The 40,925-nt window shown below is 50.6% G+C and carries 42 protein-coding genes (1 of these 42 only partly in view); 36 read left to right on the top strand and 6 right to left on the bottom strand.

What is annotated here, in order from left to right; all coding sequences use genetic code 11:
- The first annotated feature begins 24 nt into the window (after positions 1-24).
- The 3 genes from IV54_RS03490 to IV54_RS03480 are packed head-to-tail and all read left to right on the top strand — an operon-like array spanning position 25 to position 2,632.
- Positions 25-792, top strand: coding sequence for an EAL domain-containing protein (locus IV54_RS03490; RefSeq protein WP_057878007.1), 768 nt, complete (start codon positions 25-27; stop codon positions 790-792).
- A complete protein-coding gene (locus IV54_RS03485) occupies positions 789-1,298 on the top strand; it encodes a hypothetical protein (RefSeq protein ID WP_057878006.1) in 510 nt (169 codons plus the stop codon). Before IV54_RS03490 ends, IV54_RS03485 begins: the two co-directional genes overlap by 4 nt.
- Positions 1,299-1,309: 11 nt before the next feature.
- Positions 1,310-2,632: a glycosyltransferase family 2 protein gene (locus IV54_RS03480; RefSeq protein WP_057878005.1), complete on the top strand. Its 1,323-nt coding sequence runs from the start codon at positions 1,310-1,312 to the stop codon at positions 2,630-2,632.
- A 118-nt stretch (positions 2,633-2,750) separates the two neighbouring features.
- Here IV54_RS03480 and mnmM read toward each other — a convergent pair whose 3' ends face one another.
- Positions 2,751-3,317, bottom strand: coding sequence for a tRNA 5-(aminomethyl)-2-thiouridylate-methyltransferase MnmM (mnmM, locus tag IV54_RS03475; RefSeq protein ID WP_057878004.1), 567 nt, complete (start codon positions 3,315-3,317; stop codon positions 2,751-2,753).
- Entirely contained in the window at positions 3,314-3,955 is a 642-nt protein-coding gene (locus tag IV54_RS03470; RefSeq protein ID WP_057878003.1) for a phosphatase PAP2 family protein, read from the bottom strand. Before IV54_RS03470 ends, mnmM begins: the two co-directional genes overlap by 4 nt.
- A 400-nt stretch (positions 3,956-4,355) precedes the next feature.
- Between IV54_RS03470 and leuS the strand changes: the two genes are divergently transcribed.
- Together leuS and IV54_RS03460 are read left to right on the top strand one after the other, a co-directional pair.
- Entirely contained in the window at positions 4,356-6,785 is a 2,430-nt protein-coding gene (gene leuS, locus IV54_RS03465) for a leucine--tRNA ligase (protein ID WP_057878002.1), read from the top strand.
- 142 nt (positions 6,786-6,927) lie between these two features.
- Positions 6,928-7,689, top strand: a complete 762-nt coding sequence (locus IV54_RS03460) for a hypothetical protein (protein ID WP_057878001.1) — start codon at positions 6,928-6,930, stop codon at positions 7,687-7,689.
- A gap of 53 nt (positions 7,690-7,742) precedes the next feature.
- Here IV54_RS03460 and IV54_RS03455 read toward each other — a convergent pair whose 3' ends face one another.
- Together IV54_RS03455 and IV54_RS03450 are read right to left on the bottom strand one after the other, a co-directional pair.
- Positions 7,743-8,507: a flavodoxin family protein gene (locus IV54_RS03455; RefSeq protein WP_057878000.1), complete on the bottom strand. Its 765-nt coding sequence runs from the start codon at positions 8,505-8,507 to the stop codon at positions 7,743-7,745.
- Positions 8,508-8,695: 188 nt separating this feature from the next.
- Positions 8,696-9,019: a hypothetical protein gene (locus IV54_RS03450; protein ID WP_057877999.1), complete on the bottom strand. Its 324-nt coding sequence runs from the start codon at positions 9,017-9,019 to the stop codon at positions 8,696-8,698.
- 225 nt (positions 9,020-9,244) lie between these two features.
- Here IV54_RS03450 and IV54_RS03445 point away from each other — a divergent pair, with 225 nt between their 5' ends.
- The 4 genes from IV54_RS03445 (at position 9,245) to IV54_RS03430 (ending at position 12,915) form a co-directional block, all read left to right on the top strand.
- Positions 9,245-10,885, top strand: a complete 1,641-nt coding sequence (locus IV54_RS03445) for a putative polysaccharide biosynthesis protein (RefSeq protein ID WP_057877998.1) — start codon at positions 9,245-9,247, stop codon at positions 10,883-10,885.
- Between the two features lie 12 nt (positions 10,886-10,897).
- Positions 10,898-11,602 (top strand): S4 domain-containing protein, encoded by a 705-nt coding sequence (locus IV54_RS03440; RefSeq protein WP_057877997.1) that lies wholly within the window; start codon positions 10,898-10,900, stop codon positions 11,600-11,602.
- A 179-nt stretch (positions 11,603-11,781) separates the two neighbouring features.
- Complete coding sequence (locus tag IV54_RS03435) at positions 11,782-12,525, top strand: SDR family oxidoreductase (RefSeq protein WP_057877996.1); 744 nt, start codon at positions 11,782-11,784, stop codon at positions 12,523-12,525.
- Between the two features lie 9 nt (positions 12,526-12,534).
- Complete coding sequence (locus IV54_RS03430) at positions 12,535-12,915, top strand: MerR family transcriptional regulator (RefSeq protein ID WP_338034228.1); 381 nt, start codon at positions 12,535-12,537, stop codon at positions 12,913-12,915.
- A gap of 37 nt (positions 12,916-12,952) precedes the next feature.
- Here the strand turns inward: IV54_RS03430 and IV54_RS03425 are convergent, their stop codons facing one another.
- The gene (locus IV54_RS03425; RefSeq protein ID WP_057877994.1) at positions 12,953-13,780 is read right to left on the bottom strand and encodes an NAD(P)H-hydrate dehydratase; all 828 of its coding nucleotides are present in this window, start codon (positions 13,778-13,780) and stop codon (positions 12,953-12,955) included.
- Between the two features lie 145 nt (positions 13,781-13,925).
- On the opposite strand from IV54_RS03425, the gene pepV reads away from it, so the two are divergent.
- Both pepV and IV54_RS03415 read left to right on the top strand, forming a co-directional pair.
- Positions 13,926-15,326 (top strand): dipeptidase PepV, encoded by a 1,401-nt coding sequence (pepV, locus tag IV54_RS03420; protein ID WP_057877993.1) that lies wholly within the window; start codon positions 13,926-13,928, stop codon positions 15,324-15,326.
- Between the two features lie 32 nt (positions 15,327-15,358).
- Entirely contained in the window at positions 15,359-15,847 is a 489-nt protein-coding gene (locus tag IV54_RS03415; RefSeq protein ID WP_057877992.1) for a universal stress protein, read from the top strand.
- Positions 15,848-15,916: 69 nt separating this feature from the next.
- On the opposite strand, the gene IV54_RS03410 is transcribed toward IV54_RS03415, so the two are convergent.
- Positions 15,917-16,243, bottom strand: coding sequence for a PepSY domain-containing protein (locus IV54_RS03410; RefSeq protein WP_057877991.1), 327 nt, complete (start codon positions 16,241-16,243; stop codon positions 15,917-15,919).
- A gap of 174 nt (positions 16,244-16,417) precedes the next feature.
- Here IV54_RS03410 and IV54_RS03405 point away from each other — a divergent pair, with 174 nt between their 5' ends.
- The 25 genes from IV54_RS03405 to IV54_RS03285 all read left to right on the top strand — a co-directional run.
- The gene (locus IV54_RS03405) at positions 16,418-16,750 is read left to right on the top strand and encodes a thioredoxin family protein (protein WP_057877990.1); all 333 of its coding nucleotides are present in this window, start codon (positions 16,418-16,420) and stop codon (positions 16,748-16,750) included.
- A 21-nt stretch (positions 16,751-16,771) separates the two neighbouring features.
- Positions 16,772-17,410 carry a YtpR family tRNA-binding protein gene (gene ytpR, locus IV54_RS03400; RefSeq protein ID WP_057877989.1) on the top strand — a complete coding sequence of 213 codons (639 nt, stop codon included), beginning with the start codon at positions 16,772-16,774 and terminating at the stop codon, positions 17,408-17,410.
- Between the two features lie 285 nt (positions 17,411-17,695).
- On the top strand, positions 17,696-20,359 hold the full coding sequence (locus IV54_RS03395) for a DNA translocase FtsK (RefSeq protein ID WP_057877988.1): 2,664 nt from the start codon (positions 17,696-17,698) through the stop codon (positions 20,357-20,359).
- A 138-nt stretch (positions 20,360-20,497) separates the two neighbouring features.
- On the top strand, positions 20,498-21,829 hold the full coding sequence (murC, locus tag IV54_RS03390) for a UDP-N-acetylmuramate--L-alanine ligase (RefSeq protein WP_057877987.1): 1,332 nt from the start codon (positions 20,498-20,500) through the stop codon (positions 21,827-21,829).
- Between the two features lie 245 nt (positions 21,830-22,074).
- Positions 22,075-22,800 carry a nicotinamide riboside transporter PnuC gene (pnuC, locus tag IV54_RS03385; protein WP_057877986.1) on the top strand — a complete coding sequence of 242 codons (726 nt, stop codon included), beginning with the start codon at positions 22,075-22,077 and terminating at the stop codon, positions 22,798-22,800.
- 142 nt (positions 22,801-22,942) lie between these two features.
- On the top strand, positions 22,943-23,647 hold the full coding sequence (locus IV54_RS03380) for a Bax inhibitor-1/YccA family protein (RefSeq protein WP_057877985.1): 705 nt from the start codon (positions 22,943-22,945) through the stop codon (positions 23,645-23,647).
- A gap of 140 nt (positions 23,648-23,787) precedes the next feature.
- Positions 23,788-26,445, top strand: a complete 2,658-nt coding sequence (gene polA, locus IV54_RS03375) for a DNA polymerase I (RefSeq protein ID WP_057878013.1) — start codon at positions 23,788-23,790, stop codon at positions 26,443-26,445.
- 17 nt (positions 26,446-26,462) lie between these two features.
- Positions 26,463-27,323: a bifunctional DNA-formamidopyrimidine glycosylase/DNA-(apurinic or apyrimidinic site) lyase gene (gene mutM / locus IV54_RS03370; protein ID WP_057877984.1), complete on the top strand. Its 861-nt coding sequence runs from the start codon at positions 26,463-26,465 to the stop codon at positions 27,321-27,323.
- Positions 27,316-27,936 carry a dephospho-CoA kinase gene (coaE, locus tag IV54_RS03365; RefSeq protein ID WP_057877983.1) on the top strand — a complete coding sequence of 207 codons (621 nt, stop codon included), beginning with the start codon at positions 27,316-27,318 and terminating at the stop codon, positions 27,934-27,936. The genes mutM and coaE overlap by 8 nt, the downstream gene beginning before the upstream one ends.
- 11 nt (positions 27,937-27,947) lie before the next feature.
- Positions 27,948-28,433 (top strand): transcriptional regulator NrdR, encoded by a 486-nt coding sequence (gene nrdR, locus IV54_RS03360; RefSeq protein WP_057877982.1) that lies wholly within the window; start codon positions 27,948-27,950, stop codon positions 28,431-28,433.
- An 18-nt stretch (positions 28,434-28,451) separates the two neighbouring features.
- Positions 28,452-29,822, top strand: a complete 1,371-nt coding sequence (locus IV54_RS03355) for a replication initiation and membrane attachment family protein (protein WP_057877981.1) — start codon at positions 28,452-28,454, stop codon at positions 29,820-29,822.
- Positions 29,823-29,825: 3 nt separating this feature from the next.
- Complete coding sequence (dnaI, locus tag IV54_RS03350) at positions 29,826-30,752, top strand: primosomal protein DnaI (RefSeq protein WP_057877980.1); 927 nt, start codon at positions 29,826-29,828, stop codon at positions 30,750-30,752.
- Between the two features lie 704 nt (positions 30,753-31,456).
- Complete coding sequence (gene thrS / locus IV54_RS03345) at positions 31,457-33,400, top strand: threonine--tRNA ligase (RefSeq protein WP_057877979.1); 1,944 nt, start codon at positions 31,457-31,459, stop codon at positions 33,398-33,400.
- A gap of 348 nt (positions 33,401-33,748) precedes the next feature.
- Positions 33,749-34,252: a translation initiation factor IF-3 gene (gene infC / locus IV54_RS03340; RefSeq protein WP_057877978.1), complete on the top strand. Its 504-nt coding sequence runs from the start codon at positions 33,749-33,751 to the stop codon at positions 34,250-34,252.
- Between the two features lie 50 nt (positions 34,253-34,302).
- Complete coding sequence (rpmI, locus tag IV54_RS03335; protein ID WP_057877977.1) at positions 34,303-34,497, top strand: 50S ribosomal protein L35; 195 nt, start codon at positions 34,303-34,305, stop codon at positions 34,495-34,497.
- Positions 34,498-34,567: 70 nt separating this feature from the next.
- Positions 34,568-34,927, top strand: coding sequence for a 50S ribosomal protein L20 (gene rplT, locus IV54_RS03330; RefSeq protein ID WP_057877976.1), 360 nt, complete (start codon positions 34,568-34,570; stop codon positions 34,925-34,927).
- A 232-nt stretch (positions 34,928-35,159) separates the two neighbouring features.
- Positions 35,160-35,702, top strand: coding sequence for a YqeG family HAD IIIA-type phosphatase (locus IV54_RS03325; RefSeq protein WP_057877975.1), 543 nt, complete (start codon positions 35,160-35,162; stop codon positions 35,700-35,702).
- Entirely contained in the window at positions 35,683-36,825 is a 1,143-nt protein-coding gene (yqeH, locus tag IV54_RS03320; RefSeq protein ID WP_057877974.1) for a ribosome biogenesis GTPase YqeH, read from the top strand. The genes IV54_RS03325 and yqeH overlap by 20 nt, the downstream gene beginning before the upstream one ends.
- A gap of 4 nt (positions 36,826-36,829) precedes the next feature.
- Entirely contained in the window at positions 36,830-37,153 is a 324-nt protein-coding gene (gene yhbY / locus IV54_RS03315) for a ribosome assembly RNA-binding protein YhbY (RefSeq protein WP_057877973.1), read from the top strand.
- 14 nt (positions 37,154-37,167) lie between these two features.
- On the top strand, positions 37,168-37,800 hold the full coding sequence (locus IV54_RS03310; RefSeq protein WP_057877972.1) for a nicotinate-nucleotide adenylyltransferase: 633 nt from the start codon (positions 37,168-37,170) through the stop codon (positions 37,798-37,800).
- Positions 37,793-38,404, top strand: coding sequence for a bis(5'-nucleosyl)-tetraphosphatase (symmetrical) YqeK (gene yqeK / locus IV54_RS03305; RefSeq protein ID WP_057877971.1), 612 nt, complete (start codon positions 37,793-37,795; stop codon positions 38,402-38,404). The genes IV54_RS03310 and yqeK overlap by 8 nt, the downstream gene beginning before the upstream one ends.
- Before the next feature lie 30 nt (positions 38,405-38,434).
- Positions 38,435-38,797, top strand: a complete 363-nt coding sequence (rsfS, locus tag IV54_RS03300; protein ID WP_057877970.1) for a ribosome silencing factor — start codon at positions 38,435-38,437, stop codon at positions 38,795-38,797.
- Positions 38,794-39,537 (top strand): class I SAM-dependent DNA methyltransferase, encoded by a 744-nt coding sequence (locus IV54_RS03295; protein WP_057877969.1) that lies wholly within the window; start codon positions 38,794-38,796, stop codon positions 39,535-39,537. The genes rsfS and IV54_RS03295 overlap by 4 nt, the downstream gene beginning before the upstream one ends.
- A 4-nt stretch (positions 39,538-39,541) precedes the next feature.
- Positions 39,542-40,711 carry a nucleotidyltransferase gene (locus tag IV54_RS03290; RefSeq protein ID WP_057877968.1) on the top strand — a complete coding sequence of 390 codons (1,170 nt, stop codon included), beginning with the start codon at positions 39,542-39,544 and terminating at the stop codon, positions 40,709-40,711.
- 52 nt (positions 40,712-40,763) lie between these two features.
- Positions 40,764-40,925: the 5' end (the start) of a YceD family protein gene (locus IV54_RS03285; protein WP_057877967.1), read on the top strand. It continues 393 nt past the right edge of the window; only the first 162 of its 555 coding nucleotides appear in the window; its start codon is at positions 40,764-40,766; its stop codon lies beyond the right edge, outside the window.

The raw sequence follows: 40,925 nt of genomic DNA, 5'->3' as shown, positions 1-40,925 counted from the left end.
TTCTATACAATTCAGAAATCTTTTATGCATTTACACAAGATATTTTACGCTCTCGTCATTTATTACTGGTATTCCCGCAAGAATAGTAATAACTATCTGGAAAATGATGAATTCGAGTTACGGTACTTTATCCAAAGACAGGTGGACTATCAGGGGAAGGTGACCGGATACGAGTGCCTGCTACGGCAACATAACGCCGATGGCTCCTGGACGCTACCTAAGCAACTAGATTCCTTGCCGTTACAGCGGGTGATCTTTCTATTGGAGGATACCTTCAAGGCACTGCCAGAGGATCCCATCACGCTGTCGATTAATTTAGAGTACGATCAGATCACCAGTCCAGACTTTCACTACTTCGTTCGCTGGGCAATTTCCAAGATTACCCCAATGAACTTGTCTGTTGAATACACGCCAGATCAGCACAAGCATCGGTGGAATCGGCGACTCTTTCGTCGACGGATTCGTGAGGCGCGACAGTATGGAATGACCTTTGGGATCGATAACGTCGGGTCTTCACTGAGTAATCTGAAGACGATTGAGTGGATTCTACCCGAGGTGGATTCCTTGAAATGTTCTATGCGGAGCTTTCGTAAGGAGGACCCCAACGAGTGGTTGGACCTTAACTTGCAGTTTTGGAACCGGCTGGCGCAGCGTAACCACATCGAGTTGATCCTGATGGGGATTGAAAATGAACAGGATCAACAGCTTGCCGAGCAATTACAGATTCGGACGCGTCAAGGCTATCTCTTTGGCCGACCGAGTAATCCACAGGAAAGGACCGGGACAAGATGAAAGACAAATCAGCAGTTCGTCAGCAACTTTACACGGATGACTACTTTGAAAAGGGCCACTGGGGCTTAAAAATTTGGCAGACGGTGGTCGGTCTTTTCGGCTGGATCTGTGTGGCCGTCCCCATCACGTTGACGGTGCTGTCTTTTTGGGCCTCCTACGATCCACGAGTGATCCACATGTGGTCGTACAACGAAGGTATCTTTGAAATTAAATTTATTGGCATTTTATTACTGTTTGCCTTTGTGACGGTCTCACTATTTGCGGTGGGGATGACCATCATTCAAAACCGAAAGCGCGATCGGGTCGTCGAACAGTGGCCCACCTTTAATCCCATCGACCAACGTAAACGGGAAGATACCTTAGGTGATTTTATGACCCAGCGTTTCGGTGATCAGGAGTTCCGAGAGAATGTCCGGGATTATCAAGTAAAGCCGGAACAGAACTTGGATACCGATCAGATTCACCAGTTGTATCAGCAACGTGATCTCAATGACTTGGACAAATAGGAGCGACGGGCATGTTTGATTTCTTTATCGACAGTATTTTGAAAGCCACGTTGGGGAAGACCATCCTCAACGTTCTTTTACTGATCCTTTGCCTGTACCCGGTGGTTGGGTCATTCTTCTGGTTTGCCGGGGCGTTGTCCTATCGCTTCTTGAAGACCAACAAACGTGACGATGATTGGGAAGTCATCCCAGTCGACAAGCAACCGCTGATTACCATCATGATCCCAGCCCACAATGAGGAAGTCATGATTGAGGAAACCATTACGTACCTATTTGACCAGTTAAACTACACGAATTTTGAAGTGTTGGTCATGAATGATGGGTCGACGGATAAGACGGCGGCCATTATTCACCGGCTGCAGGCGACCTATCCGCGATTACGAACCGTGGAGATCCTGAAGAATAAGGGGAAGGCCCACGCCTTTAACATCGGGATGTATTTTGCCAAGGGCGAATACATTCTCAGTAATGATGCCGATACCATCCCCGAACCCGATGCACTCATGAAATACATGAATTTCTTTCGGCGGGAGCGCGATATGAATACCTCGGCGGTCACGGCCAACATGGATGTTCAGAATCGAACGACGCTGTTGGGAAAGTCACAGACGGTGGAATTTACCAGTATTGTCGGGGTGATTAAACGAAGTCAGACGGCCGTTAACGACTCGATGTATGCTTATAGTGGTGCGAATACCATGTATAAGAAGGACTTTCTGATCGACGTCGGAGGATTTCGTCAGAACCGAGCGACGGAAGATATTAGTATCGCCTGGGACCACCAGATGATAGGGGCGGTCCCTCGATTTGCCCCCAACATTATCTTCCACATGAACGTCCCCGAAACCATCAAGGACCTCTACCACCAGCGTAAGCGCTGGGCCCAGGGAGGGACGGAAGTTTGGCTAACGAACATCTGGAAGTTCTTACGCCATCCTGTCGAGCACCGTTATCAGTGGTCAATGTTTCTGGATTCGACGTTGTCCATTATCTGGTCTTTCTTCTTTACGATTACGTCGGCAGGTTTTATTGGCATGATGCTGTATTTTCTCTTCACGGGAAACTACGAGCGCGTGATGCATGGGATCCTGATTTCCTTTATCTTTGTGACGTTTGAAATGTTCGCGGGGTTCATGCAACTCCTTGCGGCTCTGCTGTTGGACCATCACGGGGCTAAGATGAAATACCTTTTCTTCGCCCCGTTATATATGTTGTTCTACTGGATGGTTAATCCCATCACGGTGGTCATGACCTTTGTCCCCGCCCTCAAGACAATTTTAGGTTTCGGGTCCGGAACCTGGGTTAGCCCTAAGCGGCAATCAATGAAAAAATAAAAACGTGCGTCAACAGGCGGAGCCATCTGCCGGTTGGCGCACGTTTTAACCCTATAATTTGGCGAAACGAAAGGGCCTGGGAATTTTTCCAGGCCCTTATTTTAGGCCGTCACTATTTCTAGCGACGTTCAATTGCTAGCAAAAATGGCGGATGATGAATCTGATTAATAAAGCCGTATTGCAGAACCTGATAGGTCTTCTGTGGCAGCTTCTGGCAGAAGTCAACCACAGCGTTGCGTTCGTCCATGCCTCCGGGATGACCGGAGTAAACGACGAGGATAAGTCGACCTCCGCGGCGGAGATGCTGTAACAACGTTTTAACCGCCGTCAGGGTTGTCGCAGCCTGCGTCACGACGGACTTGTCTCCGCCAGGCAGGTACCCGAGATTGAAGATGGCTCCGGCAATCGAGACGATATCGTCGAGGTAGTCGCCCACATGTTCGTGGCCGGTCGCATGCAGGTCAACCTGTGGACTGAGGCCGGTCAGGGTAAGCTGCGTCTGCGTAGCATTCAACGCGGCATCTTGGACGTCGAAACCAATGACGTGGCCGGTAGGACCGACCTGGTTGGCCAGAAATACGGTATCGTGGCCATTGCCGACGGTGGCATCGACCACGGTATCTCCGGGGCCGACACACTCACCCAGCAGGGTATGACTATAGGCTAAGGCATTTGGTAGGTTCATGATGAAGGGGCTTCCTTTCTAAAGAGCAACCACTGTGTCACGGTCAGGAGGACAAAGCCAAGTGACCAACCGGCCGCCACATCACTGGGGTAGTGCACCCCAACGTAGATGCGGGACAGGCCAATAATGACAATCCAACAGCTGAAGATGATCGTCAGGCTCAACGCCCAGCGACGATGTTCGTGGGATTGCCAGGCGATCATGACAATTAATGATCCCCAAAGCAACATGGCCGTAATAGAGTGACCACTGGGAAAGCTGTAGGAGCTGGCTGAGACCAGTCGATCGATGGTTGGTCGTGGCCGTTGGACCAGGTGTTTAATGAAACTGTTACCGATCCCTGCCCAGATCAGGACATTCCAGCCTAGAAAGAGCGCGCCCTTGGCATGGCGGGTAATCACGAGGACTAACACCAAGACCAGGGTGATGGCGGTCACGGGTTGGGGGTCACCGGAGTGGGTGATGGTGACGATGGCCTGCGTAAGCATTGGCGGCAAGGGATGACGAATCCAGCCGATGATGAGGTGATCGAAGCCGTTAACCCAGGCTTGTTGGCGGATCACCCCGACTAACAGGATGCAGAATATAATGGCAGCTCCTAAAGTGGCCCACCAACGGGTCTTAGATATTGGTGCCATAACGAGGCCTCCTCAAGATTTCTTATAAAATTTAGTATAGCACAGCTGGTCCTCGTGTTCGGTCACTCTCAAGCGTATTGGGGTTGCTTTTCCGGGGGTGGTTTGCTAAGATTAAACCAATTTGATTAATCTAAGACTGTGACGAGAAGTAGTAGATGGTTTGGGTATGTAGAAAGCGGATGGTGGCTGAAAATCCGTTACCTGGACGACCGAACTTATCTCCGAGTCCTTTCTGCCGCAAGGTGGGCGTTTGGCGACGTTATCAGCCGGAATGAGCCTCGAAACAGTTTCGAGGAAATGTAGGTGGTACCGCGCTAAAACGCCCTGCAGGAGCCCATTTTGGGTTGCTGGGGGCTTTTTTTGTGGGAGAACGACGATTTAGAGAAAGGGAGCGACAATTTTGGCTTACAAACACCAAATTATTGAACGTAAGTGGCAACACTTCTGGCGGGTCAACGAAACTTTCAAGACGTCAGACAATCAGAACAAACCGAAGTACTACGTGATGGATATGTTCCCATACCCTTCAGGACAGGGACTTCACGTGGGGCATCCCGAGGGATACACCGCAACCGACATCATGGCTCGTTTGAAGCGGATGCAAGGCTTTAACGTCCTTCACCCAATGGGTTGGGACGCCTTCGGGTTACCAGCCGAACAATATGCTTTGAAGACGGGACACAATCCTAAGGACTTCACCGCCCACAACATTAAGAACTTCAAACGTCAAATTCGCTCACTGGGCTTCTCTTACGACTGGAGTCGTGAGATTAACACGACCGACGAATCTTACTACAAGTGGACGCAATGGATCTTTGAACAGCTCTACAAAAAAGGCCTGGCCTATGAAGATAAGATTATGGTCAACTGGGCACCTGACTTCATGGGTGGAACCGTTGTGGCCAATGAAGAAGTCGTTGATGGCAAGACGGAACGGGGCGGTTATCCGGTTTACCGCGTGCCAATGCGTCAATGGGTTCTGCGGATCACGGCCTATGCCGACCGGCTGATCGACGATCTGGATGACCTGGATTGGCCCGACAGCATTAAGGAAATGCAACGGAACTGGATCGGCCGTTCTGAAGGTGCCAGCGTCTTCTTCCCAGTTGATGGCCAAGAAGATACTAAGGTCGAGGTCTACACGACCCGTCCTGACACGTTATTTGGCGCGACCTACATGGTCTTAGCCCCAGAGCATGCCCTGGTTGACCAGATCACGACGCCGGAACAAGCCGATGCTGTGAAAGCCTACAAGGCGGCCATCGAAAGCAAGTCTGACCTCGAACGGACGGACTTGAACAAGGATAAGACCGGGGTCTTCACCGGTGCCTATGGCATTAACCCCCTGAGTGGCAAGAAATTACCAATCTGGATTGGGGATTACGTGTTGGCATCTTACGGGACCGGGGCCATCATGGCCGTACCAGCCCACGACGAACGAGACAACGATTTCGCTAAGAAATTTAATTTGCCAATCGTTCAGGTCATTGCCGGTGACGACGATACCGATGTCCAAGAAGCCGCTTATACCGGGGATGGGGAACACATCAACTCCGATTTCATGAACGGTATGGACAAGGCTACTGCGATCAAGGCCGCCATTGACTGGCTCGAAGAACACGACGCCGGTCATAAGCAGGTTAACTTCCGTCTGCGGGACTGGATCTTCTCCCGTCAACGCTACTGGGGTGAACCAATTCCCGTTATTCACTGGGAAGATGGCGAAACCACATTGGTTCCTGAAGACGAATTGCCTTTGAAGTTGCCAGCAGCTAAACAACTCGAACCATCTGGTACCGGGGAAAGTCCATTGGCTAACCTCGATGACTGGGTCAACGTGGTGGATAAGAACGGGCGTAAAGGGAAGCGCGAAACGAACACCATGCCACAGTGGGCTGGGAGTTCCTGGTACTTCTTACGTTATATCGATCCCCACAATGACCAGATGATTGCCGATCCCGAGAAGTTGAAGTACTGGATGCCAGTTGACCTCTATATCGGGGGCTCCGAACACGCCGTGCTTCATCTGTTGTACGCTCGGTTCTGGCACAAGTTCCTCTACGACTTAGGTGTTGTGCCTACCAAGGAACCTTTCCAGAAGTTAGTTAACCAAGGGATGATCCTGGGGACTAACCATGAAAAGATGTCCAAGTCTAAGGGTAACGTCATCAATCCCGATGAGATTGTCGAAGAACACGGGGCAGATACCCTGCGGCTTTACGAAATGTTCATGGGTCCTTTGGAGGCGGCCAAGCCTTGGAGTACGGAAGGGATCAACGGTTCTCGTCGTTGGCTCGACCGGGTCTGGCGCTTATTGATCGACGATAACAACCATCTGCGTGACCGGGTCACGATGATTAACGATGGCTCGTTGGACAAGATCTACAACCAGACCGTTAAGACGGTGACGGAAGATCTTGAAGGCTTACGGTTCAACGTGGCGATTTCACAACTGATGGTCTTTGTTAATGAAGCCTACAAGGCCGACAGTCTTCCACTGATTTACATGGAAGGCTTCGTCAAGATGATCTCACCAATTGTGCCACATATTGCCGAAGAGTTATGGTCCCTCATGGGTCATGACGACACCATCACCTACGCCAAGTGGCCAACGTACGATGCCAAGCAATTGGTAGAAGACGTGGTCGAAATGGTTGTTCAGGTTAATGGGAAGGTCCGCGCTCACTTGAAGGTGGCTAAGGACGCCGACAAGCAAGGCATCGAAAACGCAGCTCTGGCCGATGAGACAGTCAAGATCCACACGGATGGCAAGACGATCCGTAAGGTGATTGTCATTCCTGGCAAGCTCATTAACATTGTTGCTAACTAAATTTGATCCAGTTAAAGCCCTTGAAGCGTTGGCTTCAAGGGCTTTTTTTAGCGCGTATGTTACTCGCCTTATCAACCAATCTTTCACTGGTTCGGGTGTCTACTGGGTATGGTATACTCGGCAAAAATGAGGAGGGGAGACTATGCTGAAACGATTATGGGGATTGGTTAGGTTAGAATGGCAGGTCACGTGGGCGAAGAAAATGGTTTTCGTTTACACGTTGGGCGTCCCATTGGCCTACTTACTGGTTGCCACCTTCAATCAGTATGGTCATCCCCTGGAAAGGTATAGTCTGACCAATCAACTCTTTGGCTACTGGGCCTATATGATCTTGGTCGGCGTCATCAGCGGTTTTCAGTTTAGCCTGATGGGGATCTGGGCCGCAGGTGCCGTGAATGCGGAGGCGCTCACGCGGCAGGAGACTTATCACGTGCTCTTGAGCAATCTAGTTCTACAGACGGTCATTATTCAGATAGAAATTCTGATTTTCGATGGGATACTCGCCGTCTTGATGCCAATCTCGGCTAGCCTACAACACATGATGATGGTAGCGTGGGGATTGAATTTTCTATTGATCCCAATTATTGCTGGTTTTACGACGGTCTTCCTGCTCCTGCCAGTAAGAGGGGCCGTGACGAGTCTGATTGCCACAGCTTACATTGGCGTCGGCTTGCTGGGGGTCAATGCCGAGTTGTTCGGTCAGTCGGCGCTTGCCACAATCGTCATGACCATTGTTGATCCCTGTGCCTATGTGGTGCGTTTCTATCTTTCCTGGCTAAATATTGGGGATCAACGTAGCTCGCTCAATGGCTTGTTGCTAGGGATCGTGGCCCTGGGATATCTGGCGGTGAGTGTTTTTGTCAGTCGGCACCTGCCGCGAGATTCTCAGGCAAAAATTGGTTAGTAAAAGACCGAATCTATTGATTCGGCCTTTTATATCGGGATTTAAGTTGTTGCTTAACGTCGACGATGACGGACAAAGGTGAAGAAGTGCAGGATGCTGGCCAGTAAAACGTAGAAGATGATGACAAAGGTCGCATAGGTCAACCAAAATTTGCCGGCCGCGAAAACGCCAAACCACCAGGCCTGCAAGCCCATGGTAACCAAGGCCATGAGGGCAATCATAAAGAAGAGCTGTATGTAACGTTTCAAGGTATTATCATCCTTTCGTGGTCGGTCGGCGATCTTGGCTCCGAGACGGCGACACTCGGCCAGCTTACTTTCTCGAGGGCCGTGGGTACCCCAGGTTCCGGTACCGACAAATTCACCAACCTTAATGATTCCGGCTCCAGACATGACGCGATCAATGGTCACGAAGGTCTGATCCGTAATGCCCGTAAAGAAGTTCTCCGTTGAACTAATAAAACAGGTGGTCATGCTGAGGTAGTGCTTGTCCTTGTACTTCCCAGGTAGGGTGTCACCGGCAGAGGTCATCCGAACTAGCCGAAACCGCATGCAGTCAAAGAACTGTTTCATGACGCCGGAAAGCCCGCCCCAATAAGTCGGAGCACAGATGATCCAGAAGTCACTGGCGGCCATTTTGGCTTCAATCTCGTCTAGAGCCGGACAACGTTTTTCCTTGGTATCCGGGTAAATGTCATAGTCGCGAAGAAAGACCGTATCGACCGTGGCAGTCTTGGGCAAAGCAGAGGTCACCGCTTGAAGGTACTGGGCAGTGATACCATCTGAGAGATGACTGCCTAATAAGGCTAAATAACGCAAAACTATCGCCTCGCTTAAAGATTAAGAGTCAATCTATTTTTTGGGATGATATGTAAGGTGTCGGGCCATCCGATCCCCATAGGACGGTCGCAGGTGAGCAAGCTCTCACCATCTTTAGTATACCGCAGGCCAATTTAATTCCAAAAAATAACCCCTCACTGGCCAATGCTGGCGGTGAGGGGACAAGCTTACTGTAAGAGTTCAGTTAAAATTGCGAAGAATCGTTGGCGAACCTGCTCGTCTTCGCCGGCTTTGGAGAATTGATAATCGAGTAAGTGGCGGTCAAATTCGTGGAAGAAAACGTCAGCCATGGTTTGATAATCACTGTCATTGGTTTGGTCAATCCGCTTGAAACTACGCCATGTGGAATAGATCAACTGGGCATCGGGAACCTTTGCCAGTTCTGGAAAATGTTCTCGAATACTCTTGGTCATCCGTACGACTTGCCGTGCTCTTTCCGGGGACATTTGCATCTTTGGGGTCGCGGTTGCACCAGCTGTTGCCTGCGTCATATTGCCATTCCTCCTTGAATAATCTTGTTTCTTGACTACCTCCAGCATACCACTGTTCCCGATATTCGGTAAATTATCTGCGGTGTGATGGGAACGGTTTCACGAAAAACTTTAAAGAAACCTGATAAATGTGGGGAAAAAGCTATGGTATAATGTTTGTTTGATTAGCTCGACGATTGTTGAGTACGGAACTGTTGAATTTACAAATTGAAAGTAGGGTGTCAAATGTCGGCAAGGGATAACACGGAGAGTCAAACCACCAGTGCGCAAGACCAAATGGTTGCGGGATCGGCGTGGATGACTGCGGGAAGTATCTTTTCAAGAATTCTCGGGGCAGTCTATATTATTCCGTGGAACATCTGGTTCGGTGCCTTCTATCTTCAAGGTAACGCGCTATATGGTAAGGGATACAATATCTATAGTTTCTTCCTGATCGCAGCGATTGCGGGGGTACCTTCGGCCATTGCCAAACAGGTCGCCCACTACAATGCCCTCAATGAATATGGGGTCAGTGTCCGGCTCTACAAACGGGGTCTGGAGATTGCCATTGCGACCGGGATTGGGATCGCGGCTCTGATGTACTTCGGTGCGCCGCTATTTACCGGTGGTGATGAGCATCTGATTCCAGTCCTACATTCCTTATCTTGGGCAATTTTGATTATTCCCACGATGAGTCTGACGCGAGGCTACTTCCAAGGATTCCAGCAAATGGCACCATCCGCAATTTCGCAATTTGTGGAACAGCTGATTCGGGTCATCTACATGCTCCTGACAGCGTTTATCATCATGCGAGTGATGAAGGGCAACTGGGTCACAGCCGTGTCGCAATCAACCTTTGCCGCCGCAGTGGGGGCCTTAGGTGGTCTGCTGATCTTAGGCGTTTACTATTGGCGTCGTCGGCGTGAGTTTCAGGATCTGGTGGCCAACAGTAATAATGAATTGGTCGTACCAGCTTCTCAGCTGTATCGAGAAATCATCGCGCAGGCCGTGCCATTCGTGGTTTTGGGAGCCGGTATTACGATCTTCCAATTGATTGACCAATATACCTTTGCGCCCATCATGCATATGGCGGGGAACTATTCGGCAGAACATCTGAATGACCTCTTCGCACTCTTCGGGGTTAACGCGAACAAGTTGATTATGATTACGATTTCATTGGCTTCGGCCTTGGCAGTGACTGTTGTCCCACTATTGTCGGAAGCCTATACGCGAGGCAACAAGCGCGAGATTTCTGGTCAATTGACCAATGCCTTTCTGATGTTTGAATTCGTCATGTTACCCAGTGCCTTGGGGATGTCGGCTGTCTCACGGCCATTGAACATTATCTTCTATGGTCCAACCCAAGAAAAATTAGCGTCATCCATTCTGGCTTTCTCGTCTTACCTGTCAATCCTATTAGGGTTGTACACGGTGGTGGCGGCCTTGATGCAGGGGATCTCGCAAAACAAACGGGCGGTCCGCTACTTTGCCGTGGGAACGATTGTGAAATTTGTCGTTCAGTGGCCTCTGGTTTACTTTCTTGGAGCATTTGGGCCCCTGGTGGCTACCGGGATCGGGCTGTTTGTAACCTGTTACCTGATTATTCATTCACTTGATGTGCAATTCGGGATTAACTATGCTCAGATCGCCAAACGCACCAACGGTATCTTGATGGCAGCCTTGGGAACCTTTGCCTTGGCTCGTGCGATCACGTTGATTGGTGGTTTGATGGGCAGTGAAAGCCGCACCATTAATTTCCTAATTACGATCGTAGCCGCCCTCGTTGGGGGTTATTTCTACGTCTACATGGTCTTGAAGAGCCGTCTGGCAGATGATATCCTGGGATCACGAGTTGCCGGGCTACGGCGCCGGCTACACATTCACTAGGGAGGCAATACGATGAGGATTGACCAATACCTAACGGATTTCCATCAAGGAACACGACGTCAGGTTTTTCGACTGTTGCGTCAGGGACGTGTCACTGTCAATCAAACAGCGATTGATTCGCCATTAACGTCGGTCACGGAACAAGACGACGTGCGGGTTGACGGGCGCCCGGTCACGGGGCGGCAACCGAGTTATTTGGTTTTCAATAAGCCAGTCGGCGTCCAGTTGAACCTGGACGCGACGGTGCCCCATAGTCTCGGTGGGTTGTTAAATGCCCTAGACCGTGAGCAGGCATTAAAGGTCTTCTCCGATCTGCCAAAAGAGGCAACGGGACTCGTGATTGTCAGTGATGATGACCAATTTCTACAAGACGTCGCCAGCCAAGACTGGCTGAGCACGTTACGTGTTCGTTTGACAGGTGTGGTATCAGAATTACCGGCATTGGATAATGATCTCACGTTTGAACAAGTGGACTTGATGCCCAATAAGATTCATCAGGTGACGACTGTCTTAGCGCGGACGCGTGATTTAGCGGTTGGGGTACCCACCTTGGCTAACCTCCAGGGGGCCGATAGACCGGTCAGCCGCGTGGCTTTTGGGCCACTACGGTTGCCGGTTGACCTCTCCGTGTCTTCCTATCGCGGCTTGTATCCCGATGAGATTGATAATCTTGCCGGACCATTGGTCGATGAGGATGAGCTGCTGAAAAACGATTAGAGCCTTTAAAATTTAAATGCAACAAGAGGTAGGCGACACTTGGAATTTATTCCAGTGCGGTCTATTTTTTTCGATCTGTATGCCTACTTTTTGAAAATAAGTCATTCTTTTCACTTGCCTTTGAGTCGACTCCAAGGTTTATGCTGTGGTCATTAAGTTTCGAAAGGGAGTTTTTAACGATGATTAAAGATAAAGTTGTTTTGATTACAGGGGCTTCTTCTGGAATTGGGGCCGCCACGGCCAAGTTGTTGGCCAGCAAGGGAGCCAAGCTGGTCTTAGGCGCACGCCGGGAGGACAAGCTTCAAGCGTTGACTCAAGAGATTGAGGCGGCAGGTGGCACGGCAGCCTATCAGACGATTGACGTGACCGATGCGGCTGCCAATCAACGGATCGTACAATTTGCCAAGGACACCTTTGGTCGCCTCGATGTGATCTTTCTGAATGCTGGTCTGATGCCTAATTCACCACTTTCTGAGTTGAAGACGGATGAATGGAACAGTATGGTGGACGTCAATATTAAGGGAGTGCTCAACGGGATTGCCGCCGTCTTACCAACGTTTAAGGCCCAAAAGTCCGGACATGTCATTACGACCTCTTCCGTTGCCGGTCTCAAGGCCTACCCCGGTGGTGCCGTGTATGGGGCAACCAAGTGGGCCGTCCGTGACCTGATGGAAGTTCTGCGAATGGAATCTGCTCAGGAGAACAGTCATATTCGGACGGCCACGATCTATCCTGCGGCCATTAAGACGGAATTATTGGCAACGACGACCGACTCGGCGACCCTCAAGGGAGCACAGGCTTTGTATGATGAATACCAAATCAGTCCCGATCGTGTGGCAAGTGTGATTGCCTTTGCCATCGACCAACCAGCCGATACCAACGTTAGTGAATTTACGGTAGGCCCGACTGACCAGCCATGGTAAACTAGGGGCATGATGAAGATTAAAGAAGTTTCTGAAAAATTTGATATTCCCGCTGATACCCTGCGCTATTGGGAACGGGAGGGGGCTATCCCACCAGTGACGCGTAATGCAGCGGGTTATCGGGATTACGATGAAGAGGATCTTGATTGGATTTCCTTTGCCAAGTGCATGCGAGAGGCTGGCGTTAGTATTGAATATCTGATCGAATATCTCACGTTGTTTAAACAGGGCGATGTGACACTTCAGGCACGTAAGGATCTCTTGCACGAGCAGTTGGCCACGATTGCCCAGCGGCTTGATGAGATTCAACACACGTACGATCTCATCAAGGAGAAGGCCGACCACTACGAGGCCTACGTTGAGGGATACCACGGTAAATTAGCCAATTAAAAAACACAGTGATGATAACCGCTATCATCACTGTGTTTTAGTTTGCTTCATGCGTTTTCATGAAATGTGGAATTTCGGTAATAATCTGATGGGGTAAGACGACGTATTGGGTCGCGGCCAACTCTTCGGCAATGGCGCTATGACTGTAAACCGCTGCGAGCACAGCATCGGTGGGGTTGGCAAATTGCGCCAGAAAGCCACCGACCATGCCGGCAAGGGTATCACCCATGCCCCCAGTTGCTTGGGCCGGCGTTCCCAGGGGATTTTCATAGACGCCGTTTGGCGTGTAAATCTGGGTGCGATGGGATTTGACCACCACCGTGGCTTTCAGGTCAGCCACGGCCGCCTGGTTGTTTGTGACCGTTTGATCGGCAATGGCTAAGCCACTTAATCGTTGCCATTCCATTTGGTGGGGGGTCATCACTAAGCGAGCCGCGGGCAAAGTGAGGTGGTGGCTGGCAATCAGTGTGATGGCTGAACCGTCGATCACAACGGTTTGCTCGGCGTGTATGGCACTAAAAGTGGCGTTTAAGGCCATTAGACTGCTCTCATCGGTCCCAAGGCCGGGTCCGACCACAACGACGTCAGCGGTGCTTACCAGGTCTCTGAGCTGATGAAGATTGCCGAGGTCGGCAAACATGGCCTCGGGTAACCGGGCATGCAGGCTCGACTGATTGCTGGGGTCGGTGACCGTAGTGACGAGGCCGGCACCGGAGTAGACGGCTGCGGCACTAGCCATGATGATGGCGCCGCCGAAATTGGCATTGCCGCCCACTAGAGTGACGCGACCATAGGTGCCCTTGTGACTTTCTGCCGGCCGTTGACGAATAGTGCGGGTTAAAATACTTGGCGATAACGTTTCCATGTGAAAGCCTCCTGACAGATGTTCTCGCTTTCAGTATAGCATTTTACTAAGGGAAAACGGCTTACAATTGACGGTGGGTATGCTAGAATTGACGGTAAGTAAAGTTGGACGATGAGGTCCGAATAAATTATAGGGAGGTCCAATCATGGCAATTGATTGGCAACAATTATCTGCAAAGTACCGCGACGCCTACATTGCTGACTTAACCACATTAGTCGGTATTGACAGTGCCCGCGACGATTCTAAAGCGACTGAAGACTATCCGTTAGGCCCTGGTCCAGCTAAGGCGTTAAACGCCTTCTTAGGATTGGCGCAACGCGATGGGTTTGAGGTTAAGAATCTCGATAACCTGGTCGGGTACGTAGAATACGGTGAAGGTGACGACACCTTGGCAATCTTGGGTCACGCCGATGCGATGCCCGCTGGTAAGGGCTGGCACACCGATCCCTTCACATTGACGGCCAAGGACGGTAACTTGTATGGCCGGGGAACCTCTGATGATAAAGGACCTGCATTAGCTGCTTATTATGGCTTGAAGATGTTAAAGGACGAGGGCATCATGCCTAAGATCAAAATTCGCTTTATCATTGGGACTGACGAAGAGAGCGATTGGACGGGGATGAACCATTACCTCGACCTCGAACCAGCCCCAACGTTGGGCTTCTCGCCTGATGCTGAGTTCCCACTAATCAACGGTGAAAAGGGAAATGTGACCTTCGAAAGCCATTTTGAGGGTAGCAATTCCGGTGACTTCACCTTGACTGAATTTGACGCTGGCCTCAGAGAAAACATGGTGCCACGGGATGCCGAGGCAACCGTTGAAACCGCCGACAATGAACAAATGGTCACAGACTTCACGGCCTTCCTCGATGAAGCCCCAGTGACCGGGGATGTTAATGTCGATGGTTCCGGAATTCACTTCCACGTGATTGGTAAGGCCGCTCACGGGATGGAACCGAAGAACGGGATCAACGCCGGAACTTACCTGGCTAGCTTCTTAACCAGCTACGCCTTTGGTGGGGATGCTGCCGACTTCCTGAGCCTGTTGGCTAACGAACTTCATGATGACTCACGTGCTAATAAATTAGGGATTGCCTTCACGGATAAAGTGATGGGTGACCTGACCATGAACGTGGGGATCATGCAGTTCACTGCCGGCAAGGGTGGTTTAATCAACACTAACTTCCGTTACCCAACCGGTACCGGTGCCGCTCAGATCCTAGCGGGCTTACAACAAGCCACGGCAACCATGAACGTGACCGTTGAACAGGGTAAAGAAATGGTTCCGCACTATGTGGACCCAGAAGACCCAATTGTGAAGACCTTGATGAATGTTTATCGCGAGCAGACCGGTGACAACGACGCCCAACCAGAAGTTGTCGGCGGTGGAACTTACGGCCGGTTGATGAAGCGTGGCGTGGCCTTTGGGGCTCTCTTCCCCGGCACGCAAGACACCATGCACCAGGCCGATGAATTTCAACCAGAAGCTGATTTGTTGAAGGCCATGGCCATTTACGGGCAAGCCATCTACGAGTTAACGAAGTAGGAAGTCCAGCGGCCCACAAAGGAGTGGTACAGATGGCCAAACGTTATGAGCGAATTCTCGTGGGGGTTGACGGTTCCCGTCAATCCAAGCGCACGGTGGAGAAAGCCATCGCTGTCGCAGAACGAAATGATGCTGAATTAATCATTGTCACCATTATGAGTGGGGGCGACTATGTTGGCATTGGTCAAAATACCCAGGTTGGTTTCGGGTATGTTGACCAAGAAGTCATGGACGAGGCTCGTCAACAGTGGGAACACACCGTTGATGAGTATCGGCAAAAGGCACAAGACGCAGGGGTCAAACAGGTTGTGACGTCGGTCTTCTATGGCCACGCCAAGGTCGACTTAGCGAAGACGTTGCCTCAGGAATACCAAGCTGATCTGATCATGCTCGGTGCGACCGGGGCCAATGTGGTGGAACGGATGTTAATGGGTTCCACGGCAAGCTACGTCGTGGCTAATGCCAGCTGTGATGTCCTGATTGTGCGGACAGACATGCAGAACCATGCAAAAGCAAAATAAGACTTAAAAAAGGAGACTCAGGATCGTTGCGATCCTGAGCCTCCTTTAGGTTAGTGATAAGTTGCTTGATTATAAGCGGTGAATGTCGAGGACGCTTCCCGTCTTGGCATCGGCAATGAACTGATACTGAACGAGTTGGTCATCCTCATAGCGGGTAATGCCGCCATAGTAAACTTGGGTTTTAACGGCAAATTTTTGGAACGGTACGGCGTGCTTTTCAATCCAGCTACCCTCAATTGGCGATTCGTGACGGAACTGGGCCTTGACCTGTTCCAGAATCATATCGGGGTTCAAGGGAAAACCGCCACCAAAGACGCGTGTGATGAAGATGCCCATTAACCCGCCGATGACTCCGGTGAGACTGAGTTGATACAATTGTCCATTCTTAGCAGTCATCCTACCGCCTCCTTAGCAGTTATTGCTGAGCAATATCATCTGTTTATCTGCCCCTAGTATAGCAATCTTCGTAGGGAAGTTCCCGTAAAAAGGCAAAAATAGTGAAAAATGTTGTGGGCGTGCTATAATGGTGCTTGTGAAAATTTTTAAACTTAAATAAAGGAGTGCTTATTCATGGAACAATTACCTAAAATGTCAGCCGCAGAACTGAAGGACGTCGTTAAAGACGGCAAGACGATGCTATTCTTCTCCGCCACTTGGTGCCCGGACTGTGCGTTCATCAAACCAGAAATGCCTGCCATTGAAGCTGAATATCCCGACTTTAAGTTTATTGCGGTCGACAGAGATGAGAACATTGACCTCGCTGCCGAACTGAACGTCTTTGGTATTCCGAGTTTCATTGCCTACTCAAATGGGGATGAAATTGGTCGATTGGTCAACAAGGACCGGAAGACTCAGACTGAAGTAGAAAACTTTATTAATTCGTTAGCGACCAACGCTGACTAAACCGTTGGAAAGGATCCCGACATGTTAATTGCTAGTTACAATCCCCGTGAGTTAGGGGACACTTTAATTGTTATTGTTGCTCAAGATACACCAAAACAGGCCCATACCGTTCGTGATGGTGTTGCCAGAATCTACGATCCAGAAACTGAACAAACTCTGGGCTATAACTTCTTGGCTATCTCCAAGATCTTACCTGACATTTCAGGTAACGGTCAGATCCACCTGACCGAGACTGACGTGGCGGCGTTAAATGACGCGCTCGAGGCGGCTGGTTTCGCTGGCGAGTTAGTAGCGGATACCGACCCTAAGTTCGTGGTTGGCTACGTTAAGACGGCGACACCACACCCCGATTCCGATCACTTGTTAGTGACCGAAACAGTGGTGGACCACGATCAAACGTTAAAGATCGTAAGTGGATCGCCTAATATGCAAGCCGATATCAAGGTGGTTGTGGCCAAAGTTGGTGCCATGATGCCTAGTGGTTTGATTATTTGGCCCGGTGCCTTGCGGGGTGTCGAGAGTGATGGCATGATTTGTTCCGGCCGTGAGTTGAAGTTGGCGAATGCCCCTCAACGCCCGGGTGCCTTGATTTTACCAGACGATTACGTTGTCGGTGAACCCTTCGATTTTGAACGGGGACAATCAATCTTTAATGCTTAAGAAACATTACGAAAGCGAGTCAGCCCTTGTCGGCGGCCCGCTTTTTTGTGTACAATAGGGGAGATTGGCTTTTAGGCAAAGTGGCACTGCAAGCTAGGGTGTCTGATCAACGATGGCTACGCGCCGTTGTTGGCCGAAAAGTCACGATTTGTAATGACTAGGAATCTTCGGTTTAACCAATCGAAGTTTAAAGCGGGAATGAGTACGTTAGCCGTCAAATTGACGGCGTCTCCTCCCATGGCAAAGAATTTCGGCAAGTGGCAGGCTTGTCAAGGAGGAAGAAACATGGAGCACTATGATGGACCAGCGTTTTTCCGTAAATTTGCGGTAAAACCCTCCGCGGAGGAATTAGAAGATACCACCGACGACCGGGCACAGTGGTTGGTGAAGCATCGTCAGGAACGAAATGAACGCCTAAAATTACGGAAGCAGCAAGAACAAGAGCGCGTTGCAGAACGGCAACGAGAGGCCAGAAGTCAGCATGAGACTGCCCGACAATCCCAACCCAAGGTGACGCCACAACGTCAAGTATCACCTGTGACGGATGAACCCGTCGTCGGTAGTGCCAATCAGAGTTATCGGCCATTTCAAGTCACTCAAGTTCCTAAGCAACTCCATTGGTCGCGGCCGACACGACGTTCGCGGCAACGGTATCAACAGTTAGTTGCAGGACTCAAAAAGGATGACAGCAGCTTTTTCCTGTTTGGCAAGGCGAGTGATTTGCCAGAGGCCACTCCGGCTACTGAGGTCGCGACACAAGCCAGTTCAGCATCAACGGAGTCAGAAGCGATTGCTGCGAAAACGCCAACTGCGGTTACATCGAACCAGTCGGCGGCGGTAGCGGCCACAGAACCAGCGGTGGACGCGACACCTGTCTCAACGCCTACTGATGAAAAATACACAGCACCAGTTGAGGTCTTCTATCCAACTGAGGACGCAACCTCACAAGCCAACGCCGTGACTGAGTCAGATGAGTTGTATGACGGCAACAGCCCAGAGTATTTGCCGGTCGGGACAGTTAAGGCGACTGCAACAGCTGAAACAACACAGGTTGAAGATACCCAACTGGACAATAGTGAAGATGACCCAGGCTCAGCAACGCCTGAGACGACTGGTCAGCCAGCTAGTGAGGCTGTTCAGGCAACCGATAAGGGCTCAGGGGTTACTGAAGCCAATGACACGTCGGATAGCGAGGCGCCCGTGAGTGCAAGCTCGGCTGCCGGAGGCCTGGAAACGTCGGCGACTGGTGACACCACTCACGAGACGGCAGACTCCTCAGTAGCAGAACAACCGGCCGAAGTCGCACAGCTCTTAGAGCGGACCCAAGCCCCAAAGGAGAAGACGGCGGCAACACCTGCATCGACAAAGGCCAAGCCGGCCCGTGGATTAGGTCATTCGTTGGGTGACATCATGCAAGAAGAGGGGAACGATCAGCGTGATCTGGCCCTCTTTGATCGGCCAACGACTCCCGAGACCACGACCGAAGCAGAGACACCGGAACGCGGGTACCACTTCCCCGATATCTCACTCCTGCCACAACCGGTAATTCCGGATGAGGCTGCCTTAGACGAGTGGATTGAGCATCAGGCAGAGGTCCTCGACGCCACGTTGAGCGCCTTTCACGTCGACGCACACGTCACAGATTGGACGGTTGGACCAACCGTCACACAATTCCAGATCAGCTTAGCGCTGGGCGTTAAGGTGAATAAGATTACGAATTTAAATGATGACCTGAAGCTCGCATTAGCCGCCAAGGATATCCGGATCGAAGCCCCAATTCCCGGAAAGACCACGGTTGGAATTGAAATTCCTAACTTGAAGTCTCGACCAGTCATGTTGTCCGAAGTGTTGAATTCACCAGCCTTTAAGAAGAGCGAGTCCCCACTGACAGTTGCGCTTGGGGTCGATCTTTTTGGGAAACCACAAGTCACTGATCTGCGAAAGATGCCACATGGCTTGATTGCCGGAGCCACGGGTTCCGGTAAGAGTGTCTTCATTAACTCCTTGCTGTTGTCCATTTTGTATAAGGCAAATCCACAACAAGTTAAGTTGTTACTGATTGATCCGAAGGCCGTTGAAATGGCACCGTATGACGGGTTGCCACATTTGTTGGCACCTGTCATCTCCGACCCCAAGGCCGCGGCGGCCGCTCTGAAATGGGTGGTTACCGAGATGGATCAACGTTATGAGAAGTTGGCAGCGGCCGGCGTTCGTAACATTGAACAGTTCAACGATCGGGCCGACGCGAATGACGAACCCGGACTCAAGATGCCTTACATCGTCATCATTATCGACGAATTAGCCGATCTGATGATGATGGCAGCTAGTGAAGTTCAAGATTACATCGTGCGAATTACGCAAAAGGCCAGAGCGGCCGGCATTCACCTGTTGGTTGCGACGCAACGACCAAGTGTTGACATTGTGACTGGGACGATCAAGAACAATATCCCCACACGGATTGCCTTCATGGTGTCCAGTCAAATCGACTCGCGGACCATCTTGGATACCGCTGGAGCCGAGAACTTGTTGGGACGCGGGGATATGCTGTACCTCGGCAACGGGGCCAGTCAACCGATGCGTCTGCAAGGGGCCTTCGTGGAATCCGAAGTGGATGCCGTGGCCGACTTTGTTCGGACTCAGGGACAACCGCATTATGCGTTTGAACCGCAAGGCCTCCTAAAACGGGAGACCGCCGAGGAAAATCAGGATGACCTGTTACCGAAGGTGTTAGAATATGTGGCAGCCGAACAAACGGTTTCCACGTCTAAACTCCAACGGGTCTTCTCGATTGGTTACAATCGAGCAGCTAACCTGATCGATGACTTGGAACGCCATCACTATGTCTCACCACAGCACGGGTCTAAGCCTCGTGAAGTTTATTTGAAACCAGAAGACCTGGGGAAAGATTTACCGGAACCCCATGACCAGAATGCACCATTTTCATCATAGAGTGAATACTCCTCACTAACCATTGACCGCACGGTTCTTTTATGGGGTGGGGGGATATGCTAGAATGGAATTAGAGTCACTCGAACGGCAGGGAATAGTCCGGTGGCCCACCGCAGAGAGTAGAAAAGAGGATCATTAATGGATAACGCAACGGTGTATTACTTTGTAGGTATTAAAGGATCAGGGATGAGTGCCCTCGCCTTGATTTTACATGATAAGGGTTTTAACGTGCAGGGATCAGACATCACGCAGTACACGTTCACGCAACGTGGCTTGGAGAAGGCAGGCATTAAGGTTCTGCCTTTTGACGAAGCAAACATCCACGAGGGATTGACGGTTATTGCCGGCAATTCGTTCACCGATGATCATCCAGAAATTAAAAAAGCCCGTGAAATGGGTCTGCCAGTTTACCGGTACCATGAATTCCTTGGTCACCTCATCGAAGGTTACACCAGTATTGGGGTTGCCGGTGCGCATGGGAAGACCAGTACGACGGGACTCTTGTCTCACGTGTTGAGTGGTATCGCCCCAACGTCTTACCTTATTGGGGATGGTTCCGGGAAGGGAACGCCCAACGCGCGGTTCTTCGTTTACGAAGCCGATGAATACCGGCGTCACTTCCTGGCTACCAAGCCAGACTATGCCATCATGACCAACATCGATTTCGATCACCCCGACTATTACACGGGTATCGACGATGTTTACAGTGCCTTTGAGACCTGGGCTAACCAGGTTAAGAAGGGGATCTTTGCTTGGGGTGACGATCCAGAATTACGGAAGTTGAAGACCAACGTCCCGGTATACTACTACGGGACCAGCGAACGCGACGACTTCAGAGCCGTCAACGTTAAGCGGTCAACGACCGGTTCAACCTTTGATGTGGTTCATGGTGATGAAAACTTAGGAAACTTTGAAATTCACCTGTACGGGGAACACAACGTGCTGAACAGTCTGGCCGTTATTGCCGTGGCTTACTTTGAAAAGGTCGATATGGCCGAAATCAAACGTGAACTGGCCGACTTCAAGGGGGTTAAGCGTCGGTTCGCCGAACGCAAGGTAGCCGACATGACCATTATCGATGATTATGCCCACCATCCATCTGAAATCAAGGCCACACTGGATGCGGCTCGTCAGAAGTATCCTGATAAGGAAATTATCGCGGTCTTCCAACCCCACACCTTCAGCCGGGTGATTGCGTTGATGGACGACTTTGCCAAGAGCCTCAACTTGGCTGACAAGGTCTTTCTGACCAACATCTTCAGTTCTGCTCGTGAAAGCAACGGTTCCGTCTCCAGCAAGGATCTGGCGGCTAAGATTGCCAAGGGTGGCGAGATCCTGACGGTGGACAACATGTCCCCATTATTGGATTTCCACGACGCTGTGGTGGTCTTCATGGGTGCCGGTGACGTTCAGAAGTACGAACGTGCTTATGAAGAGTTATTAAGTCATTTATCTTTGAAGAATAACTAAATTTATATCAAGAGGACCCGCTAACCGTTTTGGTTGGCGGGTATTTTAGTCTCATATTCCGAAAACAACCCCTGATGATAATTTCCCTATAAATTCCCTTATGGGGTGGCCGTCCCGAGTTACCGCGGGTCGGCCATCCTTGCTCGGGTTCGACAGAGCCATCGGTGGCTAGTAATTGACCGGCAGCTATGGTATTACTGGATGACAAATCGGTGCGGGGGCACCTTATAAAGGGGTTAATATTTATGACAACAGCGAAACATGGCTGGTGGTATGACCAGCTCTTTACGAATTGGAAAAAATTTGAAGTGGGGTACGTGAGTGTGCTCTTGTTACTCCAACTGGCCGTTTATCTGGTCGTGCCTGATAGTGTTATCGGCATGATCTCCGGCGTGGGTGGGGTACTTTGTCTGGTTTATGGGATGAAGGGGCGCAAGATTTCATTTATCTTTGGGCTGATTCAGTGCTTGGCGATGACTTATGTCGCCTGGATCAGTCATGCCTATGGGTCTTTTGCCATGGATATCATTTACGTCATCTCCCAACCTATTGGCTGGGTAATGTGGGGTCACGATGAGGCGACCCGTGGCTTTAGTCCACAGGTGCGCCGCTGGATCTTTCTAGGGGCCTTTGTGGCCTGGGGTATTGGCTGGGTAGTCTTGGCCGCTTTAAATGGGCAGTTACCTTACTTTGATTCCATTAACTTCGTGGTGAGCTTGATCGCACAGGTCCTTTATATTTTGAAATTTAAGGAGAACTGGTCGTTATGGATCGTGGTCAATGTGGCCAACGTGATCTACTGGAGTATCCTGACAGGGCAACTCCTGATGGGGTCATCGACCGTGGGTAGCCTGGGGGCCAACCTATCCCAAGTGGCGCTACAGGTCGCCTTACTCTTTAACGCGGTCTATGCCAACCGAGTTTGGGCCCGTGGTGAGGCCGATAATGAAGGTGGCGCTGGTCAGGCTTAAGGACTGTATGTGAGGATTGGCTTGGCAACAGAATACTTGTAATTCATTATAGATTTGATAAAATGGTCCTTAATCAACCGGAACACTTAGCTATCATGGTGATAGCTAAGCCGGGAATTGACTTGAAAGAAGGAGCGTTTGAATGAACAATTATGAACAGCAGCCCCGTCAGACGATTAACACCGAGGTCGGTCTGAATGGTTTTATGACCAAGATGTTCGGTTGGATGGGTCTCGCCGTACTGGTTTCAGCGGCAACTGCATTTGCCATGAACATGTACAGCGTCTCCATTACCAACATGCGCGGCGGGAGCCTCTTTATTCCGTTGATCGTCTGGATTATCCTGCCATTCGTGATTAGTGGCCAATCCATGAAACGACCAACCGTGGCCTTCGTTGGCCTCATGGTTTACGCCATGGTGACTGGTGCTGTGATCTCGATGTATAGCATGATCTACTCGGGTGAAACCATGGCCGCTGCGTTTGTTTCCAGTGCCGCTGTCTTCCTTTCGATGGCCGCTATGGGGGCCATGACCAAGCGTGACTTGACCAAAGTTGGGACGCAGGCCTCGGCCGCACTCATTGGGTTAATTGTCGCGATGATTGTGAACTTGTTCCTGAGAAGTCAACTCATCGCCTTTATCTTCTCGTTCGTCGCTGTGATCGTCTTTGCGGCATTGACCGCTTGGGATACGCAACGGATGAAGAGAATGTACCTGCAGTACGGCGACCAGGTTTCTGTGAACGGATTAGCCGTTAACGGGGCCTTACAACTGTACCTCGACTTTGTGAACTTGTTCTTACAATTCTTACAAATCTTTGGGATGTTTGGTGGCAGTCGCGACTAAGCAGGACCCACTTCGAACGAAGTTTCAGGACTCTCCTGGAACTTCGTTTTTTATTATTTCGAATTCTCATTCTTTTTTGGTAGAATGTAAACAGAATACTCGAACGACCGGAGCCGGTTGCTCGAAAGGAGCGCATTATGGTGGAGAAACGACTTTTATTAATCGATGGTAACAGCGTTGCGTTTAAGGCGTTTTACGCGTTGTACACGGCGTTAGGCACATTTACCAACAGTGAGGGGCTCCACACGACCGCAATTTACGGCTTTAACACGATGTTAGAGACGATGCTGAAGACGGTGAAGCCTACGCACGCCCTGGTTGCTTTTGACGCCGGGAAGACCACGTTTCGCACCAAAATGTATGACGACTACAAGGGTGGCCGGCCCAAGACCGCACCCGAACTCTCCGAGCAGTTCCCTTACGTAAAGGAACTCTTAGAACACCGGGGAATCCAAACTTACGAATTGCCAAATTTTGAGGCCGACGACATTATCGGAACCCTTGCCAAGCAGGCTGGGGAACAAGGCTTCACCACGACCATTGTGACCGGAGACCGGGATTTGACGCAGCTTGCCGACGACCATACAACGGTGGCGATTTCTAAGAAAGGGGTCAGCGATGTTGAACATTACACGCCGGCTTACGTCCAGGAAACCATGGGTGTTACCCCAGCTCAGATTATTGATATCAAGGGGCTTCAGGGGGATAACTCCGATAATTATCCTGGAGTCACTGGTGTGGGACCTAAGCGAGCCGTTGATCTGATCAGCAAGTACGGCAGCGTTGAGGGTGTCTACGACCATATCGACGAGATTACCGCCAAGAAACTCAAGGAACACTTGATTGCTGACCATGAACAAGCCTTGCTGTCAAAGACCTTAGCGACAATCAAGCGCGATGCCCCTGTGACTAAACAGGTCGCCGATCTGGTTTATGAAGGCGACAACCATGATGAGCTGGTCGACTTCTATCGGCGGATGAACTTTAAGAAGTTCTTGGCCCAGATGGGGGATGGCGGTGAACCTTTGACGGATACCGCTGAACTCAAGCCCATTACCTTTACCACGTTAACGGCCGACAACTGTGATCAGTTGCCAGACTTTTCGGCTGGGTGTGATTTCTATCTGGAAATGGACGGGGATAACTATCACCTGGCAGACTTCGTGGGCTTCGTCATCGGCACCGATCAACACTGGTGGGTCAGCCGAGATGTCAGCCTATTGGCACAGGCTCCACTTAAAGGCCTCTTAGAGTCCGCTGACGTGGCTAAACAGGTCTTTGACGCTAAGCGGACGTACGTGGGTTTGAATCGCTTAGGCGTGACCTTAGCGGGGGTCGACGGTGACCTCCTGTTATGTTCTTACCTGTTAAATACCTACGACAACAGTAATGATCTGGGCCAAGTGGCGCATGAACATGGCGACGAGCAAGTGGCTTTGGATGAAGACGTCTATGGCAAGGGTGCCAAGCGGGCCATTCCAACCGACGACCAAGTGCTGTTCAGTCATTTAGCACGGAAGGCTCAGGCAATCGCCGACTTGCGGCCAAAATTATTAACCGAATTAAAGGAAAACGATCAAGATCAGTTGTATCGCGACATCGAATTGCCAATGAGCTTCGTGTTGGCTCGCATGGAAGTTGCCGGAATTACGGTGGACGCCAGTGAGTTGGAAGCCATGGGTAGTAAGTTTACCGAACAGCTGGCCGAAATTGAACAGACCATTTATAACGAAGCCGGTGAGGAATTCAATATCGGTTCACCTAAGCAACTCGGGCACATTCTCTTTGAAAAGATGGGCTTACCGGTCATCAAGAAGACCAAGACTGGCTATTCGACGGCAGTGGGTGTGTTGGAGAAATTAGCTTCAGATGCGCCGATTGCTGAGAACATCTTGCGTTATCGTAAGATTGCCAAGATCCAATCGACCTATGTCGAAGGTCTCTTGAAGGTGATTCACCCAAAGGATCAGAAGGTGCATACGCGTTACCTGCAGACACTGACTCAGACTGGTCGGTTGTCTTCAGTTGATCCAAACTTACAAAATATTCCAGTGAGAACCGAAGAGGGACGGGCCATTCGGAAGGCCTTTATCCCCCGGCACGATGGTTGGCAAATCTTCTCGTCTGACTATTCGCAAATTGAATTGCGGGTGCTCGCCCACATGAGCCACGATGCCAACATGCAAGAAGCCTTCAGGGAAGGCGAAGATATTCACGCGGCAACTGCCCGGCGGATCTTTAAGATGGGACCGGACGAGGAAGTCACGCCTAATATTCGGCGCCAGGCCAAGGCCGTTAACTTTGGAATTGTTTACGGCATCAGTGACTTTGGGTTGTCACAAAATATCGGGATTTCCCGTAAGCAGGCCAAGGCGTTTATCGATACCTACTTCCAGGAGTATCCTGGTGTTAAGGATTACATGGACCGCATGGTGCAGCAGGCGCACGAGATGGGTTACGTTGAAACGATTGCTCATCGGCGGCGTTACCTGCCAGATATCAACTCGCGTAATTTCAATCAGCGGTCATTTGCCGAACGGACAGCCATGAACACGCCGATCCAGGGGAGTGCCGCCGATATCATTAAGATTGCCATGATTCAGATGGAAGACGCCATCAAGGATCTTCAAGCGACCATGTTGCTTCAAGTGCATGATGAATTGATCTTCGAAGCCCCGGCTGAGGAGATCGAAACGTTGTCCAAACTAGTGCCAAGTGTGATGGATTCGGCCATTAAGCTGGAGATTCCACTGAAGGTTGAGAGCCACTATGGGCCAACCTGGTACGATGCAAAATAGCGTAAAGGAGTGAGACGATGCCTGAATTACCAGAAGTTGAAACGGTTCGACGGGGCCTGACCCGTTTGGTAGAAGGCGCCACTATCGACCACGTTGACGTGTTCTACGCCAAAATGGTGCGACCGGATGCCGAAGAATTTACGGCGGACCTGATCGGCCGCAAGATTGAACGGATTGATCGACGGGGAAAGTACCTGTTGTTTCGGTTTAGTGGTGGGTTGACGATGGTGTCTCACCTGAGAATGGAAGGCAAGTATGATGTTCAACCAGAGGGGAGTCCATTGGTTAAACATACTCACGTGGTCTTTCATCTGACGGATCAGCGCGAACTGCTGTATAACGATACCCGGAAGTTCGGGCGGATGCGGCTGGTGCCAACCGGGACGGAGGATCAAGCCTTGCCGTCACTGGGGAAGCTGGGGCCAGAGCCAACCGAAGAGAGCCTGACCCTGAGTTACATGCAGATGATATTCGGGAAGTCACGTAAGGTGGTTAAACCCTTTTTGTTGGACCAGTCACGCATTGCGGGACTAGGGAATATCTATGTCGACGAGGTTCTTTGGCTGTCAAAGATTAATCCCCTGACACCGGCAGATGAATTGACCGTTGACCAGCTCAAGATCTTGCGGCGAAGCATTATTGATGAGATTAGCCAGGCCATTCAGGGACACGGTACCACGGTGCACACGTTCTCCAATGCCTTTGGCGAGACCGGAAACTTCCAGAATAAGTTGCACGTCTACGGACACGAAGGGGAACCTTGCGAACGTTGCGGCACTGAGATCGTAAAGATTAAGGTCGCCCAACGTGGGACACACTATTGTCCGCACTGTCAACCAGTGCCAGCTGGTGCACTAGAGGTGCTGGATTATGACTGAAATTTGGGGACTTACGGGAGGGATTGCGACCGGTAAGTCAACGGTCAGTCACTGGCTACACCAAGCCGGGTTGACCGTGATCGATGCCGATCTGATTGCCCGCCAGGTGGTTGCACCAGGAACGACAGGATTGACCAAGATCGTGGCCACGTTCGGCGAAAGCTATTGTCAGCCTGATGGGTCACTGAATCGAAGAAAGCTGGGTAACCTGGTGTTTCACGACGCCACGCAACTCAGCCGCTTAGAAGCGATTACCCAGCCACTGATTCAAACGGAAATCACCCGCCAATTGGCGAGTGCCAAGGCCCGTCATGATCCGGTAGTGGTTATCGATGCCCCGACCTTTTTTGAGGTGGGTTACCTGATTGACCTGGTTGATCACGTCTTGGTCGTGGCTACTGACGCTACGACGCAACAACAACGGCTTCAGAAGCGAGATGGGTTGACCGCCGAGGGTGCGCTGGCACGGATAGCTCAACAATGGCCAATCGCACGCAAGGTGGCAGCGGCCGACGTGGTGATTGATAACAGGGGAACGATTGCTCAAACGCGGCAACAAGTGGTAAAATGGCTTGACACGAATAAATTTGGACGAAGTAATCAAATAAAATGAGGTGACCACGTATGCAGTGTCCGCACTGTCATCATAATGGGTCGCGGGTTGTGGATAGTCGGCCAACCGACGACGGCCGCGTCATTCGCCGGCGACGTGAGTGCGAGAGCTGTGGCTTCCGCTTCACGACGTTTGAACGCGTTGAAGTGACCCCGTTATTAGTCATTAAGAAAAACGGGACCCGCGAAGAATTTAACAGAGAAAAAATCTTAAAAGGGATTATCCGGTCAGCTGAGAAGCGGCCGGTGGGGATGGACGTCATGACCAAGGTCGTGGACGAAGTCGAAAATAAAATTCGCGCACTCGGCGTCAATGAAATCTCTAGTCAATTGATTGGGGAGTATGTCATGAATCGCTTGGTCGACGTGGATGAGATTGCCTACATCCGTTTTGCCAGTGTTTATCGGCAATTCAAGGATACCGGCGTGTTCTTCAATGAATTGAAAGACATGATGGATAAAGACAAGCAGAAGGCCCAGAAGCGGTCGAAGCAATAAAGCGAGGCAAAATTGGGAATGGAAGACTCTTGGCATCAGTTACAACCCAAGACCACTTTTTTGGTCCGCGTGGTCGATCGGGTTGCCGATCAAAGTTGGCAATCGCTAACGCAACTGTATCAACCGATCATCGGACCGAGTGCCACGGGGCTCTTCTCGGCCCTTTTTTGGCTCCCTAAGCGGGGGACCTATCAGCGGCATGCCACCTTATTGGCAGAGCTGGGGATGGACCTCTCGCATCTTTATGACGCGCGACTCCGGCTGGAGGCCACGGGCCTGCTAACCACACGTGTTAAAACGGAACAGGGGTTACAGAGCTTTATTTACGAGCTGCATGCACCCTTGAGCCCGGCGGCATTCTTTAATGATGACCTCCTGAGTGTCCAGTTATTGGGGATGCTAGGAGATTCGCTGTATCAGTCTTTGGTAGCAGCCAATACAGCTGCTATTGACGCTGATCCGGGTGAAGAAAACATTAGCAAAAATTTTTTGGATGTCTTTCACGTCAATAGCCAGCAGATTATGAATGTCCCGGACGCGGTATCGAGTGCTCGGCAGGCTTTAGCGCCGGCCAGTGAGTCAGCCGAGGCGGCGGCAACAGAACCCACAGATTTTGATTTTAAACTGCTCGGAGAGATTCTCAATCGATCGTACGTTGATACCCAAGACTTGGGTCGTTATCGGTCATTGCTGATTACTGAAATTACAATGTACGGCTTGGATGAACCCACTCTGGCCCGCTTCATTGGAGAGGCAACTGATCTGGCTTCAAATCAATTTAACCCCCAACAATTCAAACGACTGATTGCCGATCAATTTGGCCGGCAGTCAGCACCGCAAACGGTGACCACCACGACGTCAGCGGCGACCCCAACGGTTAGTCAGTCGGCAGGAGCTTCTAGCCAAGAAGCGGCGCTCATCAAGGTCGCCAGCACGACGGCCCCGGCACTTTTCTTACGAGCCATCAAGCAGAAAAATGGTGGCTTTGTCACGGACGGTGAACAACGCGTGGTTCGCGACCTCGTGAGTCGTCAACTGTTTCCAGAATCTGTGTTGAACCTGATGATCTTCCATGTGCTCGTGGATGAGGATCGGCCAACGCTGAATAAGAATCTCTTGGATACGATTGCTAACGACTGGAGTAAGGCCAAGATCAACACGCCCCAGCTGGCGATTCAAAAGATCCGTGAACGCCAGGCAGCAGCCGCTAAGCCACGTCGCTCGCGGAAGCAGCCGACGGTCAAGGAGACTTTGCCAGAGTGGGCCAAGAAACCAAGTGAACAGGTCCAGACGTCGAGTCAGGCCAAGCTGTCAGCTAAGCAGCAGGAACAATTAAAAGCCCGGATTGCGCGATTAGAGCAGCGATCCAAAGAGGGGAAGGAGGACTAACGCATGGAAGACCTAAGTAAGACGATGCAAAAGCTGATGAATCAACGTCATCTGAATGACAATTACCGTCAATTAATGGCGAAAGCAACCAATGATCCCGAGGTTAAAAAATTTCTACAAGGCCACGAGGGAGAGTTGGCCGAGGATGTGTTGACGCGTTCGGCGGCTAAACTCTATGAATTTGTGACGGAGCGCGCGAAGGTTGCCAAGGGTGGCGAAACGTTTGCGGCAGGTTATGAACCCCAACTGATCGTCTCTAACCATTTGATCGACGTGGCCTACGTGCCAACGGCGCAGACGCAGGAACGTCAGGCCCAGCAACAGCTTCGTCAGCGGGTGAAGTCCATCGCGATGCCGAAGAGCATTCGGGAAGCCACATTGGCCAACTTTGATCAGGACGATGATCGGGCCGAGGCCTTAATGGCCGCCCTGGACTTCATCGATGCCTATGAAGCCAATCCTAAACGTCGTCACCAGGCCCTCTATCTGGCCGGTAGTTTCGGCGTTGGGAAGACCTATTTGTTAGCGGCCGTTGCCCATCAATTGGCAACGGATGGCTTTGCCACGACGTTAGTCCACTTCCCAAGCTTTGCCGTTGAAATGAAGAACGCCATCGCTCAAAATGGAGTGGCGGACAAGCTGGAGTCATTGAAGAAGGCGCCAGTCCTGATGATTGATGATATCGGGGCCGATGCTATGTCGGCGTGGGTACGTGATGATATTCTGGGGGTTATTCTGGAATACCGGATGCAAGAAGAATTACCCACCTTCTTCAGTTCCAACTTCTCCATGGCGCAATTGGAGAAGGAACATTTACGGATCTCAACGCGCGGGGATGACGAACCATTGAAGGCCCAACGGCTGATGCAACGGATTCGTTTCTTAGCCCGGGAGATCACGATGGTTGGGGTTAACCGCCGACCACAGTAAAATTGACTATAAATTGCAAACTAGCTATTCACGTGGGTTTATCTGTCGTGAGTGGCTAGTTTTTGTTTTAGAGCATGTGGACTTTTAAAAAAGTGCAGATTGTAAGAAATTTTTAGTGGTTGTTTTGGCTCGTTTTGAAAAAAACGAAAATGTGAGCCGGAGGGGTGGTGGCAATGGGCTCAGCTGTGGGAATTCTCTTACCGGCAGGGCCAGGCCGGTTAGAGAATTGGTGTCCTTGAGACGCGATTCTTAGCGGCTCAAGGACAAGGCTAAAGACCGCTCTGAGGCTTTAGCCGTCCGCCCTCAGCGTTCCAGCCCATTGCCACCGCCCCGGAGGCGGCGGTTATCACTAAATTAATCTTGGCTTTTTTCACCACCATCCCTTGACAATATTTGGCCGCAAGTGTTTAATAGTCTTTGAAACCACAAGAGCTATGACGAAAGACACGGTGGTGGCGGAGTCGTTCACAGGAAGAGCCGGCCTAGATTGGAAGCCGACTTAGCGCCCGCCAGCATTACCGCTTTCCTAGCTGTCGAAAGGAAATTTTCGACCGGTCCGTTCCGTTAGCGACGATTAGAGTTCACGGGACCAGTCTCGTGAAAAATATCGGGTGGAACCACGTTAATGACGTCCCCAGTGCCTTCTTTGGCACTGGGGTTTTTTTCGTAGTCAGCCCCAAAATCAATAAGGGAGATTGTAAACTATGGCAGATATTTCATTGAAATTTCCAGATGGTAACGTTAAAGAATTCCCAGCCGGCACGACGCCAGAAGACGTTGCAAAGTCGATTTCCATTAGCTTAGGGAAAAAGGCCGTTGCCGCTAAGTTAGACGGCGAATTGATTGATAACTTAACCCCAATCGCACACGATGGCAGTATCGAAATCGTGACGAAGGGTGACGAAGATGGCTTGACTGTTCTGCGGAACACGACGGCTGCCTTGGTTCGGATTGCCTTGAAGAAGGAATTCCCAGCCATTCGTTTGGGTGAAGTTAGTGCCGACGAAGACGGGTTCTTCGTAGATACCGACAAGGACGACCAACAAGTCAGTGTTGATGAATTGGATGCCATTGCCGTGATTGTTGAAAAGTTAGTTGCCGACAAGGCCGCTATCGAACGTATTGTCCTCAGCAAGGCCGATGCTTTGGCCCAAGCCAAGGATGACCCTTACACGACTGACCTGATCAACGCAGTTGACGGTGACCAAGTTAACTTCTTAAAGATTGGTGACCACCAAATCTTAAGTGACGGCGCTCAATTAGCTAACACGGGTGACGTGAAGAAGTTCAAGCTGCTTTCCGTTGCTGGTGCTTACTGGCAAGGCAAGTCCTCAAACCCAATGCTCCAACGGATTTACGGGACGGCCTTCTACAAGCAAGCTGACCTAGATGCCGACTTAGCTCGGCGCCAAGAAGCCCGCGAACGTGACCACCGTGTCATCGGGAACCAATTGGACTTGTTCTTCGTTGATCCTAAGGTCGGTGCCGGTTTACCATACTGGATGCCAAACGGGGCGACTATCCGTCGTACGATCGAACGTTACATCATCGACAAGGAAGTTGCCAACGGTTACCAACATGTTTACACGCCAGTTCTGGCCAACTTGGATCTGTACAAGCAATCCGGTCACTGGGCCCACTACCGTGAAGACATGTTCCCACCAATGGACATGGGCGATGGCGAACAACTTGAATTACGGCCAATGAACTGCCCTAGCCATATTCAAATTTACAACCACCACATCCGTTCTTACCGTGAATTGCCATTGCGGATCGCTGAATTAGGGATGATGCACCGTTACGAAAAGTCTGGTGCCCTGAGTGGTTTGCAACGGGTTCGTGAAATGACCTTGAACGATGGTCACACGTTCGTTGCCCCAGAACAAATCCAAGACGAATTCAAGAGCATCCTGGACTTGATGGTCAAGGTTTACAAAGACTTTGATATCAAGGACTACACGTTCCGTCTGAGCTACCGTGATCCTAAGAACACGGAAAAGTACTTTGATGACGATGAAATGTGGAACAATGCGCAAAAGATGTTGAAGGGTGCCATGGATGACCTTGGCTTACCTTACGTTGAAGCCGAAGGGGAAGCAGCCTTCTACGGTCCTAAGTTGGACGTCCAAACCAAGACGGCCCTTGGGAACGAAGAAACGCTCTCAACTATCCAATTGGACTTCATGTTGCCAGAACGCTTCGACTTACACTACGTCGGTGCCGATGGTGAAGAACATCGTCCAGTGATGATTCACCGTGGCTTGGTTTCAACCATGGAACGGTTCACCGCTTACCTGACTGAAATCTACAAGGGTGCCTTCCCAACTTGGTTAGCCCCTAAGCAAGTTACCATCATTCCTGTTTCCGAAGAAAAGCATGGTGCTTACGCCGACAAGTTAGCTGCTGAATTAAAGGCTGCTGATGTGCGGGTCAACGTCGACAAGCGTGGTGAAAAGATGGGTTACCTGATCCGGGACGCCCAAACGCACAAGATTCCATACACGTTGGTCGTTGGTGAAGACGAAATGGCTAATGGCACTGTCTCTGTCCGGAAGTACGGGGAAGACGACAGTAATTCCATGAGCAGTGACGCCTTCGTCAAGGAAATCCTGAGCGACATTGCTTCATACAGTCGCGAAGAAAACTAAATTCAAATTTAGTTCTGGCGCACAACCAGAGAATAGAAGAAACGTGGTCGATTAAACGGCCACGTTTTGTGTCTGGCCCCCGGTGTTAGCGAACTTTAGCGAAAATCCGTTGACATCGAATCGGCTAGCTGGTATGATGGTTAAGTTGAGAAATTAAGCAGAGGCTTCCGCTTCTCGCCTAGCGACGCAAGTTACTGGGCCGGATATGCACGTTATTTCCATTTTACAATGGAATTTCATGCGGGAGCTGTTTGATTTTCATCAAAAGTTCCCGCATTTTTTTGTGGGGTTGATTTCTGCAAGTTCTCGAGATTATTTTGGAGGTGGATTACCATAGCAAGCGACACGATTGTCAACGAGGGGATTCGAGCACGTGAAGTACGGCTGATCGCTGATAACGGCGACCAATTGGGCATTAAGACCAAGAGTGAAGCCTTACAGATCGCTGAAGAAGCGAACCTCGATGTAGTTTTGGTTGCACCGAAAGCTAAGCCACCGGTAGCCCGCATTATGGACTACGGGAAGTACCGGTTCGAGTTGCAAAAGAAGCAACGCGAAGCACGTAAGAAGCAAAAAGTGGTCAGTGTTAAGGAAGTTCGTCTGAGTCCTACCATTGATACGAATGACTTCAACACCAAGTTAAAGAACGCTAAAAAGTTCTTAGCTAAGGGTGAAAAGGTTCGTGTATCAATTCGGTTTAAGGGTCGGGCAATTACCCATAAAGACATTGGTCGCCAGGTGCTCAACCGGATGGCAGCTGAGACTTCTGAAGTTGCTACGGTTGAACAACGACCAAAGATGGATGGACGGAGCATGTTCCTCATGCTGTCACCCATCGCTGAACAAAAGTAAGAATTGATGGGGTAGCTTCGGCTACCAATTTAAGGAGGAAATTTCGTATTATGCCAAAGATGAAGACTAACCGTGCTGCAGCAAAGCGGTTCAAAGTAACTGCTAATGGCGGCCTTAAGAGTGGTAACGCCTACACGCAACACCGTTTCCATGGTAAGACCAAGAAACAACGCCGGAACCTTCGTGGAACCCGGATGATGGATGAAACGACTTTAAAGACTTACCACCAATTATTACAAAAGTAAGCTAGTCGTTAGATTTTCGGGTCGACGAAATGTCGACATAATGTTTGAATTGATTTAGGAGGAAAAGATTATGCCACGAGTTAAAGGCGGTACTGTTACACGCGCACGTCGTAGAAAAGTTTTAAAGTTAGCTAAGGGTTACCGGGGCTCAAAGCACCGTTTATTCAAGGTTGCTAAGGACCAAGTTCGGAAGGGTTACCAATACGCTTACCGTGATCGTAAGGCCACGAAGCGTGACTTCCGTAAGCTTTGGATCACTCGGATCAACGCAGCTGCTCGGATCAATGGTTTGAGCTACAGCAAGTTGATGCATGGTTTGAAGTTAGCTAACATTGATGTTAACCGTAAGATGTTAGCCGATTTAGCCGTTAATGATGCGGCTGCATTCAAGGCTTTGGCTGACCAAGCTAAAGAAGCATTGGCTGCTTAATTCAGTCGATGGAAAGAGACTTCGCTGTTAAGCGGGGTCTTTTTTATTAGTAAAGAGCTGGGCTTGAGGGGAGAAAGCGCCTTCTATTCCAGCGAGACGCGGTCCGTGTTTTACCGCTTGAAATTAGCCGTGGATCCCGTCGGTTACGAGTGGTAAAATTGGCCGGAATTGCGTATAATTAAATGCTAGACAGCCGGTAACGGCAATTGGACGAAGGGGGGCAGTCACCCGCATGGTATCCAGATTCAAGCCAACGTGGATGGTTACGAACATATACGATTTGACACCGGCTCAACTACGGGCTAATGGGGTCAAAGCGGTGTTAACCGACCTAGATAATACGCTCATTGCTTGGAACAATCCCGATGGGACCCCCGAGTTACGTCATTGGTTGACGATGCTTGAGATGGCCGGGATTCAGGTGATTGTGGTCTCAAATAACAGTCGCGCTCGAGTTGATCGGGCGGTAGCCCCATTTGATTTACCCTATGTGCACCGCGCCTTAAAGCCACTCACTTGGGGAATTCGACGGGCTTTACGTCGCTGGCACCTCAACCGCAATGAAGCGGTCATGGTTGGGGACCAAATCTTAACTGACGTCTGGGCTGCGCATCGCAGTGGCGTTAGAAGTGTCTTAGTAAAACCGATTTTGAAGTCGGACGCTTGGATAACCAAGGGAAATCGACTCTTAGAAAAAGTTATTTTGTGGCGTTTACACCACAATTATCCAGAATTAACCTGGCAGGAGGATCTTGATGAACGAAAAACACACTGAACCCGTTTTAATTGATGGCGAACCACTTCACTGTATTGGTTGTGGGGCGATTATTCAGACGATGGACAAGACGGCACCTGGCTATACGCCACAGTCGGCGCTTGATAAGGGACTTGAAAAGGAAGAGGTCTATTGTCAACGATGCTTCCGGTTACGACACTATAACGAAATCGTACCGGTTGGTCTGACGGACGATGACTTTTTACACTTACTGACTCAGATTCAGGATGCCAACGCACTGATCGTCTACGTTGTCGATATCTTTGATTTTAACGGGAGTGTGATTCCAGGTCTGCACCGTTTCGTCGGGGATAACCCCGTCTTACTGGTGGGGAACAAGGAAGATCTGATGCCCCGCTCATTGAAGCGTAGCAAGTTGAAGGATTGGATCCGGCAGCGGGCCAACGAACAGGGAATTCGTCCAATGGACGTTGCCTTGTTGAGTGCCAAGACCAACCAATCCGTTGACGAGTTACTTCAACTCATCAACAAATACCGTGGCGATCGTGACGTGTACGTCGTTGGGGTCACCAACGTTGGGAAGTCCACGCTGATTAACCAGATCATCCGGCAAAACACCGGGGTGAAGGACTTAATCACAACGTCTCGCTTCCCTGGAACCACGTTGGATAAGATTGAAATTCCTTTGGATGATGACCATGTCTTAGTGGACACCCCGGGGATCATTCAAAACCAACAGATGGCTCACTTCTTGGATGGTAAGGACCTCAAGATTGTGACGCCACAGAAGCCAGTTAAGCCTAAGGAATATCAACTGAACGACCAACAAACCTTGTTCTTCGGTGGGGTTGCTCGGTTTGATTACACCAAGGGACCAAAGGCTGGGTTCACGGCTTACTTTGAAAATAATCTCTACATTCACCGCACCAAGCTGGAGAATGCCGATGACTTTTATGCCCGTCAGGTAGGGCAATTGTTGACGCCACCACATGCGGAAAATGTCGACGACTTCCCAGCTTTGGTTGCGCATGACTTTAAAATCACTGAAAAAAGCGATCTGGTCTTTGAAGGACTGGGTTGGATTACCGTTCCCGCCGGCGTCAATGTGACCGGTTGGGCACCAGCAGGAGTCGGCGTCCTAGTACGTCGCGCAATGATTTAATTAAATGGAGGATGACAATTTGTTACGAGGGAAACAGAAACGCTATTTACGGGCCCACGCCCACAACATGCGACCACTCTTCTCAGTTGGGAAGAATGGGTTAACTGAAGCTTGGTTAGATCAATTAACCGGGGCTTTAGAAAACCGGGAATTAATCAAGATTAATCTCCAACAGAGTGCTGACGTGACGGTTGACGAAACCAAGGCCTTTATCGAAGACAACACAAACATTCAAGTTGTCCAAACCATTGGCCGCGTCCTGGTTCTGTACCGGCCAGCAACGGATGAAGAAAACCAAAGAATTTCATCAATCGTTGAAGATATGTAGGAGGCCTGGCAGTCGTGGTTAAAATTGCAGAGCAAACGAGTACGCAGGTCGCGACGCAAATGGCAGCGACCGCTAAGAAACGCCGTATCGGTATTCTTGGTGGGACCTTCAATCCGCCACATCTGGGTCATCTCGTCATCGCCGATCAAGTCGCAACCCAGTTAGGGCTCGACAAGGTTTTGTTTATGCCTGATGCTGAACCACCTCACGTGGATCGCAAGATTGCGATTCCAGCGGCCGACCGAGTTGCCATGGTTAAGGCAGCTATCAAGGACAATCCACGGTTTGCCCTTGAGTTGACCGAAGTTGAGCGGGGCGGCAAGAGCTATTCGTATGACACGATGTTGCAATTAACCCGGGCTCACCCGGAGAATCAATATTACTTCATTATCGGGGGCGACATGGTTGCCTACCTACCGAAGTGGTATCGAATCAATGATCTTTTAAAATTAGTACAGTTTGTCGGCGTCTGTCGGCAGGGTTTCACTCACGAGTCGCCGTATCCGGTACTTTGGGTGGATGTGCCCCAGATTGGGATTAGTTCGACCATGGTTCGCGATCAGGTTCGGCGGGGACAATCCGTGCGCTACCTGGTACCCACGATGGTGGACCTCTATATAAAGGAGCATCTGTTATATCGTGACTGAGTTAAATTATCAGCAGCATATTTTTTCTGGGACTCGGGCGGCTCTGATTGCGGAGCTGAAGCAGGCGTTGCGTCCTAAACGATTCCAGCACGTTCTGCGGGTTGAACAGACAGCCATCTCGTTGGCTCAAGCCAATGGCGTTGATATAGAAAAAGCCAGTATTGCTGGCCTGATCCACGATTACGCCAAGCAGCGGCCCGACGAGGACTTCTTGGCGGCGATCACGGCTTACCATTTACCAGCAGAACTTCGTCAATATGGGAATGCCATTTGGCATGGTGTCGTGGGGGCGGAACTCATCAAACGTGAGCTTCACATCTATGATGAAGATGTCTTGAACGCCGTACGTCACCACACGACCGGTGCGGTCTACATGACGCCACTGGAACAGATTGTGTACATGGCCGATTACATCGAGCCAGCTCGTGACTTCCCCGGTGTTAATGCGGCTCGGAAACTCACCGCAGAAAACTTGGGTGCGGGGGTGGCCTTTCAGGCCCAACACACACTACAATATTTAGTCGCTCACAGTTTGGCCGTTTACCCGGCCTCGCTGGACACTTACAATGCCTGGGTTCCCCGGTATGCAGAAGAATTAAAATAAACGAAAACAAGTTATGAGAGGAGTGCTTGCATGGATAGCAAGTCAGTACTAGAAATCGCAGTTAAGGCTGCGGATAATAAGCGCGCGGAGGATATGACCGCGTTAGATATGTCTAAGGTTAGCCTCATGGCCGACTACTTCCTAATTATGGAAGCAACCTCAAGTCGACAAGTCCAAGCGATTGCCGATGAGATCGTGGATCACATGAATGAAAACAACGTGCCAATCAAGGACGTTGAAGGGAAGAATGAAGCCAGTTGGATCTTGATTGATTTGGGTGACGTCATCGTGCACGTCTTCCAGCGAGACCAACGTGGTCACTATAACTTAGAGAAGCTCTGGTCTGATGCACCTGAAGTGGACTTGAGCCAATGGGTAGAGGCTGAGGTATGATTTATCAAACCTTTGCCGAGCTTTACGACGAATTGTTTGATCCAGCCATGTACGATCAATGGCTGGATTTTGTCGCCCAACGTGTCGATCCCAAAGACGGGGACCTGTTAGATCTCGCCTGTGGGAGTGGCCGTTTGGGCGTGCTATTGGCACAGAAGGGCTATCAGGTCAGTGGGCTGGATCTCTCAGAAGAGATGTTGACACTGGCTGCGAAGCACGCTGCCGAAGCCGAAGTGACGATGCCCTTGATGGCTGGGGATATGCTCGATCTGTCGATGATTGGCACCTATCAGACCGTGACGTGTTTCGCGGACTCGTTCTGTTACTTGCCCGATCTGGGCGCGGTTACGCAAGCTTTCCATCAAGTGCAACAACACCTTGCAGTCGGGGGGAAGTTCCTCTTTGACGTGATTACGCCGCACCAAACGGATGACGTCTATCCGGGGTACATGTACAATTACGTGGATGACGAACGAGCCTTCATTTGGACCAGTTATGGCATCGAGGATGAACCTCATGCTGCTGAACATGACTTGACCTTCTTTACGCAAAACGAAGAAACCGGCGATTATCGTAAGGTGACGGAACTCCATCACGAGCGGACTTATGACCTCGTGGATTACCGTCAAGCCTTGACGCAAGCCGGTCTCACGGTACAACGAGTGAGTGCCGACTTTGGCAATGCCGAGGTGGCGCCGGACACGACTCGCTGGTTCTTCGAGGTTACGCGGGAGGCCTAGGGACATGACGTTACATGCAGTGGGGATTGTCGCTGAATATAATCCGTTTCATAACGGGCATGCCGATCAGATTCGTCGGGCGAAGACCACGACGGGGGCTGATGTGGTGGTGGCCGCGATGAGTGGTAACTGGGTCCAACGCGGTGAACCGGCGCTCATGGACAAGTGGGAGCGGGCACAAGCTGCGCTGACTGGTGGCGTCGATCTGGTGGTCGAACTGCCAAGTGCGATCGCCATTCAACCAGCGAATCTCTTTGCCGCTGGTGGTGTGGCCATTTTAGGGGCCTTAGGGTGTGATTGGTTAGCTTTTGGAACCGAACACCCAGACCTGGATTATGATCGCCTGATGGCAAATCTGCCGACGGATCCGGCCACCTTTAAGCGCTATGATCAGACCTATGCCCAGTTATTTCAAGGCTATCTCAAGGATCAAACGGGAATTGCCCTTGAGGATCCCAATGATATCTTGGGATTCTTCTATACGTTGGCTAATCGGCAACAGGGGCAGTCCTTGCGACTCGTTCCTTTGTCCCGTCGGGGGAGTCAGCACGGTGATCAGACAATCACAGCGGCGAGTCCGTTTGCCAGTGCGACTGCTATCCGTTCTGCGGCCCTTGAACACGACTGGGGGGCAATTACCCCGGTTGTGCCTGCAAGCACGCTAGCGGCACTCCAGACGGCTCAACTAACCGACTGGGAAGATTTCTGGCCAGCGTTACAGTACCAACTTGTGAGCGGTCATGTGACTGATTTGCGGCAGTATTATCAGATTACGGAGGGTATCGAGTATCGTCTGCAGCGCGCGGCACTCGACAGTGTCAGCTTTGCAGCCTTTATGCAGGCTGTGAAGACGAAACGCTACACCTATACCCGTTTACAGCGACAGGCAACATATCTGTTGGGTCAGATCAAGCCAGCGGAGATGGTCGCCGAGCCGCAATATCTGCGGGTTTTAGGTTATTCGGATCGTGGGCAGGCTTATCTCCATCAGATTAAGAAGCAAGTCGCATTGCCACTGATCAGCCGCGCTGATCGGGCGTGGTTAAATGGGGCCGGCGCTTTGGATAATCGGTTGGGGGCGATTCGTACCTTGATTACCGGTGTCCCACAGGATTATGGTCGAATTCCCGTAAAAATAGCGGATTCTGATCGACTATCAAGGAAATTACCTTGACATCATTATTTTTGACAGGTATAATTTATCACGTTGCATTGGAGGGATTACGATGAAATGGTCATTGACCGAGCTACGAAGAAGTCACCGTAACGACCCGTTGGCGTTTGATGAGACTTTAGATTTACGCGCCGATTTGATGGAACGATACGGCGAAGAGGTCTTAGACCTCGGTCCCGTCCACGTCAAGGGTCAAGTATCCGTGATTACGGGT

The sequence above is a fragment of the Levilactobacillus paucivorans genome (assembly GCF_001437125.1).
In the GTDB taxonomy this organism is placed as follows: Bacteria; Bacillota; Bacilli; order Lactobacillales; family Lactobacillaceae; genus Levilactobacillus; species Levilactobacillus paucivorans.
Note: the sequence above shows the minus strand (reverse complement) of the source record. Positions and strands in the feature narration are given on the sequence as shown.

Coding starts and splice junctions, on each gene's coding strand:
- coaE (WP_057877983.1), top strand. CDS start 27,316: ATGACTGAAATTTGGGGACTTACGGGAGGGATTGCGACCGGTAAGTCA.
- IV54_RS03415 (WP_057877992.1), top strand. CDS start 15,359: ATGGCCAAACGTTATGAGCGAATTCTCGTGGGGGTTGACGGTTCCCGT.
- IV54_RS03440 (WP_057877997.1), top strand. CDS start 10,898: ATGAGGATTGACCAATACCTAACGGATTTCCATCAAGGAACACGACGT.
- IV54_RS03325 (WP_057877975.1), top strand. CDS start 35,160: ATGGTATCCAGATTCAAGCCAACGTGGATGGTTACGAACATATACGAT.
- ytpR (WP_057877989.1), top strand. CDS start 16,772: ATGTTAATTGCTAGTTACAATCCCCGTGAGTTAGGGGACACTTTAATT.
- IV54_RS03480 (WP_057878005.1), top strand. CDS start 1,310: ATGTTTGATTTCTTTATCGACAGTATTTTGAAAGCCACGTTGGGGAAG.
- IV54_RS03380 (WP_057877985.1), top strand. CDS start 22,943: ATGAACAATTATGAACAGCAGCCCCGTCAGACGATTAACACCGAGGTC.
- IV54_RS03355 (WP_057877981.1), top strand. CDS start 28,452: ATGGAAGACTCTTGGCATCAGTTACAACCCAAGACCACTTTTTTGGTC.
- mutM (WP_057877984.1), top strand. CDS start 26,463: ATGCCTGAATTACCAGAAGTTGAAACGGTTCGACGGGGCCTGACCCGT.
- IV54_RS03405 (WP_057877990.1), top strand. CDS start 16,418: ATGGAACAATTACCTAAAATGTCAGCCGCAGAACTGAAGGACGTCGTT.
- IV54_RS03410 (WP_057877991.1), bottom strand. CDS start 16,243: ATGACTGCTAAGAATGGACAATTGTATCAACTCAGTCTCACCGGAGTC.
- IV54_RS03485 (WP_057878006.1), top strand. CDS start 789: ATGAAAGACAAATCAGCAGTTCGTCAGCAACTTTACACGGATGACTAC.
- IV54_RS03425 (WP_057877994.1), bottom strand. CDS start 13,780: ATGGAAACGTTATCGCCAAGTATTTTAACCCGCACTATTCGTCAACGG.
- IV54_RS03450 (WP_057877999.1), bottom strand. CDS start 9,019: ATGACGCAGGCAACAGCTGGTGCAACCGCGACCCCAAAGATGCAAATG.
- thrS (WP_057877979.1), top strand. CDS start 31,457: ATGGCAGATATTTCATTGAAATTTCCAGATGGTAACGTTAAAGAATTC.
- murC (WP_057877987.1), top strand. CDS start 20,498: ATGGATAACGCAACGGTGTATTACTTTGTAGGTATTAAAGGATCAGGG.
- rpmI (WP_057877977.1), top strand. CDS start 34,303: ATGCCAAAGATGAAGACTAACCGTGCTGCAGCAAAGCGGTTCAAAGTA.
- IV54_RS03470 (WP_057878003.1), bottom strand. CDS start 3,955: ATGGCACCAATATCTAAGACCCGTTGGTGGGCCACTTTAGGAGCTGCC.
- dnaI (WP_057877980.1), top strand. CDS start 29,826: ATGGAAGACCTAAGTAAGACGATGCAAAAGCTGATGAATCAACGTCAT.
- pnuC (WP_057877986.1), top strand. CDS start 22,075: ATGACAACAGCGAAACATGGCTGGTGGTATGACCAGCTCTTTACGAAT.
- IV54_RS03490 (WP_057878007.1), top strand. CDS start 25: ATGCATTTACACAAGATATTTTACGCTCTCGTCATTTATTACTGGTAT.
- pepV (WP_057877993.1), top strand. CDS start 13,926: ATGGCAATTGATTGGCAACAATTATCTGCAAAGTACCGCGACGCCTAC.
- yhbY (WP_057877973.1), top strand. CDS start 36,830: ATGGAGGATGACAATTTGTTACGAGGGAAACAGAAACGCTATTTACGG.
- IV54_RS03295 (WP_057877969.1), top strand. CDS start 38,794: ATGATTTATCAAACCTTTGCCGAGCTTTACGACGAATTGTTTGATCCA.
- IV54_RS03445 (WP_057877998.1), top strand. CDS start 9,245: ATGTCGGCAAGGGATAACACGGAGAGTCAAACCACCAGTGCGCAAGAC.
- IV54_RS03430 (WP_338034228.1), top strand. CDS start 12,535: ATGATGAAGATTAAAGAAGTTTCTGAAAAATTTGATATTCCCGCTGAT.
- nrdR (WP_057877982.1), top strand. CDS start 27,948: ATGCAGTGTCCGCACTGTCATCATAATGGGTCGCGGGTTGTGGATAGT.
- IV54_RS03290 (WP_057877968.1), top strand. CDS start 39,542: ATGACGTTACATGCAGTGGGGATTGTCGCTGAATATAATCCGTTTCAT.
- IV54_RS03460 (WP_057878001.1), top strand. CDS start 6,928: ATGCTGAAACGATTATGGGGATTGGTTAGGTTAGAATGGCAGGTCACG.
- yqeH (WP_057877974.1), top strand. CDS start 35,683: ATGAACGAAAAACACACTGAACCCGTTTTAATTGATGGCGAACCACTT.
- IV54_RS03395 (WP_057877988.1), top strand. CDS start 17,696: ATGGAGCACTATGATGGACCAGCGTTTTTCCGTAAATTTGCGGTAAAA.
- mnmM (WP_057878004.1), bottom strand. CDS start 3,317: ATGAACCTACCAAATGCCTTAGCCTATAGTCATACCCTGCTGGGTGAG.
- IV54_RS03435 (WP_057877996.1), top strand. CDS start 11,782: ATGATTAAAGATAAAGTTGTTTTGATTACAGGGGCTTCTTCTGGAATT.
- rsfS (WP_057877970.1), top strand. CDS start 38,435: ATGGATAGCAAGTCAGTACTAGAAATCGCAGTTAAGGCTGCGGATAAT.
- rplT (WP_057877976.1), top strand. CDS start 34,568: ATGCCACGAGTTAAAGGCGGTACTGTTACACGCGCACGTCGTAGAAAA.